Source organism: Ruegeria sp. C10 (assembly GCF_056537805.1).
Genome location: NZ_JBQFSC010000002.1, coordinates 114,535 through 170,110 on the forward strand (window position 1 = coordinate 114,535; position 55,576 = coordinate 170,110).

Consider the following 55,576-nt stretch of genomic DNA (forward strand, 5'->3'; position numbering starts at 1 on the left):
GCGGATGCGTGGCTAACAGAGTTTCCAGATCCGAAGGCACACTCGGATCAAAATGCAGACCCGATCGATCCAACAACAGACCCATGGGTGCCTCACCGCTTCGTCCAGGGTGCAGAGACCGCAGGAACGCGTCTTCGACCCTCAGGACGGGCACATCGCGTTTCTGCGCGATACCCATTCCCCGATGGGCTGTCGGGCTGTTGCCCCAGACCCCGACCAGATCGTCTGGCTGTGGCAGACCAAGCCGGATGTCATACCCGGCCAGAGACAATATACGACGCAGCCGCGACTGTGTCAGGAACCCACCGTTGTAAACAAAAAGCCGGGAGCGTTCGCCCCCGGCCGTGTTCTCCGGTTCAGAGAGCATTCATCAGTTACCCGTAAGCGTCGCCACATTCGCAAATGGCGTCAGACCTCCGGCAATCAGTGAGACAGATTTGCTCCACTGTGCATATGGGGCCTCGGTGACGTATATCGTGTCATCGTCTCGGATCACGAAATCGCGGGCGATGAACAGGCCATTGGGCGCGGTCAGGTTCAGCAGATAGATCATGCGCTGATCACCCTGTAGCTCGGGACGTCCCATGACATTGCGCGCCACATCCTGCCGTTCCTCACGCAGAACAAAAATACCGGTCGGGTCTGAGGATAGCGGCTGTAGGCCTCCGACCTGTGCCAGCGCCTCGAGGGCGGATAGGTCCTGACTTTCAAAGGCCACGCGGGATTGCCCGCCGGTCGAACCCAGCGCGATGTATGAGCGGCTGTCCTGTTCGACCAGAATGCGATCGCCGCCGCGCAGGGCGATATCGGTTTCCGGGTTGCGGAACAGATCGTCGTACCAGATGGTTCCTCTTTGCTTGCCCCTGATCACAGTGACCAATGCGATATCGGATGCAACTGCCACCCCGCCTGCTTGCGCGAGCATGGTCGACAACGAGCCAGTCGGTCGCTCAATCGGATAGATTCCCGGCGCGCCTATAGTTCCGGTCAGAGAAACGGTCGACCCATCGCCCGGAGTACGCGACACCTGGACTTGCGGATCCGGAGTCTGTTCTTCCAGCTTCGAGGAAATCAACGTGCGGAGCTGCTCGGGCGTATTGCCCGCCGCACGCAGCCGCCCGGCATAAGGGACAAATATGTAACCTTCGCTGTCGACCTGCACCTGATCCAGAACGGTTGCGCCACCGGCTGCGGAACTTAGCAACCCATCCTCGACATTTTCCCAGATGCTGAGACTCAGAATATCGCCGGGGCGTACGGTATCGGATGCGACGCTTTGCGCGCTGCGGAAAGATTTCGAAAACCCGTATTGCGGAATCACCGATGTGGCCCGCGCAACACGGTCGTCGACCTCAACTACAAAGGCGTTACCCCCGTTTTCGACCGACCCGGCTAGAATTTCGTTTTTGTTCGGTCCGGATTTGGGAAGCTGGCATGCTGCCAGCAGGCCAAGGGTCGCCACAAGGGAAACCCCCCGGATCCATCGGGTAGGAAAGCGCTGCACTGCCGATTTACCTCAATCGTCTTTGTTTTGGGAAGGTTACCCGCATCGCTTCGAAACATCCAGCAGCAGGTTGCCCGCGATCATTCAACAACGCGCAACTGTGGCGTTGTGGCCTCTTTATCGGAGAGCAACCCTTGATAGGGGTCCTGAGCCGATAGCATCATATCAGCCGCTCGCCGCAGCAATTGACGACGCCCTCGGCGAGAATAGAACCCCCCGGGGACTTGGCAGGTTTCCAGAAGAAATTGGCGATAAGCCCGATAGGCCTTGCCGCCCGGGGCATCTGGCTGGGCAAAGAATGCCTCAATCGATTGCCGAGATACGAATTCGGGCTTGTCATAAACCGACTGCCCAAAAATCCGCAAAGGTATGCCACGCCACAGAACCTGCTGGCCTGCCGTGGAATTCACCGTCACGGCGGATTTTGCATCGTCTAGCAACCTGGCCAGCTTACCACCGGGCACATAGTGAATTCGGTTTGTGATGCCGTGCTGTGCTGCAAGCTGGCGCGCCCGCAGCCGCAGCGGCTCACGGTGGTTCTCAAGTGGATGTTCCTTGATAACGAGGTGGTGATGCGCCGGGGCGCCTTTGGCGAATCCGGCGATCACCAATTCGAGAAACTCGGACATACAGGAAAAATCCGAGTGGTACTGCACCGAACTGTCATGGCCCAATTGAAGCAACACAAGATGGTATGGAAAACCGCTCCATCTGACCTGTGCTGTGGCCCAACCCCGCTGTAGCCTGTGAATGGGCATCAGACTCAGACGTTTGAAGTACAAACGAAACTCTTTCGAAACCGGCAGCTCTCGATGTGGTCGGAATTTCTGATATCTGCGGTTCAGAAACAGCACAAACCAGTGATAGAGCGCACCGTAAAAGATGTGCTGGCGCATATCCCCCCAGTGAGACGGAGGTGGAGGCGCGTGACCTTCGGATTGTGCAAGCGCCGTTTGCATCTGTGCCACGTCCAGTTTCATTAGACGCGAATTTCCGTTCGAGCCACTTCGTTCGTAAGTCACCCACCAGGGGCGAAGGTAGCCTTCTTCAAACACATGAACCGTGATCCTGCGCGCATTGGCAATTTCGATGGCTCGTGCGTGCACGGGCCGGGTGTCTCCATATAACACGATATCGGTCACACCGTGGTGGGCGAGCAAATCGCTGAAGGTTTCTGGCCAGTCGTCGGGCGCACCGCGATACGGAATATAGCTGGATTTGTCGCCCCAGAAGGCCTGATCACCCGCGTTGAAGCCAACCCGCCAGACCTGGGCACCCGCAGCACGCAGCATCCGACCAAGCGCGTTAAAGAACGGGCCATGCGGTCCTTGTAGAAACAGGAACACACGCCGGTTAGGGCTGTTGGCCAAAGGGATCATGCGGTCTGCTCGTGTGGTGACTTTTGGTGCGTTTGTATAAAATTATGCCTCTTTGTCATTTTCGCGGCAAGGCAGGGCTTGCCGGTGGGGCTGTGTGCCTTTACCTCGGATGTTGAAGCTAGGTTCAGAGGGTTAATGATATGTTCACAGGGATCGTCACCGATATTGGCACCGTTACCGAACTGGACCAGCAGGGAGACCTGCGGGCACGGATCAAGACAAGCTATGAAACGGCGGGCATTGATATTGGCGCTTCCATCGCAAGCGATGGCGTCTGCCTAACCGTCATCGCGTTGGGCGATGATTGGTATGATGTGCAGATCAGCGCTGAGACGGTTTCGAAAACCAATCTGGACAGTTGGCAGGTGGGCAAGCGCGTCAATTTGGAACGTGCCTTGAAGGTCGGGGATGAATTGGGAGGGCACATCGTCTCGGGCCACGTGGATGGCGTGGCAGAGGTGGTCTCTGTGATAGACGAGGGTGACAGCACGCGGGTGACATTGCGGGCGCCTGCCAATCTGGCCCGGTTTATCGCTCCGAAAGGGTCCGTTGCACTGAACGGCACATCGCTGACGGTTAATGATGTGGACGGGTGTGACTTTGGTATCAACTTCATCCCTCACACCAAAGAGGTCACCACATGGGGTGACGTCTCGGTTGGTGATCGCGTGAACCTTGAAATCGATACCCTGGCCCGATACGTCGCGCGACTGGCCGAGATGTCCTGACCTTCAGGTGGAAGGTCCAAATTTGGCCGTCAGCCTCTTGGACAGCCACCAGAAGCATGAAGCCAGCAGGATTGAGACATACCCGTCGATGGCGTAGTGCCAGGCGAGGTGAACCGAGCCTAGTAAGATGATGAAGGCAAACACCGACAGCGCCCAGCCGAGCCAACGCGAATAGGTGAAGCCGTAGAACGCCAGCAGCACGGTAGAGGCAACATGCATGCTGGGCATCGCCGAGATTCCGCCTGCTAGCCCACTATTCCGATAACCATCCAACAGCATTTCATGCACATTCAGCGCCCAGACCGGGCTGATTTCGTGTGATTTGCGTAACAACTCCATCTGCGGAACGAAGTCAGAGCCAAGATTGAAGGGTTCGTAGTAAACGGGACCAACCGAGGCAAAGATGGTTGCAATCACATTGCCGCCTACAAACCAGCACAGTGCAAACGCTACCAGAAAAACGGTGCTGCGGTTCGGGTCACTGCGGTCCAGACAGGCGACGCAAACCGCAATGTAAATCATGGGAAACCAGATGTGATAGGCGCCATTCACCGCAGTGGTTACGATCGGGGATCCCAAAATGGGCCATAGCAAGGTCCACGGATCGACGCCGCCGTGCAGAAACCGGTCCCATTGCACGAATTGCTCATCCCAGAGTGTGGGATTCACAGCATGTATTTCGTTCTTCAGGAAGGTATAGGTCAGGATAAGTGCGACGATGCTGAGAAAGCAGATAACCGCATCGGTCGCTTTTTCAACATCTGCCATCTTGGATCGCAGATCTTGCAACATCCATTGAATTGGCTTTTTGGGTCGCACGACGAACATGGCAACGCCAAGTCGCCAAAGAACGAAATTTGCGAACATGAAACCAAGCAGACGAACTGAGATGACAATCAGGGAAGAGGTCGAAAAATCCCAATATGACCGTCCTACATAGATGCTAACGGCAATGGCATAGACCATCTGCAGTGCAATGAGTGATAGCAGCAGCCTGTTTCGCCGAAGGGCGTTTACACGCACGAAATTTGCAGCGGGCAGATCAGCGGTCTTAGACACTGGGCTCAAATTCTCGTCTAGCTAGGACATTATACAATGACTGGTGCCCAGGATATCAGGCGATCCAAGGGCCCAATTGGGGCAATTTGTGGACAAAGTTCACGCAACCGGCCTAAAGGTTCAGCTATTGGCAACAATGCGCAGAAAAGGCCTAAGTCAAAACTGGCGCATAGGATTGGTAAACTGAGTTGGCACCAGATTTCATCGCTGGCCCTATAGCGCTGGGCATATCAATCTATCTCGCAGTGCTTACAGGCTGGTCTTTGTGTTCACTCTGGTCTATCCCGCCATTCAAACCCGTTGTGCGAAAGGCTGCCCTATGAGTTTTGAAACCCCCGGACCGGTAGAGGCCCAATTGCGCGAGGCGATCAGTCCGATCGAGGAAATCATCGAAGAGGCCCGTAAGGGCCGGATGTACATTCTTGTGGATCACGAGGACCGCGAGAACGAGGGTGATCTGGTGATCGCGGCCGAGTTCGCTGACGCGGAGGCGATCAATTTCATGGCGACCCATGGGCGCGGGTTGGTCTGCCTGCCGATGACGGCGGAACGGATCGATAGTCTGGGCCTGCCGATGATGGCGGTGAACAACTCGTCGCGTCATGAGACAGCCTTCACCGTGTCAATCGAGGCGCGCGAAGGGGTGTCGACCGGAATTTCCGCCGCTGATCGCGCGCTGACCGTGGCGACGGCAATCAATGAACAGAACACAATGGCGCATATCGCGACACCTGGCCATATCTTCCCGCTGCGCGCCAAAAGGGGCGGGGTACTGGTGCGGGCGGGGCACACCGAGGCCGCCGTTGATATCTCGCGTCTGGCCGGGCTGAACCCCTCGGGCGTGATCTGCGAGATCATGAAGCCCGATGGCACAATGGCGCGCCTGCCTGATCTGGTCGCCTTCGCCAAAGAGCATGACATGAAGATCGGCACGATCAGTGATCTGATCACCTATCGCTCACGCAACGACAATCTGGTTGTGGAAACTTCGCGCGAGATGGTGACATCAGAATATGGTGGCGCGTGGGAGATGCGGATTTTCACCGATCAGACCCACGGTATCGAACACGTTGTCATGATCAAGGGCGACATCACTACACCCGAACCAGTCCTGACGCGGACCCACGCCCTGCATGAAGCGCCCGATATTCTGGGTCTCGGCCCGAAATCGTCACGAGAGCTGCCCCGCGCGATGGAAAAGATCGCCGAAGAGAGGCGCGGCGTCGTTTGCCTTTTCCGTCAGCCGCGAAATTCGCTTTATGCCGCAGACGACGAAGGCCCGCGCACGATCAAGCAAACCGGTCTGGGTGCGCAGATCCTGTCCAAGATGGGTATTCAGGAACTGGTGCTGCTGACAGACTCGCCTGAAACCGTGTATCTGGGGCTCGACGCGTTTGGACTGTCAATCGTCGGCACCCGCTCGATCCTCAAGGAAGACTGATAATGGCTGAAAAAGACAAACATGGCATTCTGCCGACTCCCAGCTTCGACAAGCCGGTGAAACTGCTGCTGGTGGTGGCTCCGTTCTACCGTGCCATCGCTGACAACATGGTCGCTGGTGCCAAGGCCGAGATCGAGGCCGCAGGCGGAACCTGCGACGTGGTCGAAGTGCCCGGTGCGCTGGAAATCCCGACCACAATCGCCATGGCCGACCGTCAGTGCAACTACGACGGCTATGTCGCGTTGGGCTGTGTCATTCGGGGCGAGACGACGCATTATGAAACCGTCTGCAACGACTCTAGCCGTGCAATCCAGTTGATGGGCCTGCAGGGCCTGCTGATCGGCAATGGCATCCTGACTGTCGAAAACGACGAACAGGCCGAGGTACGAGCAAACCCCGAAAAGATGAATAAAGGCGGTGGAGCGGCGGCTGCGGCCTTGCATCTGATCGCGCTCAGCCGTAAGTGGGGCTCTTCCAAAAAGGGCGTGGGCTTCAAGCCACCGTCCGAGTCCATCCTTGTGGCGGGCGACAGCAACGGACCCACGACAGCATGACCCAGACAGACGCGCCGAAACCGGCCAACCAGAAACGCCTTATGAGATCCGCCGCCCGGCTTTATGCCGTACAGGCGCTGTTCCAGATGGAGCAGTCGGGCCAGACGACTGAACAGGTTGTGAATGAGTTTCTGGATCATCGGTTTGGCGCGGTCTACGAGGGGGATGAGATGCTGGATGGCGATATCAGTGTCTTCCGTAAGTTGGTGGATGACGCCGTGAACTATCAGGCCACCATCGACCAGATGACCGATCGTGCATTGGTCGCCAAATGGCCCATTGCGCGCATCGATCCGACCCTGCGCGCTGTGTTTCGCGCGGCCGGGGCTGAGTTGACCCAGAGCGACACGCCGCCAAAGGTCGTGATCACCGAATTCGTCGATGTCGCACGTGCGTTCTTCCCGGAAGGCAAAGAGCCCAAATTCGTGAACGCTGTGCTGGATCACATGGCGCGCGAGGCCCAGCCCGAGGCGTTCTGACGCCTTTACCGCGACCCTGCATGCGCTAGACTCACCATCACAGCGCAAGGAGGTTCGCCATGCCCAAACTGGTCCGTCTCTACATTACGCAAGTCATCTGGGGCTTTGTGATCTCGGCCGTCTTTGTCGGGGTGCTGCTGGCGCTCAACGTGGCCAATCTACGGCATCTGATCACCAGTTCGGAAATTGGTCTGATCGCGTTGGCCATGATCTGGTTCATGAACGGGATCGTCTTTGCGGGTGTGCAGTTCGCCTATGCGATCATGAGCATGGCTGAGAAGCCGAACAAACCACGTGGTGGAACACCGATTGCTCATGGTTTGAAGCCTGCGCCGATCAAACAGGAAGTGCGCGCAGGGCGCTGATTTATTAGGTAAATATGTGGCGGGACCACCAGTCAACCGTGCGGTTTGATTCCCGAGGACCTGTATGTACAGGTGGGCGCCAGGTAATCAGGCCAGGACCTGAACAGAGCCAGCCCCCTCGGAATTGCTTAAGGCCACCAGAATGCTACCTGTCACAAGAAGGGCAGAACCCGCCACGGGCCTAAGTAGGGCCTGAAGCAGGTTCGCACAAGGGGTTATGCATCAACAGTTTCGTGCAAAGCGGTGCGCATCTTGCCGAAATGTTCATCCCATCCGTCATCCAGCGAAAGGATCAGGCCAAAGGCGTCAGCCCCTTGAGGTAAGCCCTCGTGCAGCAGTCCAAGGCGCGTACCGCCGGCGACGGGTTCCAGCGTCCACTTGACCACACTTTCGGCGCCGCCCATCGGTTTTATGGTGAATGTATATTCAAGATACTCTGGACGTCTCGCTTCACGCACTTCACCCCAAATCAGAAGGTCGCCACTGGTCGTCCCGAACATCTCAAGCTTTTGTCCAGCGGCCAGGGGACGTTCGGGTTTGTGAAACCACTCGGCCAACCGGTCGGGATCAGTCAAATAGTCCCAAACGATTTCTGGTGTAGCGCGGAGAAAGATTGTTTTCTGCAAAACTGCGTCTGTCATTTCTTATTCCCTTCGATAGCTTTCTTCAGATTTGCGAGGCGATCATCCCAGAACCGGTCGAAGTAGCTGAGCCAGTCCAGAACCGGAGCCATTCCTTTGGGTTCAAGGCGATTGATGCGTTCGCGTCCACGAGCTTCGACGGTGATCAATCCTCCGTCGGACAAAACGGTCAGATGCTTTTTGACGGCCGCGCGAGTCATGTCGAAACGTTCGGTTAGTTGAGCGATCGTCATATCCTGCGCTGCCAGCATCTGAACGATGTCGCGGCGGGTCGGGTCCGCCAGAGCGCGAAATGCGTTTTGGGTCTGTGTATTCATCGGGCACCTCTTATTGGATACCATTTGGTTTCATATTATTGCGATACCAAATGGTACTATGTCAAGCTGCTTGATTTTTGTTCATGAATTGTTCACATTCTCGGAATGACACTAACTATGCAGCCTGGACAGAAGCTGGCCCGTGGTGTTTCGCGTCACTTGTTGACCCACGGCTATGTTTCGATTGAAGAATTTGTCCCCACCCGAGGGTTGCGTGTCGATGTGATGGGGCTGGGCCCCAAGGGTGAGATATGGGTGGTCGAGTGTAAATCCAGCCGCGCCGATTATCAGTCGGATTCCAAATGGCAGGGCTATCTTGACTGGTGTGACCGATTCTTTTGGGCGGTTGATACGGATTTCCCGACCGAGCTTCTGCCTGCGGAAACAGGCTTGATCATCGCTGATGCCTATGATGCCGAAATCATCCGTATGGGGCCAGAAAGCAAGCTAGCCCCGGCGCGGCGCAAAAAGATGGTTCAGAAATTCGCGATGGATTCTGCACGTCGGTTGCAGGCTTTGCGCGACCCCAGGGTTTAGCTTTTGATGGCGCGCGCGGCTTGGGCTGCGGCGCGGATTTCCTCGGCGATTTCTTCGGCCTCTTCGGGGTCGAAATCCATTGGAATCTCAATACCGGCACCTTCAATGAACAGCCGCACCATACCATGATCGGTGGGGCCGATCTGCAGGTTCGCTTCGATATCGCGTTCGGTATTGATGCTCATGTTCGCCTCCGGGAAATGCGCTTTGGTGCTAACGCGCGATGGGTTGAGAATCAAGCCGACTATGGGTTCAGATAGGGCATGGAGACGGCAACGCTCAGACCTTTCCGCGCCGAGGATGCGCCGTGGCTGGTAGAACAGCATGACGTGCTCTATTCCCGCGACGAGGGGTTTGATGACAGTTTCGGCCCGCTGGTTGCCCGCATTCTGACGGGATTCATCGCGGATCATGATCCAACTTGCGAACAAGGCTGGATCGCCGAGTGCGACGGGGATCGTTTGGGTAGTATTTTCTGTGTCAGGCTGGATGATCAAACCGCCAAGCTGCGGTTGTTTCTGCTGCTGCCCGAGGCTCGTGGACAGGGGCTGGGCAAGCGGCTACTGACCGCCTGCATGGGTTTCGCCCGCGACGCAGGATATCGCCAGATGGTGCTGTGGACCCATGAGAGTCACGCCGCCGCTTGCGGGCTGTATCGTGCGTTTGGGTGGGAGCTTGTCGACAGCAAGCCGGTGCATTCCTTCGGTGTCGATCTGGTCGAACAAAGCTGGCGAATTCAGCTTTAATCCCCTTGCAATCCCCGTACGCCTTCGCTAAATCGCCCCTCACAAGTGCCGCCTTAGCTCAGTTGGTTAGAGCGCTGGATTGTGGATCCAGAGGTCCCCTGTTCAAGCCAGGGAGGCGGTACCATCTCCCAAAACCCAAGAACGGTTTGCCGGTTGCAGGTCTTTCTGTATACCCGGTACTTGGCGAAAGCTGCGTTCCGATGACATGAGCAAGATATGCCGGATAAGAAACCTGTAGACATCCGTAGAAGTGCCAGACTGTCTGTTGCACCGATGATGGATTGGACCGACAAGAATTGCCGGTTTCTGCATCGTTTGCTGAGTTCTGAGACCTTGCTTTATACTGAAATGGTCACAGCGCCTGCTTTGGTGCGCGGCGGCGCACTGCATCTGCTGGACTTTAATCCTCAGGAGCACCCGGTTGCGTTGCAGCTAGGGGGTTCTGACCCGCAGGAATTGGCGCAGGCGGCCAAGCTGGGCGCGGAAGCCGGATATGACGAGATCAACTTGAATTGTGGGTGTCCGTCTGACCGTGTGCAATCAGGGACATTCGGTGCGGTATTGATGCGCGCACCAGAAAAGGTCGCGGAATGCGTTGCGGCGATGCGCGAGGCGGTGAAGCTCGAAGTCACGGTGAAATGCCGTATCGGTGTTGACGAACAGGAACCTTCAGAAGTGCTACCTGCTTTCCTCGACCAGATTCGCAAGGCCGGTTGTCAGCGGGTGACGATCCATGCGCGCAAAGCTTGGTTGCAGGGGTTAAGCCCCAAAGAAAACAGGGATATTCCACCGTTGGACTATGGTCTTGTGCACCGGATGAAGGCTGATTTTTCGGACATGCACATCTCGATCAATGGTGGCATTACGTCGCTTGCTCAGGCGCAACAGCATCTGGAGGATGGGCTTGATGGTGTCATGATCGGTCGTGCCGCCTATCACCAACCGACAGATATTTTGGCGGCTGCGGACCCGTTGATCTTTGGAACGGGCAGCGTCGCGGATCCCATTGAAGTGGTGCAAAATATGCTGCCCTATGTCGAGGCGCATCTTGTCGACGGTGGTCGATTGCACCAGATCACGCGGCATATGCTGGGCCTGTTCGCGGGGCGTCCCGGTGCGCGGGGATGGCGGCGGATGCTCTCCGAAGGTGCTGTGCGCGAGAATGCCGGCCCAGAAGTGATCCTGCAGGCTCTGGACTCTGTTGCTGCGCTATCGCAGGTGGAACAGGTAGGCTAAGACGGCTTCGAGCCGCTATGGGGGAATGATGCCCGAGACGATGTTGCTGGCCCAGATGCTGGGCCTTTTGCTTGTGATCGGTGCTTTGGCCGGGGTATTGGCTGGACTTTTGGGCGTTGGCGGTGGAATCGTTCTGGTGCCTGCGTTTTTCTATGCGTTTCAGACACTTGGATATGGCGGTCCTCAGCTGATGCAGCTATGCCTCGCAACTTCGCTGGCGACGATCATTGTAACGTCGATCCGGTCGGTTCTGAGCCATAACAAGAAAGGCGCGGTGGATTGGGGCATCCTGCGCGGCTGGGGGCCAGGCATAGCGGTAGGTGCGGTGATCGGTGTTCTGGTGGCTTCAGCTCTGAGGACAGAGTTTTTGCAGGCGCTGTTCGGCATTCTTGGTATGGTTATCGGCATCTATCTTGGATTGGGTAAATCCGAGTGGCGGTTGGGGGATGCGATGCCCAAGGGATTGCGCCGCGCCGCGCTTTCGCCTTCGGTCGGGTTTCTGTCGGTACTGATGGGAATTGGCGGGGGCAGTTTCGGTGTTCCGCTCATGAGCCTTTATAACACTCCGATCCACCGGGCGGTTGCGACCGCAGCGGGCTTTGGCGTGATCATCGCTGTACCGTCGGTGCTGGGTTTTTTATTTCTCAACATCGCTCCGGAGCATCGCCCGCCGCTGACCATTGGCGCGGTCAATCTGGTGGCTTTCGGTATCGTCGTTGCGATGACTATGATCACCGCCCCGTGGGGCGTTAAGCTGGCGCATGCGATGGATCCGAAGCCGCTCAGGCGGGTCTTCGCGGTATTCCTTACCCTGGTTGCTCTGAATATGCTGAGAAAGGCGTTGGGGTGGTAGCGTCGTTTTACGAGCTAGGTTGGGTAAAGTTTCCTTATGATGGAGCGTTGGCGGATTGGGCGGCGCACGCTCTTCCCACTGCGCGTGCGTCCGTCAGCGATCCAGCTCATGCAGCTTGGCACGATTGCGATGGCACGTGGTTCATTGGCGTTGATGCACTGGACAATGATGCGCAGGGCAGGGTGGCGGGTTCGCCTGCACTGGCGGGCGCGGCCATCGAACTGGCACATCAGCAGTTTGGATCGATCGATCTGCACAAAGGGCAGGTCTCGGTGATCTATCCGGGATATCCGCGTCCCCGACGTGGCGAAAGCGAGGCGGCGGCGCGGTATCGAGCGCGTCGGGATGCGGCGCATGTGGACGGGCTGAAGCCAACTGGCCCTGATCGACGACGGCGGGTGGATGAACCTCATGCCTGGATATTGGGTATCCCACTTACCGAGGCCAGTGTGGACGCAGCACCAATGGTGCTGTGGGAGGGAAGCCACAAAATCCTCGGCGATGCTTTTCGGGCCGCGATGAAGAAGGTGCCGCGGCATGAATTGGGCGAGGCCGATATCACAGATGTCTATCAGGCTGCGCGCCGCGAAGTATTCGAGACCTGTCCGCGTCTCGAACTACCAGCACGCCCAGGCGAAGCCTATCTGTTGCACCGCCACTGTCTGCATGGTGTTGCACCATGGGGTCCGAATGCCAGCGCTGGACCGGATGGACGGATGATCGCCTATTTCCGCCCTCAGTTGCCTGGTGGTGTAGCGCAATGGCTCGAATCCCCGTAACCTCCTGCCATTGTTTGGCTTTGGAGAGTTGGTTCGATGATTACGGTTCACACGAATGCAGATGGTGCCCTTATTGAGGTCGAGCTTTCGGGCGAGGTCACTAGCGCAGATTACGCGAGCACGCTTGTTCCCGCTATTGAGGTCGCATTGGAAGAGCACGACGCCATACGACTGCTGGCGATCGTTGGGTCCGAGTTCAAAGGATACGATCTGGGCGCCGCATGGTCTGATACCAAGTTGGGGCTCAGCCATTGGCGCGGATTCGACCGGATTGGCGTTGTGGCGGACCAGGGATGGGTGCAAACAAGCGTCCGCCTGGCTGCCCCGATCCTGCCTTGCCCGGTGCACGTTTTTGGAATGGATGAGGTGGAGGAAGCGCGTCGCTGGATGCGCGAATCTCTCGGGGCGATCCACGTGACGGATCTGGGCGGACCTTGCGTGCAGATCAGCCTGATGGGCAAACTGGATTCACAGGAATACGGTCAGGCTCAAACCGATCTTGATGCGCTGTTGCGCGAACGTGACGGGTTTCGCCTGTTGATCGATCTGCGCGAGTTCGATGGTTGGCAGGGTCTGACTGCAATGGCAGCCCATTTCAGACTGGCGGCTGGTCATATTGGGATGCTGGATCGTGCAGCGATTGTCGGTGACAAGACATGGCAAAAAATGGCGCAACGCATGGCCAGCCATGTTCTGGGAACGCGGACCCAGTATTTCCCGGCTGAGGAATACGAGAATGCAAAAACCTGGCTTGCGACTGGCTAAATGCTCTAAAAATGGTTCAGAAACAATGCCTTGTAATCATAGGCATTGTTCTTTTTTGCGTTGACGTTACGGAATGCAACTTTAAGTTAGCGCTATTATTGACTGGTTGGTCAAATAACTTAAAAAGTCCTTACCTGTCCCGGATTTAGAGGGAGAGGCAACAAGCTGTTTCGCGTCGCTGTGGGCCACCACTCACTCAAACACAGCTTCCGGACTCTTCCCCCTCGGTGTTCGGAACGGTCCCGCAGTGGCGCGTCGTTTATTACATATTGGAAGAGCAATGATTTTTCGCTCAGTACTAAAGCGCATTCTTTCGAAGGACACTCCCGAACAGGCTGAAAGCCACGAGTTGGAAGTTGAGTTGCGCCCGCGACCTGCAAAGACGACAACCCAGAACGAGCTGGTTGAACTGTTCGGTTCTGAGTTGCGGGATCACGAATCTCTGAGTGATCTTAAGCCTACGCGGTCGCCAAAATACTAGGCTTGCGGATCAGGACCCTTGCAGCCGGGCGGCACGGCCACCACGGCGCTTTGCCAGACGGGGTTTGCGTTCCGGCAGATCCTGCATGATTTCGGCCCGTTCGGTGCTGTCCATCTTTGACCAGCGCGTGATCTCGTCAATGGTGCGGTAGCAGCCGGTGCAGATACGTTCGGTCGGATGAACGACGCAGATTTGGATGCAAGGGCTTTCGAGCTCGTCCCGTTTCCAAACCATATTCGTCATGGGCGTTTTCCGATCCGTCAAAGAAAGCGCAGTCTGTCCAGCGCGCCTTGCAGAATATAACCTGCTGCGACGTGATCAATAACCTGTCCGCGACGTTTTCGTGTCGTATCCGCCTCAAGCAGTGCTTTTTCTGCCGCAACGGTGCTTAGTCGTTCGTCCCAGAAACCGATGGGCAGATCGGTCAAACGGGTCATGTTTCGTGCGAAGGCGCGGGTTGACTGGCAGCGCGGCCCTTCGCTGCCATCCATGTTGCGCGGCAGTCCGAGGATAATGCCGCCGATCTCACGCTCGGTCACAATCTCGATCAAACGCGCGGAATCCAGTGTGAATTTCTTGCGTCGTACCGTCTCAAGCGGGGTGGCCACGCCGCGCATCCGGTCCGAGACGGAAACGCCGATGGTCTTTTCTCCCAGATCCAGCCCCATCAGGGCTGACATTGGGGGCAGGGATGCTGCGAAGTCTTCGAACGCGTCGTGGATCATTGAGCGATTCCGGCTTGCAGCGCGGCAGCGTCGATCATCTCCAACGCTTCGGCGTTACCCGCAAATACTTCCTTGGCTTCGTTCCTGATTTTGATGGCGCGTTGGCCTTCGCCCAGCACGCCCAAGGCGGCAATCAGGCGTGCCCACTCCTCGGGTGTCCCGCCCTCGGTCGCAAGGCGGTCCGAAAGGCCATCGACCATACCGCGGATCATTTCTTGTCGTTCTTCTGGCGACATCTCGGCAGCGGCATTTACATCGTCTTGGCTGGGGCCGGATGCAGCAGAAAAGTCGGGTGTGTTGAACACGCCTGCGCGGAATGCCAATTCATCGATCTGTGACCGGATGGCATTCGCCCATGGCGCGCTGGCCGGGGCGTCATTCAGGGTTTCGACCCAAACGCGATAAGCCATATCAGGCCGCCCGGTCTGTGCCAGCATCTGCCCCCAATAATACCGGGCAGGACCCAAGCGCTGATTGCGCTCAAGCGCCTGTCGCAAGGCGGCTTCCGCTTCCGGTGAGACGTAGCCGCCAGCGGCCAAAATCATCATCTCTGCCTGATCCGAATAGGCCTGAGCCGAGGCATTGTCACCCGACAGTTCGATCACACGGGTTTGTGCCTCATACCCTGCTTTGAAGTTCCCCGCGTTGGTTTCATGCTGTGCCAGCAGGGTATGGCCTTGCAGATCATCGGGGCGTTCGGCCACAGTTTCGCGCAGCCGGTTCAGCAAAGTTGCATAGCTTTCGTCCAGCGGAGGCGTCTGGAGCGGTGTGGCAATGCCCTCGGCCTCAGCCTGGCTGGGTCGATTTTCGCGCAGGTCTTCTGCCATTTCCAGACGAACTGAAAGGGGCATGTCAGGGAAACCGGCAGCACCCAACTGACGATACATCGCCAACCCGCCACCAACCAGAACGGCGGCCATGGCGAGGAACGCAATTATGGTAACCACGCGTGATGGCCCGGTGCCTTTGTCTTCATTGCGCATCTGCGCGTCTGCGGCCAGGATACGGCGCGAGATTTCCGTGCGTACACGCTCAGCATCAGCTTTCGCGATCACGCCGCGCGCCAAGTCTTTGTCGACGCTTGCTAGCTGTTCACGATAGACTCGCAGATCATAAGCAGCTGTCGGGCCGGTGCCGCGACGACCGCGCAGCATCGTGTAACCCAGGAAAATCGCGATCAGCAGCGCGATCAAAAAGATGAGAACCCAGAACGGCATGGTCCCTCCAAAATGGTTGCCCTGACTTAGACCTGTCGGCGCATGGAAAAAAGGGACAAATAGCCGCGAAGGGCGCTCATGTCGCAATAGTGCATTATTGCGGCGTTGCGCGGCAGGGTTAAAATGTACGGGCACGGCATACCTGCGCCCAATCATCGAAGACCGGACGGATTCGCACATGAAACACTACTCAGCCTTTGCTGTAGCGCGCGAAGCGCTGCGCTATCACACCGGATGGGAGCGCGCATGGCGTTCGCCGGAGCCTAAGAAGCGCTATGACGTCATTATCGTCGGGGCCGGCGGTCACGGTTTGGCAACAGCCTACTATCTTGGCAAGAACTACGGCATCCAGAACGTCGCCGTAATAGAAAAAGGCTGGTTGGGCGGTGGCAACACCGGTCGGAACACGACCATCATCCGATCGAACTATCTGCAGGATCCGTCAGCGGCGATTTACGAAAAGGCGCGCGGTCTCTACGAAGATCTGAGCCAGGAGCTGAACTATAACATCATGTTCAGCCCGCGTGGCGTAATCATGCTGGCGCAGACCCAGCACGAGATTCGCGGCTATCAGCGTACTGCGCATGCGAATGCGCTGCAGGGTGTTCAGACCGAATGGATTGGGCCCGAGCGTGTGAAAGAACTGGTGCCGATCATTAATCTGGAAGGTCCGCGCTATCCGGTTCTGGGCGGGCTTTGGCAGGAACGTGGTGGGACCGCGCGCCATGATGCGGTGGCATGGGGCTATGCCCGCGCGTGCTCGGCCATGGGTATGGACATCATCCAGAAATGCGAAGTCACCGGCGTCCGGTCCGAAAACGGTCGTGTTGTCGGGGTCGATACCACAAAAGGGGCCATCGATTGTGACAAGCTGGGGATCGTGGTTGCGGGGCATTCCGGCCAGTTGGCTGAGATGGCGGGTTTCCGACTGCCACTGGAAGCCGTCGCGCTGCAGGCGCTGGTATCCGAGCCGATCAAACCCTGCATGGATGTCGTTGTGATGGCGAACACCGTACACGGCTACATGTCTCAGTCCGACAAGGGCGAGATGGTGATTGGTGGTGGCACGGACGGGTTCAACAACTATACCCAGCGCGGCAGCTTCCATCATATCGAGGAAACGGTACGCGCATTGGTCGAAACTTTCCCGATGATCTCGCGCCTGAAAATGCTGCGCCAGTGGGGCGGTATTGTGGATATGACCGGCGACCGTTCACCCATCCTGTCGAAAACACCGCTTAATGGCTGCTTTATCAACGCAGGCTGGGGCACCGGCGGCTTCAAGGCCATTCCGGGATCGGGCTGGGGCATGGCACAGCTGATGGCCACGGGGCATTCACCACTGACCGAAGCCTTCTCGCTGGATCGTTTCAAAGAAGGCCGCTTCATCGACGAAAGCGTCGCGGCCGGGGTGGCGCACTGATGAAGATTTTTCGTCGAAAAATCTCGCACGCCCGTCACGCAGAATTTGCAGGCAGATACGTCTCGCCTGCTGCCAAGAGGATGATCACATGCTGATCTTGAAATGCCCCTATTGCGGCGTCGAAGCCGAAGAAACTGAACTGGCTGCGGGTGGCGAGGCGCATTTGAAGCGTTATGGCCCGGGCTCGTCAGATGATGAGTTCCACGACTACCTGTTCATGCGCGAAAACCCCAAGGGCGTTCATTTCGAACGCTGGCGCCATGCCAATGGGTGCGGCAAGTGGTTCCACGCCGCGCGCTGTACGAACACGCTTGAGGTCTTTGGCACCTATCCGGCGCAGACAACCGAGCCGCCGCAAGAGATCAAGGATGCCATCACCGCCAAGCGTCCCGGCTGGACGTGGAGAGAGTACAAATGATCCGTACAGCCATCCGAAATACCGCCTGCGAAAGGTCCGCATCATGAGCACCCGTCTCGCAAAACATGGCCGTTTGATTGATCGGTCGAAAAAGGTCAACTTCACCTTCAACGGCACCTCGATGCAGGGCTACGAGGGCGATACGCTCGCGTCTGCCTTGCTGGCCAATGATCAGATGATGATGGGCCGGTCGTTCAAGTATCACCGCCCGCGCGGCGTGGTCGCTAGTGGCGCGGAAGAGCCAAACGCTCTGGTCGGTCTGGGTGAGGGCAACCGGTTTGAGCCGAACCAGCGCGCCACCACGACAGAGCTGTTCAATGGTCTGACATCCGCATCACAGAACCACTGGCCGAACCTCGAGTTCGACATCGGCGCGATCAATACGCATCTGTCGCGGTTTCTGCCCGCCGGTTTCTATTACAAGATGTTCATCCATCCGAAACCGTTCTGGAAACATGTTTACGAGCCGTTTATTCGCCAGTCGGCGGGTTTGGGCAAAGCGCCCGACAAGGACAACCGTGACGCGGACACATACGAGCACTTTTACGCCTTCACCGATGTCTTGGTGATTGGCGGAGGTGTCGCGGGTTTGCAGGCCGCCAAGGTGGCAGCCCAAACCGGTGCCAAGGTGATGCTGATCGAGCAGACTGCGCACTGGGGTGGTCGCGCTCCGGTTGATGGCGGAACCATCAATGGCGAGCCTGTGGATAAGTTCGTGGAACAATTGGTTTCCGATCTCGAAACAATGGACAACGTCACCATGCGCAATCGCTGCATGGGTGCGGGGGTCTATGACCACGGTTATGTACTGGGTTATGAGCGACTGACAGACCACAAGCCGGGTGTTCAGGGGCCGCGTCACCGCCTGTGGCGCATTCGTGCGAAACAGGTCGTGACCGCGACCGGTGCGATTGAGCGTCCGCTGTCATTCGCAGGCAATGATGTGCCTGGTGTCATGCTGGCCTCTGCCATGCGCGACTATGTGGTCAACTGGGGCGTGACGCCGGGCGAGCGTGTGATTGTCGCCACAAACAATGATGACGCCTACCGGACTGCAATTACCTTGAAACAGGCCGGTGTCGATGTCCTGCGCGTGGTTGATGCGCGCGACACCGCCGGACCTCTGGCCGAAGAGGCGCGTCAGCTGGGTATCCGCGTCGATCCGGGCAAGGCGATCGCAAAGGTCAAAGGCGGCAAGCGGGTCAAGAAAGTTGCGATCTGCAATCAAGAGGGGATCGGAGGCGCCCGGGAAGAGGTCGAATGCGATGCGATTGCCATGTCAGGTGGCTGGTCTCCGGTCGTGCATATGTGGTCGCATTGCGGCGGTAAGCTGATCTGGGACGAGGCGAACGCGCATTTCCGCCCCGATCCTTCACGTCCTCCGCTGGGGGCAGACGGTGAAGGTTTTGTTCTGGCGGCAGGGGCTTCGAACGGCCCGCTGGCCCTGGGGGATGTCCTGAAGGATGCAGATACTGCCGGCAAAGCGGCAGCGAAGGCGGTCGGGTTCTCCGCGAAGCGCACCAAAGCGCCAGTTGGTGAGACTACGGCCGAGGCCCCAATGGCCGCTGTCTGGCTCATGCCTTCTAATGCCGAGATTGATCTGCGCATGAAATCGTGGCTGGACTTCCAGAACGACGTCAAGGTCTCGGACGTGCAACTGGCTGCGCGCGAGGGCTATGAAAGTGTCGAGCATACCAAGCGTTACACCACGCTGGGCATGGCAACGGATCAGGGTAAGTTGAGTAATATCAACGGCCTGGCAATCCTTGCTGATGCACTGGATTCAGAGATCCCGAAGGTCGGCACCACCACCTTCCGCCCGCCATATACTCCAATCTCGATGGCTTCGATTGGTGGTGAAGCGCGTGGTGAGGTGTTCCAGCCGATCCGTCAAACGCCGATGCACAACTGGCACGATAAGAACGGAGCCGATTGGGAGCCGGTCGGCCATTGGCGTCGAACCTATGCCTATGTCCGTCCCGGTGAATCCGTGCATGACGCGGTGAACCGAGAGGTGAAAAACACCCGCGAAAACCTCGGGCTGTTGGACGCTTCGACACTCGGCAAGCTGATCGTCAAAGGCCCCGACGCAGGCAAGTTCCTGGACATGATGTACACCAACATGATGTCCACGCTGAAGGTCGGCAAATGCCGCTATGGCCTGATGTGTTCCGAGAATGGCTTCCTGATCGACGACGGCGTTGTTGCCCGCATCGATGAGGACACGTGGCTGTGCCACACCACCACCGGCGGGGCCGAGCGTATCCATGGCCACATGGAAGAATGGCTGCAGACCGAGTGGTGGGACTGGAAAGTCTACGTCGCGAACGTCACCGAGCAATATGCGCAGGTCGCCGTGGTAGGTCCGAACGCCCGCAAGGTACTTGAGAAGCTGGGCGGCATGGATCTGTCGAAAGAGGCGCTGCCCTTCATGGAATGGCGCGATGGCAAGATCGGCGCGTTCGACGCGCGGGCCTACCGTATCTCGTTCTCGGGTGAGCTGTCCTATGAGATCGCGGTCCCTGCAAGCCAAGGTCAGGCGTTCTGGGACGCTCTGATCGAGGCAGGGCAGGAGTTCGGAGTGATGCCATACGGCACCGAATGTCTGCATATTCTGCGAGCCGAGAAGGGCTTTATCATGATCGGCGATGAGACCGACGGCACCGTGATCCCGCAGGATCTGGGGCTGCACTGGGCGCTGTCCAAAAAGAAAGAGGATTACCTCGGAAAACGCGCCCATTCGCGGACCCATATGGCCGATCCTGAGCGCTGGAAACTGGTTGGTCTTGAGACTGTGGATGGATCGGTTCTGCCCGACGGAGCATATGCGGTTGGTGAAGGCGTGAATGCGAACGGTCAGCGCAACATGATCGGGCGCGTAACTTCGACCTACTACTCGGCCAATCTGGGCAAAGGCATCGCCATGGGCCTGATCAAACACGGCCCCGACCGGATGGGCGAAGTGGTCGAGTTCCCGGGCACTGACGGCAAAACCTACAAGGCCAAGATCGTGGACCCGATCTTCTATGACAAGGACGGGGAGAAGCAGAATGTCTGAACCCATCAGCGCACTGAACCACGCCTCATATGATGGCATCGCCAAGATCGAGGAATGCGGCCTACAGGGCATGATCACACTGCGCGGTGATCTGTCGGATAAGGTACTGGCTAAGGCTGTCAAAGACGCCACCGGGCAGAAAGTGCCCGGTCAGCGTGAAGCGTTTGTGAATGGCGACACCGGTGTTTGCTGGATGTCCACCGACGAATTGCTGGTGCTTGTGCCTTATGCCGAGGTCGAGGCCAAACTGGCCGCGATGACCAACGCGCTAAGTGGTACGCACGCACTGGCGGTCAACGTCTCCGACGCGCGGGCCGTATTCCGCGTTTCGGGCGCGAACGCGCGCGAGGTATTGGGCAAGCTGGCTCCGGTTGAGCTGTCGGCCGAGGCATTCCAACCCGGCCAGATCCGCCGTTCGCGTTTGGCGCAGGTGGCAGGTGCCTTCTGGATGGACGACGCTGAGACTTTCCGCATCGTCTGCTTCCGCTCTGCGGCGGACTATGCGTTCAAATTGCTGAAGGTTGCGGCGCAGCCCGGCAGCGAGGTCGGGGTTTATTAAGCCCTGATCGCCTGATGATATGTGGGTGAGGGGGCTTTGCCCCCTCGGCCTGCGGCCTCACTCCCAAGGTATTTCTGTCGAGATGAAGGCCGGATCTCTGGTTCGGGTGTCAGGGGTTCGCGCTGAACAGGAATGTCGGGAATTGAGTGAGTGCACGCTTGCCCGTGAGGGCTGACTTGCCGGTTTCGCCTGTGTGTGGGTCGTGGCAATGGCTATAGAAAGCCAGGTCTTCTGATAGTTTTTTCATGGCCGCGCTGCGGTTGTCTGCGCTCAGATAAGGTGTGTGCGTTGAGAGAAACAGCGCAGGGTTATCTTTTTCTAACCAAGGCAGCATAGAAGGCAGGACCGAAAATTCGGCGCCTTCGATATCCATTTTGACCAAAGAGACATTAGTCAGGTCGACGGATTCAGAAAATTGATCCCAACCGATGGTAAGTGCGTCAGTGCCATGGCTTCCTTCGTGGAGCAATGATGACGTTGAATCGCCTGCCTCTCCGTGCGCTGAAGCCATTCGTGTCACTCCAAACCCATCTGACAAGGCGATGCTGAAGGCTGATACGTTTCGGATGTCGTTCAGCTCTAGGTTCCAGACCAAATGGCGGTAAGCCACTGGGTCAGGCTCAAAACACCACACATGGCGAGCGCGGCGCGCGGCATAGAGGACCGTGGGGCCGATCCATGCACCGATATCAAGATAGTCCTTTTCGGGCGACAGATAGTGGTCCAGCACCGAAAATGTCTCAGGTTCCCACTCCCCGGCTGATACCTTGCGCCAGAATTTCGAGTGGTAGGGGTCCAGGCGAAAGGGTTCACCGTTCAAGTTGCCCGCATAGTATCCGCGGGCGCGATAGAACATTTTGCGCGCCTGTGTCAGCATCGCGGACCTCCGGGTTTTTGTGTTGCGGCCCTTGACCTGCGGCGGCTGTCAAAGCATTTAACCTTTGGAACCGCAACATTCATTTTCAACAGGGGGCCGAGATGGCTTTTGAACTTCCTGATCTTCCTTATGCACATGACGCGCTGGCAGCCAAGGGTATGTCCGCGGAAACGCTGGAATATCACCATGACCTGCACCACAAGGCCTATGTCGACAACGGCAACAAGCTGATCGCCGGCACCGAGTGGGACGGCAAGTCACTGGAAGAGATCATCGTTGGCACATACGACGCAAATGCCGTCGCGCAGAACGGTATCTTCAACAACATCAGCCAGCTGTGGAACCACAACCAGTTCTGGGAGATGATGGGCCCCGGTGGCAACGCGATGCCCGGTGAGCTGGAGAAGGCTCTGACCGAGAGCTTTGGTTCGGTTGACGAATTCAAGTCGCAGTTCAGCGCTGCCGGTGCCGGTCAGTTTGGTTCCGGCTGGGCGTGGCTGGTCAAGAATGCCGACGGTTCGTTGGCAGTGACGAAAACTGAAAACGGCGTGAACCCGCTGTGCTTCGGTCAGACCGCACTGCTGGGCTGTGATGTGTGGGAGCATTCCTATTACATCGATTTCCGAAACAAGCGTCCGGCTTACCTGTCGAACTTCCTCGACAACCTGGTGAACTGGGAAAACGTAGCCTCGCGGATGTGATTTCCACTTGGTAGAACTTAATGAATGGCCCGCTGGCAGTGATGCTGGCGGGCTTTTTGTTATGAATTGATGGGTGGCCGGTAAAAACCTGCCGGTACGTCAACTTTCATTATCCCACCTATTGTGCACGGCCTTTCAGCACCTACGTAAAGTAGGCGGAGGGAGAGAACCGCCAATCAACCAAAAACCTATCAAAATGCGAGCGAAACACCAACGCCGCATCGTTAAACAGGTGTGTCTAAGGGACAGGCGAAGGCCAACCTAAGCGATACAGGAGATCACGAATGGCTGCACTTGAACAGGGAACATGGGTTATCATCGCCGATGGGGAAAAAGCGCTGGTGATGGAGAATATCACGGACGCACAGGACCCCAACTTGGTCGTCGTGTCGGTCGAAGAACAGGACGCAGCACCGACAAAGCCAAGTGACAGGGCCGGGCGGCGACCCGATACGGGACCGAACCAGAAATCTGCAGTTGAAGAGGAGACATGGAAGTCCCACGCAAAATCTCTGTTCGTTCAGGATGTGGCGAACCTTCTGAATCGCAAGGGGCTGAAAGGGGCCTATAAACGATTGGTATTGGTTGCCAGTCCGCATGTTCTGGGCCTGTTGCGCCGTCGGCTGCACAGTGAAGTGCTGGCAAAGGTGGTGGCCGAGGTTGACAAAACACTCACAAACCACCCGTTGCACAAGGTCGAACGGATACTGAAGACCCGATTGGCAAAACCTGCATAAACGAATGCCGACAATCGGGCGGTTTGCGCCGCCCGATTGCCAGTTTATTTAGTTCAGTAATTTGCGAAGCGCGGACATGGTCGCATCCGGTGTGTCGACCCAGGTGATGAATTCTGCCAGAGAATCATCTGCAAACCCCTGACCGATCAGTTGATTCAGCAGCGTGTGCAGCGTGTCCCAGTACCCGTCAACATTCATCACCAGAATGGGTTTATCATGAAGCCCCAGTTGCCGCCATGTCAGTGCTTCGAAAAGTTCGTCCAATGATCCGGGGCCGCCGGGCAGGACAACTACGGCATCCGCGTTCATGATCATCACTTTTTTACGCTCGTGCATCGTCTCGGTCACGATGAACCGGGTAAGGTCGGTCTTGCCGACCTCGCGCTGAAGCAAGTGCACCGGGATCACCCCAAATGTATCGCCGCCGGACGATTGTGCCGCCCGCGCGACCTCGCCCATAAGACCCACATCTCCGGCCCCGTAGACCAGCCGCCAGCCTTCGTTGGCCAACAAGGTTCCAAAGCTGTGGGCAGCGGCGGAGTAGGCAGGATTCACACCATTGCGTGACCCGCAATACACACAGACGGATTTCTGGGACATAGGTAGGGCTCTCTGCTCTTGTGTTAGGGGTTTTGACCCCTGATAGCGGGATTGATAGGTTGGCTCAACCGCTCCATGAAATGCGCGCCAAACTGGGCATTTCCCGGGCGGAGTGAAAGGAAAAGAATGAACGCCAAATCGGGAAGCGGAGGTTCTGGTACCTTCATATGGGGGCTGGTTGCCGGGATCGTTGTGGTGCTCGTTGCGGGCGGGTTGTACCTGTCCGGTCTGTTCGGCGAGCCGGAACAGCAGGCTGAGCAGGAAGCAACCGAAACATCCGAGCCGATTGTGGAGGTCGCTGAGCCGGAAACCCAGCCAGCGGAGGCGCAGCCCGAAAGCCAGGCGGCGGAAGCCGGCGAATCTGTTGCTGAAGACACACCGCCCGAGATTTCCGATCAAACTCCGGATAGCGAAGAAGCGGATGTTCCGGTTTTGGCCGCGCCGGTTCTGGATCAGATATTCGTTGAGTCCGATGGAAACGCGGTACTGTCCGGCAATGCCGAACCGGGGTCCGAGGTCAGTGTTCTGCTGGACGGTGAGACTGTTCACAGCTTCACCGTCGATGACAGCGGCCAGTTCGCCGAGTTTGTATCGATCCCGTTTGCAGACGACGCTCGCGGGCTTTTTCTTGAGACCCGGAGAGGCGAAGACACCAGCCGTTCAGATGATTATCTGATCGCGGCGCTGCCCGAACCGGCCCCACCGGCCGTGTCGGAGCCCGCTGCCGATGAGCCGGTCGAAGAGGTTGCCGAGGCACAGACGACGGATACGGAAACAACCGATCAGCAAGCAGCCAACCAAGTTGAAACCGAAGAGAATGAACCAGAAGTTGCAGGTGCCGCAACGCCACCTGTGAATGAGACCGCGCCCGCGACTGAAACTCAGCCGGAATCAGGCGACGCGCCTGACCAGCAGGTTGCGATCCTGCGCTCGGGCGAAGAAGGGGTTGAACTTTTGCAAGCACCCACTGTTCAGGATACGCCGCCAGAGCAGATTGCCCTGGACACGATTGGCTATTCGGACGCGGGTGATGTGGAATTGACCGGGCGGGCACAGGATGGATCGGCCGTACGCTTGTATCTGGACAACCAGCTTGTGGCCGACATTGCGCCAGCGACTGACGGGCAATGGCGCGGCGAGGTCGAGGGCATTGACCCCGGAGTGTACACTCTGAGGGTGGATGAGGTTGCCCCTGATGGCACTGTGGTCAGCAGGCTTGAAACGCCATTCAAACGCGAACCCGTCGAGGTCCTGCGCGCGACCGAAACCACCAATCCGGGTGAGGCCTCAACCGACGCTCCGGCGATCCGCTCGGTCACGGTTCAAAAGGGTGATACGCTTTGGGCGATCTCGCGCGACCGGTTTGGTGACGGTGTGCTGTATGTCAAACTTTTCGAGGCTAACAAAGATTCGATCCGTGATCCTGACCTGATCTATCCAGGGCAGATTTTCACCATTCCTGAATAAACATGACCACTGGCCCAACCCGGGCCAGGGCTTTTCTCTGACCGCAGTTAAGGTACGTGATGAGACAACCATCCGCGATCAAAACCGACACGGACGAGCATCGTTCGGGCTGGCGAACCATCCGCAAGGTTTCGCCCTATCTTTGGCCCGAGGACGAGCCATGGGTGAAACGGCGTGTCATTTTGGCGATGGCGATGCTGGTGCTGGCCAAGTTGATCGCTGTGTATACTCCCATCCTGTACAAAGGTGCCGTGGATGGTTTGGCGGGCGAAGGTGTACCGCCGCTTGCGTTGGGTGCAATCGGATTGACCGTTGCCTATGGTGTGGCCCGCATGATGACTGTTGGCTTCCAGCAATTGCGGGATGCGTTCTTTGCGCCGGTTGGGCAACGCGCGCTGCGCGCGCTGGCGCTTGAGACGTTCCAGCACATTCACCAGCTCTCGATGCGCTATCACGTGACCCGGCGCACGGGTGGTCTCAGCCGGATAATCGAGCGGGGCGTGAAAGGCGTAGAGTTTCTGTTGCGGTTTCTGCTGTTTTCAATCGGGCCGCTGATCCTGGAATTGCTTCTGGTGTCGATCATCCTGCTATGGTTATTCGACGTCTGGTATCTGGTCGTCGTTGCGGTGACGATTGCGCTTTACATATGGTTCACCTTTGCGGTGACCGAGTGGCGCGTGAAGCTGCGGCGCGAGATGAACGATCAGGATACCGAGGCCAACCAGCGCGCCATCGACAGCCTGCTGAACTTCGAAACAGTCAAGTATTTCAATGCCGAAACCCGCGAAGCCGAACGGTATGATGTTTCGATGAAAGGTTACGCGAAGGCCGCGCTGAAGACGGCCTATTCGCTGGCATTCCTGAATTTTGGTCAGTCGTTCCTGATCACATGTGGCCTGATTGGCGTGATGGTTCTGGCTGCAATGGGCGTGCAGAAGGGGGCGCTGACCGTCGGCGATTTCGTGATGGTTAATGCTTATATGATCCAGATAACCGTACCGCTGAATTTTCTTGGCACGGTGTACCGCGAAATTCGTCAGTCACTGGTGGATATGGGGCAGATGTTTGATCTGTTGGAACAGCCAGCAGAAGTGATGGACAAACCCTGCGCCCCGAACCTGAAGGTAAATGGTGGGGAGGTCACGCTTGAAGATGTCCGCTTTGGATACGAGCCTGATCGCGAAATCCTCAAGGGCGTTTCCTTGGCCGTACCAGCCGGTCAGACCGTTGCGATTGTCGGCGCCACCGGGTCTGGGAAATCCACAATCGGGCGGCTCCTGTTTCGGTTCTACGATGTCACCGGCGGGTCGCTGAAAATCGACGGGCAGGATGTGCGCGATGTTAGCCAGTCAAGCCTGCATGCCTCGATCGGTGTCGTTCCGCAGGATACGGTCCTGTTCAATGACACGATTCGATACAATATCGCTTATGGGCGCGAAGGCGCGACCCAGCAGGATGTAGAGACCGCCGCCAAATCCGCGCAGATTCATGATTTCATCGTCAGCCTGCCAGAAGGATACGATACCAAGGTCGGCGAACGCGGCCTGAAACTATCAGGCGGTGAAAAGCAACGCGTCGGCATCGCCCGAACCTTGCTAAAAAACCCGCCGATCCTGTTGTTGGACGAAGCGACGTCAGCCTTGGATACGGATACCGAGCAGGACATCAAAGATGCTTTGGCCCGAGCGGGTGAGGGGCGGACGGTGATCACCATCGCACACCGCCTTAGCACCATTGCCGAGGCCGATCGGATCGTCGTTCTGGAACGTGGTGAGATCATCGAGCAGGGAACGCATGATGAGCTGCTCAGCCGCGAAGGGCGATATGCCCAGCTATGGAACCGTCAACAGGCCGACAGCGAAGCGGCCTAGGCCCGACAGCCTTGATTGCCTATGATTGTGCGGATCGGTTCGAAAAGAAAATCGACTGCTGTGGTACGGTTTCCATTTGACGCGGACCCGCCGCCGCGACACTTTGCAGACCGAAATACAGACAAGGAAAAACTTCATGAAAATGCGAGCAGCAGCAGCGTTGACTGCAACACTGTTGATGGCGACTTCGGCGGCAGCCGAGGATCTGGAATTCTTGATTATCAATGAAACCAGCTATGATCTGGTCGAGTTCAACGTGTCTCCGGCCTCATCCGGCAGCTGGGAAGGCAACCTTCTTGAGGGTGGATATTTGGGCGCGGATTACGAAGTGGGCGTCCTCATCGCGGACGGGCTGACCACGTGTGTCTATGACATCCGCGGTGTTTTCAGCGACGGAGAATCGATTGAAGACTATGGTCTGAACCTGTGTGATCTGGGCGAATACGCGTTCGTCGAGTAACGCGTCTGCCAGAATTGAAAAGGCGAGCCCGAAGGCTCGCCTTTTTTTATTCCGCCGCCTTCAGCGGTGTTGTCGGGGGATGATCGGGGCGGTCGTCCTGAGCGCTCTGATCAGGGGCAGCTTTGTCCTGTTCATCGGTCCAGATCATTTCGGCTGCTTGCACATCTCGCGCGCTTTGGCCGATTGCCATGTCCTGCGCGATTTGGCTGGATCGACCCGCCGTGGCGCGTGCCAGCGCCTTACCCAGCCATACCGCGTAGGTTGTGACCCACACTCGCAGCGCCAGGAATGACGGCGTCACGATCAGTGTCAACACCGTGGCCGTACCCAAGCCAAAGACCACCGCCGTGGCCAACTGTTTCCACCACAGTGCCGTGGGGCTGTCGATCGAATACCCTCCGCCGATGAAATCCAGCGACAGGCCGAACATCATCGGGGTCAGACCCGCCATTGTTGTCAGCGTAGTCAGCAGAACCGGACGGATGCGTGCCTCAGCCGTGCGGACGATGGCATCAATGCGAGACATGTAGCCGCTATATTCCTGATAGGTGTCGATCAGAACAATGTTGTTGTTCACCACGATACCGGCTAACGCCACGATCCCGGTCCCGGTCATGATGATCGAGAACGGTTGTTGCATTACCATCATGCCCAGCAACACGCCGGTCGTAGACAGAACCACGGCCAGCAGCACCAGCACCGAGTTGTAGAACGAGTTGAACTGCGCCAGCAGGATCACGAACATCAGACCCAGTGCTGCCAGGAATGCGCTGGACAGGAACGCCTGGCTTTCAGCCTGATCCTCCTGATCGCCGGTCCATTCCCAAGTGATGGTGCGACCAAAAGGATCGGTTTCCAGCCACTCGGTCAGCACGGCAATCCGTTCGTTCGGATTTATCAGGGCAAACCGAGCGTCACCACTTTCGATGGCGGACCGCACTTCACCCACGTTCTCGGCACCCGTTAGTTGAACGAGTTCGAACTCTGCCCCGTCCGCGCTGGTAATCGTGCTGCCAGTTGGTGTGGCACCTTCACCAATCGCGCGCACGGTTGCCAAACGCAGCTCTGCACCGTCAGGACCGGTGGTCACGATCTTGCTCAGCCCAGGCTCGACATCCGCTTTAACGTCATAGTAGCGCTGTTGATCCGCTCGATTGATCTCGGCGAGCTTAGCCACGGGTTTGCGGGTGACGAAGTTCGACAGGGGGACCAACCCGTCCGGTGTGCGAACTTTCAGCGTATCCAGCGTCGATAGGACGCGATCCTGATCAGGTAGGCGGACGCGGATTTCTACCTCTTCATCGGTTGAATCCGGTCGCATTTCACCCAGCAAGATGCCACGCGTCACAAGCTGTACCATCGCGCCAACGGTTGCGACGTCAGCGCCGAATCGACCCGCCTTGGCCACGTCCACGTCGATCTGCCAGTCGATGCCAGGCAGGGGCAGGGTGTCCTCGATCTTGATCAAGCCAGGTGTGGTGTCAAAGGCTTCTCGTGCTGTGACGGTCGCGGCCGTCAGATCCTCCCAGCTATCGCCTTTGATGCGCAGATGAACGGGCTTGGCGGAAGCAGGACCTTGTTCCAGCGCCTGAAGATCAACGATAAAGCCAGGAAGGGTTGCCAGCTCTGCGGTTAGTTCGTCCAGAACAAAATTGCCGTCATATTCCGCCGCGACCTCTTCCTTTGCAAAGCCAAGTAGACCTGCAATCGGTCCCCAGAACCAACCGGTAATCTGTTCAGAGCTGATTGGGCGATCTTCCCAAGGAATGAGCTCGAACTGGACGCGTCCAATTGTGTCGGCGGGGGCTTCTGCACCGCCATTGTTCTGATTGAGCCCACCTTCGCCCGCAAAGGCAAATACGTTGATCACCGCCGGGTGTTCGCTGATCACGCGCTCGGCCTCAAGAACCATTTCGTCCTTTTCAGCCAGAGACAGGTTGCCGCGCGCCCGGACATAGGCCGTGGCCTGTTCCGGTTCGCTTTCCACGAAGAATTCAACGCCGCGAGAGTTTTGCGGGAATATGATGAATGCGACCCAAAACACCGCCGCAAAGACGACTGCGATGGACACCACCGGCATGACCGGATTGCCGACCAGGAACTTGATCACATAACCGAAGGGCGTGTGCTCTTTAGCGGTATGAACATATTCATCCGGGGCGCGTTCGATCTTGGCAGCACTCAGCGTGACCGACCCAGCGAAGGCGCCGAACAGAAACAGCAGCACGCCAGCAAGTGAACCGCCGGGCAGCAGATAGTTGGGGTTCAAAACCTGCATCGCGCCGAGGAAGATCATATATAATGAAGGCGGCACCAGAAGCACTCGCAGCCACCAAGGCGTGCGGGCTCGCAGCCAGTTCGAGCTGCGTTCGAAACTGCGGCTCATACGGCCCGAGACACCGCCCACGACCGGCAGGTAGATCAGTGCCACAATCAGCGAGGCCGACAGAACGAAGATCAGCGTGATGGGCAGCATCTTCATGAACTCGCCGGGAATACCGGGCCAGAACAACATCGGAAGAAATGCACACAGTGTAGTGGCCGTCGACGAAACAATCGGCCAGAACATCCGTTGCGCCGCCTCGACATAGGCGTGCATCGGACCAACGCCTTCTTTGATGCGCTTGTCGGCATATTCCACAACAACGATGGCGCCATCGACCAGCATGCCCACGGCAAGGATCAGGCCAAACATCACCATATTCGAGATGGTGACCCCGATCATCGCGAGGAAGGCGAAGCACAACAGAAACGAGGTTGGAATGGCAAAACCCACCAACAACGCGGCGCGTGTTCCCAACGAAGCCAGCACCACGATCATAACCAGCGCGACAGCGGTCAGAACCGATCCTTCAAGCTGGCGCACCATTGAATCGACGATGCGGCTTTGGTCGTTTGAGGTGCCCACATCAACAGCGGCCTGCAGTTCGGCTGGCCACTTGATTTGTTCTTCGGCGACAGTGGCTTTGATCAGCGCAACGGTGTCGATCAAATTGAAGCCCTTGCGCTTGACGACCTGCAGCGCGACGGTGGGTTCGCCGTTGAACCGGGCCGTGCCCGCGCGGTCTTCAAACGTATAGTTGATTTCGGCCAGTTCGCCTAAGGTGACCACGCGGTCTCCGTTGACCTTGACAGGCAGGCCATAGACGTCCTGAGCAGTCTTAAATGACGACGGAATCTTGACCGAGAACGTGCCCTGTTCGGTCTCGACCTCACCTGCAGCGATCAGTTGGTTGTTGTTTTGCACAACGTTGATCAGTTCGGCGGCCGTGACGTTGTAGGCCTCAAGCCGCAGCGGGTCGATCACGACCTCAAGCATTTCATCGCGGTTTCCGGCAATGCCAGCTTCCAGCACTGCGTCCAACGCCTCAAGTTCGTCCTGCAGATCTTTGGCAACGCGCGCCATTGTACGCTCTGGTACCGGGCCGGTCAGGTTAACAATGACGATGGGAAACTCGGAGAAGTTGACCTCGGTAATCGTGTATTGCTCAGCCCCATCAGGGAAATCAGCTTGCGCGGTGTTCATGGCATCGCGAACATCCGCGATGGTGGCGGATTTGTCCCAACCGAACTCGAACTCCAGCAGAATGCCTGCGTAGCCCTCGGCGGCGGTGGCGGTCATTGTGTCCAACCCGTCGAGATCGGCCATCTCGGTTTCCATCGGCCTGATCAGCAGGCTTTCGCTGTCCTCGGCTGAAATCCCTGGAAACTGCACCGACACAAAGAGCATCGGGATATCGATGTCGGGTTCACCCTCTTTTGGGAGCCCGACATAAGCATACCCACCGATAACCAGCGAAATCGCGATGAAAGCCAGCACCATTCTGGCACGGCTTGCGGCCCAACTGACGATACCCGTCATTGCGATGCTTCCCTGTATGTCGGCGCGACCGTCACACCACGTGTGACGAATTCCTGCCCGATCACGATGATATCAGCAGTTTCCGGCAGGCCACCAACCCATACACCATCAGCGGTGTCACGCAGAAGGCGGATCGGAACAAAATCAACGACATTGTCGGCTACCACGGTGCGAACACCAAGCTCACCTTCATTGTTCAAGGTCAGTGCGGATTGGGGCAGCAGATGAGCCTTGACCCCTTCGGCCGCGATCTGAATGTTGGCGGTTTGGCCGTCACGGATCAGCAGTTCCGGGTTTGGCACTGTGATCTCGACCTCGAATGTCCGCGTGGTCTCATCAGCCGAACGGCTGAGGAAGGTCACGCGCCCCTCGACCTGCAGCCCCGTAACCAACTGCGCAGTTGCCATCGATCCGACAATGATCCGATTCACTTCTGATTCAGGCACAAAACCCACCAGCTTGATCGGGTCGAGCTGGATGACGGTTGCGCAGAGCGAGCCGGGCTGCATCAGGCTGCCCAATTCCGCAGTATCACTTTCAAGCAGACCCTTGAACGGTGCGCTGATGGTCAGGCGATCAATCTCGCGCTGGGCGGCTGCTACTGCTGCGGTGGCGGCTTCAATCCCGGCTTGCGTAGCTTCCAGACCGGCCTCGGCGGATTTGATTCCGGCCTCGGCAGTGCTCATTTCGGCTTCGCTTGAGATACGGCGCGTTTCTGATCCAAACCCGGTTTCCGACAGCTTGCGGGCTGCTTTCAGATTGATTTCGGCTTCAGCCAAACGGGCGTGAGCTTCTTCCAGGCGCGCTTCGGCCTCGGGAACGCGGCTTTCGGCCTCAAGCTTGGCTGCCATGGCTTCGGCCAGGCTCGCGGGCCGGGTTCCGGGATCAAGCTCGCACAGCAGATCTCCTGCTTCGACAAAAGCTCCTTTGCGCTTGGGCTCGGACAGGACTGTCGAAATGGTTTCGGCAAGGACCTCGACCTGGCGGTTTGCCTTGGTCTGACCCCGTAATTGAACGGCGCTGCCGATCTCGCGCGCAGTCGAGCGCAGCACGACAACGCCGATCGAGTCCGGTGATTGCACCGATTCCGAGGCCTCGGTCGCGGTCTCGGATGGCTCGTCTCCGCGACCTGCAAAAGCAAACAGCGCGTCGCGCTCGAAAACAAGAAAATACAACGCAACAATAACCAAAATGGCGTTAACGAATGAAATCAATCGCATGCGGTAGAATCTCCAGATCTGTTCGCGCGGTCGGCTTTAGCCGCTATCCCTTAAAATGGGGCTGTGGCCATGTCTTTTCCATACTGAACTGAATAGTTCGGTTTAGTTTTTTACGCAAGGGTCACCCACATGGTGGCAAATGTATGAATTCGGGCACTTGGCTTGGCCTGATCGCCGGGGTATGACATGGCGCTAGAAAACCGGACACTTAAGCCTGGGGGCAGGGATGAGCGACGCCGACAGTTTTATTGAAGAGGTCACCGAAGAGGTGCGCCGCGATCGCATGTACCTTCTTTTGCGCCGTTGGGGCTGGGTTGGAGTGCTGGCTGTCGTGGCCATTGTCGGGGGCGCTGCGTTCAACGAATACCGAAAAGCACGCGATACCAACCAGGCCGAGGCTCTAGGTGATGCGATTCTGTCAGCGCTGGCTGAAAACGGATCGGCCGAACGGGCACAAAGCCTGCAGGCGATCGATGCTGCATCTGTCGGCGGTGACGCGGTTTTGAACATGTTGCTGTCCGCCTCTCAGGCCGAGGCCGGATCGGCGCAAGATGCGGTGAACAGTCTGAACGCGATCGCCACGCAGGGGGATTTGCCTGAAATCTATCGCGCGATTGCAAGTTTCAAGGCATTGCTACTGCAAACTGACACGATGCCAGTGGCGGATCGTCGTCAACAGTTCGAAGCGCTGGCCATACCTGGTGCTCCTTTGCGTCTGCTCGCCGAAGAACAATTGGCCCTGATCGATGTGGCCGAGGGCAATACGCAAGCCGCTTTGGACCGTTTGCAGGCGTTGCGCCAGGACGCCGAGGCCAGCGTCGATCTGCAACAGCGCGCGGCTCAACTGATCGTCGCGCTTGGGGGCGAACCCGAGCCCGTGGCGAACCAGCAGGGTTAACCGGCAGCGAAACGGAACATCACAGGCGAGTTTGTAGATTATGCTATCACGTTATTTCTCAGGCTTCGGATTGCCCGTTGCGGCAGCCGCGCTCACCGTTCTCAGCGCCTGTCAGGAACCCGAAGTCATTCTGCCGGGTGAGCGTGAGGATATTCGTGCCTCCATCGACAACGAAACCGTTGAAACCCGTGGCGCCAAACCGATCAGTATTCCGGCTCAAAGCCGCAACGCCAACTGGTCGCAAAGCGCGGGTACACCCGCCTTCCGCACTACCAACGCAGCGCTGAGTGCCACACCGCAACGTATTTGGTCTGCTAACATTGGGTCCGGCGATAGCCGAAAACAGCGGATCACCGCAGACCCTGTTGTTGCTGGTGGCCTGATATATACGCTCGATTCCGGGGCAAATGTCTCGGCTGTTACGCCCCAAGGGCAGGTCGCCTGGAGCACAAACCTTATCCCGCCGAATGAAAAGGACGGGGATGCCACAGGCGGAGGGCTCGCCTATGCCGACGGTGTGCTTTATGTCTCGTCGGGTTTCGGTAGGCTGACCGCGCTCGATGCGAAATCCGGGGCGCAAAGGTGGCAGAAACGTCTGAATGCAACTGGCAGCGGTGCTCCATTGGTTAGCGGCGGCATACTCTATCTGGTGGCCGGGGACGAAACCGGTTGGGCGGTGAATACCAAGGATGGGCGGATCATCTGGCAAATCGAAGGCACGCCGAGCGTCGGCAACGTTCTGGGTGCACCTGCGCCCGTGATTGCCTCGGACTTGTCAGTCTTTGCCTTTGGATCGGGTGATGTCGCGGCAACATTCCGCCGGGGCGGTATTTTACGCTGGAACGCGTCCGTTGCAGGCGGGCGTCGGGGCCGAGCGGCAGCTCAGATCGTGGATGTGACCGCCGGGCCCATGGTGTCGGGTAGTTCGGTCATAATCGGCAACCACTCGGGGCGCACGGTTTCCTTCGACGGGAATTCGGGTGAGCGGAACTGGACTGCACCGGAGGGGGCCGTTGACACAGTCTGGCCGGCGGGGAACAGTGTTTTTCTGATCAGTGATCGCAGTCAATTGGTACGGTTGGATGCAGCCGATGGCTCGACTGTCTGGGCCATCGATCTGCCGGGCTTCGTCAAGAACAAGCCGGGCCGCCGGGGTCCGATCTTTGCCCATTACGGCCCGATCATGGCCGGTGGACGCCTTGTCGTGGCTTCGAACGACGGCTATCTGCGCTTCTTCAATCCCGTCGACGGAGCGCTGGTGCATCAGGTCGAAGTGCCGGGTGGCGCGACCACGGCACCGGTTGTGGCGGGTCAGACGCTGTATGTTGTGTCGACCAAGGGCGAACTGCACGCTTTCCGTTGACGACAAGATGCGTTAAAGGGCGCATCTTGAGTCTTGAAAGTTGAGTATCATGTCGCTGACCCTCGCCATCGTGGGGCGCCCGAATGTGGGCAAATCCACTCTGTTCAATCGCCTTGTGGGCAAACGCCTGGCATTGGTCGACGACCAGCCCGGCGTAACGCGTGACCTGCGCGAAGGTGAAGGGCGGCTGGGCGACTTGCGTTTTACCGTGATCGACACGGCGGGTCTTGAGGACGCAACCGATGACAGCTTGCAAGGTCGGATGCGCCGCCTGACCGAGCGTGCAGTGGACATGGCCGATGTATGCCTGTTCATGATTGACGCGCGGGTGGGCTTGACGCCCACGGACGAAATGTTCGCCGAGATTCTGCGTAAGCGCTCCAAACACGTGATCCTGGCAGCGAACAAGGCCGAAGGGAACGCGGCTGATGCGGGCGTGCTTGAAGCATACAACCTTGGCCTTGGCGAGCCGGTGCGTCTGTCGGGCGAACATGGCGAGGGGATGACGGACCTCTATGCGCAGTTGATGCCACTGGCTGACGCGGCTGAAGAGGCGCGCGTAGAAGAGACACCGCAAACCGATATCGAGCTGGACGAAGACGGGGAAGGCGAAGCCCCGCTGATCACCGCTGACAAACCCCTGCAAGTCGCAGTAGTTGGCCGTCCGAATGCCGGTAAATCCACCCTGATCAATAAGATCATCGGCGAGGATCGATTGCTGACCGGCCCCGAGGCCGGGATCACGCGCGACGCGATCAGCTTGCGGATCGACTGGGCCGACCCTGATGGGGACAGCACCCCGATGCGGATTTTTGATACCGCCGGAATGCGGAAGAAGGCCAAGGTGCAGGAGAAGCTTGAGAAACTCTCGGTTTCCGACGGGCTGCGCGCAGTCAAGTTTGCCGAGGTCGTCGTCGTGTTGCTGGATGCGGCTATCCCATTCGAGCAACAGGACCTGCGCATTGCCGATCTGGCCGAACGTGAGGGTCGTGCTGTGGTCGTCGCCGTCAACAAATGGGATATCGAAGAAGACAAACAGGAAAAGCTGCGCGATCTGAAAGAATCCTTCGAACGCTTGCTGCCGCAGTTGCGTGGTGCTCCTTTGATCACAGTCTCGGCTAAAACAGGCCGCGGTCTGGAACGTCTGCGCGCCGCGATCCTGCGTGCCCATGATGTTTGGAACCGCCGGGTGCCGACCGCAGCGCTGAACCGTTGGCTGACCGCCATGTTGGAACAGCACCCGCCGCCCGCGCCGCAGGGGCGCCGGATCAAGCTGCGGTATATGACGCAGGCCAAGACCCGTCCGCCGGGGTTTGTGGTCATGTGCTCGCACCCTGACAAGATGCCTGACAGCTATTCGCGTTATCTGGTCAATGGCCTGCGCGAGGATTTTGATATGCCGGGCACTCCGATCCGCCTGACTTTGCGCGGGCAAGGGGACAAGAACCCCTACAAAGGGCGGCGCAAGAAAAACGCAGGCGCACTGGCCAAGCATCTCAAGGGACGGGCGTAACTGCGCTAATTTCAAGCATTTTCAGAGAGGGGGCGTGACAGCCCCGTTTCTGCGCGTTAGCATTCAAGCACGTGCATTTGTTTTGCACGTGCTGCTTGTTTGCGGGATCTCCGCACTTAATTTTGAATTTGTGATTGGTCGGACCTCCGTGGGGAGCGGGCGTGATGGATCTGAGAGAATATACAAGAAAATACGCGGTGCAGGACAACAAGCTTGCCGCGCTCAGTTATTTCGGAACATTCGCGGTGTATTTCGCATCGCTTACACTGGCGATCACCTATGTCGACCGCTGGTACATCATGATCCCGGCCGGGATCGTTTTTGCCTTCTCTGCCGTGCGTCTCTATGTCCTGCAGCATGATTGCGGGCACCATTCGTTGTTTGAAACGCGCGAGCAGAACGAATGGGCTGGCCATGGGTTATCGCCCTTCACATTTGCCCCGTTCGAGGTGATGAAGCAGAACCACAATCTGCATCACGCCGGAATCGGCAACCTCGAGCATCGCGAGACCGGTGAAATCCACACCATGACGCTGCGTGAATGGAACGAGGCGGATTGGAAAAAGCGTTTGTTTTACCGACTGTATCGGAATCCCTTCATTCTGGTGCCGGTTGGCGCGCTATTCACATACTTCATCCGCTATCGCTGGCCCAAGAACACTGTGCGGTTCGGCGTGATGGGCGTGGTGCTGCACAACCTCTCGATTGTTGTGTTTTTGGGGCTGCTGTATTTGATCGCCGGTGCCACCGGCATTCTGGTCTGGCTGGTGTTTTCGCTGCTGGGCGGGATGCTTGGGGTGTTCCTGGTGTATTTGCAGCACAATTTCGAAGACACCTACTGGGATCGCCGCCCCGAACTGGATCCGAAGCTGGCTGCGTTGGAGGGGTCCTCGGCGCTGGATTTCGGCTGGTGGTTCGATAATGCGGTGGCCTGCATCACATTGCATGACATCCACCATTTCAATGCGCGCATCCCATCTTACCGGCTGCGCGCGTGCCACTATAACCTGCCGCCAGAATACACACCGCGACGGATCAAGTTTCCCGAGGCAGTGGCGGCGCTGAATCTGAAACTATGGGATGAAGACGCCAAAAGACTTGTCCCATTTCCCAGCCGAACTGCAGGCCATCGCCTGGCCGAAAGCGGGTAACCTCCTATCTAATTCTTGAATTGGCGCTCTCTCAGGAACGTATGTGCTGTGCGTTTACAATCTGGGGGAGTTAACGAAAGGAAACGAAATGACCGCAGTTACCGAGGTGCGTGGCGTAGGGCCAGCGCTGGCAAAGGCCTTTAATGCAAAGGGCTACAAAACAGCAGAAGCCATTGCCAAGGCCAAACCGGAAGATCTGTCCGGCACCCCGCGCGTCGGTTCCACCCGCGCAGCTAAGCTGATCGCGGCTGCGAAAGAAGTCGTTGATGCCAAGCCCAAGCCCGCGCCCCGCGCTGCCATCCGCAAGCCTGCCGAGCGGAAATCGGCTGTGCAGCGCGCGACAGCCAAAAGCAATGCGGCTGCGAACAAGGCCGAGGCCGAGCGTAAGGCGGCAAAGGAGCGCGCGGCGGCAGAACAGGCCGCTGCCGAGGCCAAGGCAAAGAAAAAGGCGAAAGCCAAGGCGAAGGCTGAAAAGGCGGCCAAGAAGAAGTCTGAAATGGAGGCGGTGTTTTCCAAAGCTAAGGAAAAGGTCAAAGAAAAGTCCAAGAAGGGTAAGAAAAACAAGAAGCCCAAAAAAGACGTTAAGAAAAAGGACGCCAAAAAGAAGGACGATAAGAAGTCTGACAAGAAGAAGTCCGACAAGAAGCCCGGAAAGAAGAAAGATAAGAAAAAGGCGAAGAAGTGATACTTCTCCGCCTTGTCTGATCGGAAACCGGCGCCTAAATGCGCCGGTTTTTTTATGTCAGCGTGCCGTTGGTCTGAAGGGTTAGCTTGCCGCCCAGATAGGGTGCCAGAACCTCGGGCAGGGTGACCGTCCCATCCGCATTCTGACCATTTTCCAACACAGCTATCAGGCAGCGCCCCACGGCCAGGCCCGAACCATTCAGGGTATGGACATATTCTGGCTTGCCCCCGGCCTCTGGCCGGAAGCGCGCATTCATGCGGCGCGCCTGAAAATCCCCGCATGTCGAGACCGAGCTGATCTCGCGATAAGTATTTTGGCCCGGCAGCCACGCCTCGATGTCGTAAGTGCGTCGTGCACCAAAGCCCATGTCGCCGGTGCACAAGATCACGGTGCGATAGGGAATGCCCAGCTTTTCAAGAATGCCTTCGGCGCAGCGCAGCATACGTTTCTGTTCATCATCCGACTTGTCCGGATGGGTGACCGAGACCATCTCGACCTTTTCGAACTGGTGCTGCCGCAGCATCCCGCGTGTGTCCTTGCCCGCCGATCCAGCCTCGGACCGGAAGCACAGGGAATGGGCGGTATAGCGGCGGGGAAGATAGCTTTCCTCGATCATCGTGTCGTTGACGATGTTGGTCAGTGAAACCTCGGAAGTCGGGATCAGCCACCAGCCTTCGCGGGTCTGATAGCTGTCTTCTCCAAACTTCGGCAACTGGCCGGTGCCCTGCATCATTTCCGAGAGAACCAGAACCGGGCCGTTGACCTCGGTCAGCTCGTTCTCATTGATATGGGTGTCCAGCATGAACTGCGCCAAAGCGCGGTGGATGCGCGCGACGCCGCCCGAAAGCAGCACAAAGCGCGAGCCGGAGAGTTTGGCAGCCGTCTCAAAATCCATGCCATTCTGAACGGCATCGATTTCAAAATGCTCTTTCGGCGCGAAATCCAATTCGCGTGGTGTGCCCCAGCGGTTGATCTCGACATTGTCGTTCTCATCCGCGCCTTCGGGCACATCCTCGGCAGGCAGGTTGGCGATGCGGATCAGCTGGTCGGTCAGCAGAGCATCCAGATCCTTGGCTTCGGTCTGCATCCGGGCCACTTCGGCCTTTTTCTCGGCGACCAGAGCGCGCAGGCGTTCGAATTCAGCTTCATCCCCGCGCCCTTTGGCAGCGCCAACCTCTTTGGAGGCCTTGTTCTGCTCGGCCTGAGCTGTCTCAGCAGCCAGAATCTTGGCGCGGCGGCTTTCGTCCAGCCTCAGCAGGTCTGACGACACCGGCGCGTCCCCGCGGCGCGCAAGGGCGGCGTCGAAGGCGGCTGGGTTTTCGCGTATGGCGCGGATGTCGTGCATGGTTCAGATCCTTAACTGCGTGAATCACTGAATCCGCTTATGCACCATCTGAATGGCAGGGTGTAGCACCGGTTACGACTTATCCGATTCCTCGTGGGATTCATGCGCCAAATGGCCATCCCACTCTTCGGTTGGGATTTTCGGCTCGGGCGGGTCGGCCATGTACGAAGGTGTCATGATCTGCACGTTATTCTCATTGAACACGGCCACAATGTTGCGATGCAGGTCCGAGCGGATTTTCGGGATGATACTGCCCCGCGTGGTATAACCGTTGATCTGATAGTTTATCGCGTAATCGGCCAATGCGGTCCATAAAACAAAGGGTTCGGGTTTTGCCTTGATCCCCTTGGTGCGATGGGCGGCTTCTATCAGCATTGCCTCAACTTTCTCGGGTGGCTCTTCGTACCCGATGCCTACGGTCGTGTGCAGCAGCAACCCGCTACCGTCGGTTCTCTTCGAGAAATTCACCACGTCCGAATTCATCAATTGGGCGTTCGGGATCGAGATCAGTTCATTCTTGATGGACTTCAGATGCGTCTCCATCAACTTGATCTGTACCACATCGCCGATATGGTCCCCGATCTGGATCCGATCCCCGATAGAGGTCGAGCGGCGATAGATCACGAAGAGCCCCGCCAGCATGTTCGAGACGACCGAGTTTGCGCCCAGCGACAGCATGGCACCAACCAGAATCGTCAGCCCCTGAAACGCCGCCGAGTCTGACCCGGGGATGTAAGGGACAGCAAAGACCAGAGCGATCAGGATAACGACGACGCGGGCGATGTTGAAGGTCGGGTTCACCCAGTGGCTTTCAAAATCGCCCATGTCAAAGGTTCCCGCCTCGACGGCGTCAAAGAACACACGCATGCCCCGGATAATATACAGCGTTATCCATGCGATCAGTATCAACATGATCAGGTTTGGGATGTAGCTGAGGATGCCTTTGAAGATTAGCAGGACCGGTTCGGTCAAGTAGGTCAGCAGGAGTTGCGCGAAATAGCGCGTCTCGGCAAAGGCAAGCAGAACGAAGGAAAGGTAGTAGTAGAAGCCGAGGAAAAAGATCACCAGCAGGACAAAATTCAGAGCATACCGGATCAACGCGGCGATGGCCTCGGCCTGAACGCTTTTTGCGGTCGCGGTTTCGACATCCTTGAGGTAACGCTTGACCAGTTTCAGCGTACGGCGGCGAATGCGCCGGTGCAGCCACAGGATAACGACGACAAAAAGCGCGAATCCAGCTGTCCATGCCAAGGCTTCGATGGCACCCGAAACACGCGCCTGTTCGGTGCGGTTTGCGCGATAGCTTTCAATGGATTGTTTAATAGCGTCGCCGTGCAACAAACTGAGAACGTTCAAGTCCATCTGCTCAAGCTCGGAATCGGCATCGGTCACGATCGAAACTTGAACACCATCAGCAAAGATTCGAATGCCGAACTCTGAGTCCTCGAAGGTTATAGAGACCTGCTCGGCGTCTGAGGCCTCGGCGATTTCGATGATCTTGTTCTGTACACTCGCGGCACGTTCCGGAGCGGGCAGCGCGCTGGAGCCGCGCAGGTGAAACAAGGTGTCGCCGTCAACGATAACCGGGGCCTGAAAAATCTCTGATTCAGTGTCTTCTATCGCAGGCTCTTCGCTAGTGGCGTTCTGTGCCCATACGGGCGACGCCAGAAGACCTATACAGGTTGTCACGAGCATCAGGCGAACAAACGCGCCAAGGGTCTGGATTGATTGAATCATTAGGCCTCCTGCCACAGGACTATATCTGACTGGAAGGGTCTGCCTAGAACATATCTGCAACGTCCGGCAGCAAACCTTTGAACCCGATGGTCGAAATGGGGCCAGGTTTGCTTGCAAACCCATGTTTCAAAGCATAGGTTCCCGCAAACTTTGCAGAGAGCTCTCTGCATCATCAGAACAAAGGAATATCCCATGGAAGGTGGCGCAATCGCCCAGTTTCTCCCGCTGATCCTGATCTTCGCGATTATGTATTTTCTGCTGATCCGTCCGCAGCAGAAAAAGATGAAGGAACATCAGGCCATGGTCGAAGCCGTGCGCCGGGGCGATCAGGTTGTCACCCAAGGCGGGCTGATCGGCAAGGTGTCGAAAGTCAAGGAAGGCGACAACGAGATCGAAGTCGAGATCGCCGAGGGCGTTAAGGTTCGCGTGGTCAAATCGACCATCGCTCAGGTTCTGAACAAGACCGAACCTGCGAAGTAACTTCGCGCGACAATTCCTTGAAAAGGCAGGGTAATGCTGCAAATTGATTCCTGGAAGCGGGTTCTGATCTGGTCGGTCTGTGTGATCGGTCTGTTCCTTGCCCTGCCGAATGCGTTTTATACGCGCGTAGAACAATCTAACGATGCCAAGGCTGCGATTGAGCTGGGCATTGATACACCTGAAATGCAGGCCGAGGCCGCGCAATGGCCGAACTGGCTGCCGTCGTCTCTGGTCAATCTCGGGCTCGACTTGCGCGGCGGCGCGCATTTGCTTGCCGAGGTCAAGGTTGATGATGTCTACGAATCCCGGATGGAGGCGATGTGGCCCGAAATCCGCGACGCGCTGCGTGATGAACGCGCGACGGTCGGCACGATCCGTCGTCAGGATTCGGCGCCTGACGAGATTCGCGTGCGCATCAGCCAACCCGAGGGCATGTCCCGCGCATTAGAGGTTGTGCGCGGTCTGGCCCGACAGGTGCAGACGCTGACCGGGGCAGGGGCAACAGATATAGAGGCCCGCGCTGAGGGGGACACTATCGTTGTCCAACTGTCCGAGGCCGAAAAGCTTGCTTCGGATGATCGTACTGTGCGCCAGTCCCTTGAGATCATCCGCCGTCGGATCGACGAGGTTGGCACACGCGAACCAACGATCCAGCGTCAGGGCGCTGATCGTATCCTGATTCAGGTGCCCGGCATCGGCAGCGCTGGGGAGCTCAAAGAGATTATCGGCACGACGGCACAGTTGACGTTCAATCCTGTCGTTGGACGCGGGACTGACCCGGATGCCGTTCCGGGAGTTGGCGAGAAGCTTGTGCCATCGATCGATGAAGATGGTGTGTATTACACTCTGGACGCCGCACCCGTCGTGACCGGTGAAGAATTGGTCGACGCGCAGCCATCCTTCGACCAGAACGGCCGCCCTGCGGTCAGCTTTCGGTTCAACACCTCTGGAGCGCGCAAATTCGGCGATTACACGCTGGAAAACATTGGCGCACCCTTTGCTATCGTCCTGGATGACGAGGTGATCTCGGCCCCTGTAATCCAAAGCCATATCCCAGGTGGTTCGGGCATCATCACTGGCAATTTCACGGTTGAGGAAAGCACCAATTTGGCCGTCCTTCTTCGCGCAGGTGCCTTGCCTGCAGGTCTGGATTTCCTGGAAGAGCGCACCATCGGCCCTGAGCTGGGTCAGGACAGTATCGACGCAGGTAAGGTCGCGACAATCGTGGCTTTTGTCGCCGTGTTGGTATTTATGGCTCTCAGCTACGGCCTGTTCGGCATCTTCGCCAATGTTGCGCTGATCCTGAACGTGGGGCTTTTGTTTGGCCTGCTCTCACTGATCGGCGCCACGCTGACCTTGCCCGGGATCGCGGGTATCGTGCTGACCGTCGGCATGGCAGTTGACGCCAACGTGCTGATCTTCGAGCGTATCCGCGAAGAGCTGAAATCTGCCAAAGGTCCGGCGCGTGCCATCGAGCTGGGATACGAAAAAGCGCTTTCGGCCATTCTGGACGCAAACGTGACCACATTCATTACCGCAACCATCCTGTTTGCCATGGGCAGTGGTCCCGTGCGCGGCTTCTCCATTACGCTTGGTCTGGGTATTCTGACCTCGGTCTTCACCGCGATCTTTGTGACGCGTCTGATGATCGTGATGTGGTTCGAACGCCGCCGTCCGAAAACGATCGAGGTTTGACATGAGACTGAAACTCGTACCCCAAAACACCTCGTTCGATTTCTTTAGCCGTTGGAAGGTCTGGCTGGGCATCTCGGGTTTGATGATGGTGATCGCATTCACGTCATTCCTGCTGCAAGGGCTGAACTTCGGCATCGACTTTCGCGGCGGCACCACGATTCGGACCCAAAGCGCGCAAGAGATCGACGTCGGCGCCTATCGCGACGCCATCGCGCCGCTAGAGCTTGGCGATGTGACTATCACCGAGATTTTTGATCCCACCTTTGGCGAGGATGAAAACGTCGCGATGATCCGCATTCAGGCACAGGACGGGGCCGAAGCTGTGGCGGCCGCAACCGTCACAGCCGTCGAAGAAGCGCTGACCGTTGCCGCGCCGGATATCCAGTTCGTCTCGGTAGAATCGGTTGGCCCCAAGGTTTCGGGTGAGTTGATCCAGACCGCGGTCATTGCGGTCGCCTTGGCGATTGGCGCAGTGCTTGTCTATATCTGGCTCAGGTTCGAATGGCAGTTCGCACTCGGGGCGGTCGCCGCGTTGGTGCATGACGTGATCCTGACAATCGGCATCTTCTCGGAACTACAAATCCGTTTTGACCTGGCGATCATCGCCGCTCTACTGACTATCGTCGGCTATTCGCTGAACGACACCGTGGTCGTCTTCGACCGGGTTCGCGAAAACCTGCGGAAGTACAAGAAGAAAGACCTCAAAGAGGTGCTGAACATCTCGATCAACGAAACGCTCAGCCGGACGGTGATGACCTCTGTGACCACGCTGCTGGCGCTGATCTCGCTCTATGTACTGGGCGGAGACGTGATCCGAGGCTTTGTCTTCGCGATGATCTGGGGCGTGATCGTCGGGACCTATTCATCGGTCTTCGTGGCCTCGACCATCCTGCTGTGGCTGGGGGTCAAGCGCGACTGGTCGAAGCCGTCGAATACGGCGGGCAACCAGTTTGCCAACATTGATGCCTGAGTATTTCGGCCAGACCCCAACCGGTCTGGCCTTTATTATTTTCGCCGCCTTTGTTGGGGGCATCGTGCGCGGGTTCTCCGGCTTTGGGACGGCCCTGATCTTCCTGCCCATCTCCAGCCCGTATCTTGGCCCCTTCGGTGCCATCATCGCGCTGACGGTCATGGACATATTTGGCCCGATCCCGAACCTGCGCCGCGCAGGGACGGTTGTTGACAAGGCAGATCTGATGCGCCTTTTGGTCGGGTGCGCGCTACTTCTACCGGTTGGCTTATGGCTGCTAACCCGGACCGATCCCGAAGTGTTTCGCTATATCGTCAGCCTGATTTCATTGTCGATGCTGGCCGTTCTGGTTTTTGGTCTGCGCTACCGGGGAGCGGTATCGCGTGGCATGGTTTCTGCGATCGGCGGGGCTGCAGGGCTACTGGGCGGGGTAGCCGGGATACCGGGGCCTGCTGTCATCCTGTTTTATATGTCACGGCCCTTACCGGTTGAGATCATCCGCGCGACGATCCTACTGTTCCTGTTTGCTTTCGATTTGCTGATCCTTGGATATCTCGGTGGGATGGGGCGTCTTTCGATCGCGAGCATCGGATTGGGCCTTGCTTTGGCAGTTCCCAACCTTGCGGGCAACTGGCTGGGAGGCTGGATGTTCCGACCCGAGTACGAGAACCTCTACCGCGCCGCAGCCTATCTGGTGATTGCAACAGCGGCCTTGTCCGGCCTGCCGCTTTGGGGCTAGAACCCTGCACATGCGCCTGAACGAGATCACATATACAAACGCTCAGCCGGTTGATGGCTATGGCCCCGGGTTCTTTCGGATAGGCGGGGAAGTTCATGATGGGGCAGTCCTGACCGGCCCCACCGGTACATCGGCTTGGGCGGGTTACTCCGACGACCAGACCCTGCTGGCCTTGTCCGAACATGTCGATGTTCTGTTCATCGGTACGGGCAAAGAACTGACCCACATCCCAGCCGACTTGCGCACCACATTGGAAGAGGCAGGTCTGGGTGTCGAAATCATGAACTCTCCGGCGGCCTGCCGCACCTACAACGTGCTGCTTTCCGAAGGCCGCCGCATTGCGCTTGCGCTGATCCCGGTCTGAGGATCTGTTCTTCCACTGGCTAAAAATATCCCGGGGAGTGTGAGGGGCTGGCCCCTCACTGCGATCCGACCAGCCGCTCTGCGGCAATTCCGACCTTTTGCCCACACGCACAATCCGCTAAGCGGGCTTCATGACTTTAAAGGTAACCGATCTGGCCATCGCACGCGGCGGAGTTCCCGTGCTCGAAGGGCTGAGCTTCTCGCTCGAGGCAGGAAGGGCGCTGATTCTGCGTGGACCGAATGGAATCGGAAAGACAACATTACTGCGTACGCTTGCGGGCCTGCAACCGCCGCTGGCAGGGCAAATCGACGGGGCAGAAGACCAGATCGCATACGCGTCCCATTCCGACGGGTTAAAACCGACCCTGACCGTTGTCGAAAACCTCAACTTCTGGGCGTCGGTCTTTGGCACCCGTGATATCCAGCAGGCCCTTGATGCGTTTGAACTGAACGAGTTGGCTGACCGCCATGCGGGCAACCTTTCGGCGGGGCAGAAACGGCGTCTGGGATTGGCGCGTATGTTGGTTACTGGCCGCCCGATCTGGATGCTGGACGAGCCGACGGTCTCGCTGGATCGTCACGCCGTGCAGATGTTTGCGGATGCGGTGCGCGCGCATCTGGGGCAGGGTGGTTCGGCCCTGATTGCGACCCATATTGATCTTGGATTGGACGGAGAGGTTCTGGACGTTGGCCCCAACAAGGCCAAGCCCAAGCCCATCGACGATTTCGACGGAGGTTTCTTGTGATCGCCTTATTGCTGCGTGATCTGAAATTGGCCTTCCGTGCGGGGGGTGGCTTTGGTCTCGGTCTTGCTTTCTTCCTGATCGTCACCGTTCTGGTGCCATTCTCGGTTGGCCCGCAATCTTCGCTGCTTTCGACCATCGCACCGGGTGTTCTTTGGCTGGGCGCGCTTTTGGCGTGTCTGCTGTCACTTGATCGCCTTCTGGCGCTGGATTGGGAAGACGGCTCGCTTGATCTGCTCGCGACCGCGCCGCTTCCGTTGGAATCGGTTGTTACCGTCAAAGCGCTAGCCCATTGGCTAACCACCGGATTGCCGCTGGTTCTGGCCGCGCCGTTCCTAGGCGTGTTGCTAAACCTGCCTGTACCCGGGTTTTCGTGGCTAGTGATCTCACTGCTCCTCGGTACTCCGGCGATGAGCGTTATCGGCACCTTTGGCGCGGCCCTTACTGTTGGTCTAAAACGGGGCGGTCTGCTACTGTCGCTTCTGGTTTTGCCGCTCTACGTACCGACTTTGATTTTCGGAGCCGAGGTCGCCCGACGCGGTGCGACAGGCATGGAGACGCAAACGCCCCTGCTAATGCTGGCAGGGATTACCGCCGCAACGATCGCACTTTTACCCTTTGCCAGCGCAGCGGTACTGCGCATCAATCTTAGGTGATGGCCACAAAGCTTGACTGAGGTCAATTGAGAACCACGCCGACTCGGACTAGATAGAGCCCATGACAATCGCAGCCAAAGCCAATGCCCTTTGGGAATACGCCAACCCGCGTAAGTTCCTCGCGACCAGCGAACGGGTCCTTCCGTTCTTCTGGATCAGCTCAGGTCTTTGTCTGGTCGTCGGATTGATCTGGGGCTTTTTCTTCACCCCGGATGACTACAAGCAAGGCTCGACCGTAAAGATCATCTACCTGCATGTACCTGCCGCGTTGATGGCGATCAATTGCTGGCTGATGATGCTGGCAACTTCGCTGGTCTGGTTGGTGCGTCGCCACCATGTCAGTGCGCTGGCTGCCCGCGCCGCTGCGCCCATTGGCATCGTGATGACGCTGATCGCATTGGCCACCGGAGCGATCTGGGGGCAGCCTATGTGGGGGACATGGTGGGCCTGGGACCCGCGCCTGACATCGTTCCTGATCCTGTTCCTGTTCTATCTAGGTTATGTCGCGCTTTGGGAAGCGATAGAAGATCCGGATACAGCGGCGGACCTGACCTCGGTCCTTTGCCTCGTGGGCTCGGTCTTTGCGTTCCTCAGCCGGTATGCCGTGAATTTCTGGAATCAGGGGCTGCATCAGGGGGCTTCGGTGATGCGCGCCGGGGCGATCACAGGCACGGATACTGAGGAGAAGGTAAGCAATATCTACTTCTATCCACTGTTGCTTTGCATCATCGGCTTTGTACTGCTGTTCATTGCGCTGGTCTTCTATCGTACGGGCACAGAAATTCGCGCCCGCCGGACCAAGGCGCTTATGGCGCGTGAAAGGGTGAGCGGATGATCCCTGATCTTGGAAAATATGCCGATACCGTCTTGTGGTCCTACGTCGTATCAATCGGACTTCTGATCGCATTGGTGGGTTTCAGCGTGATCCGGGGCCGTAAGGTACGGGCCGAGATGGAGAAGGTTGAACAAAGGATGTCACGCAATGGCTAAGATTTCGCCCCTGATGATCGCGCCTCCGCTGATTTTCGGCGCCTTCGCTGTACTCGCGGGCATCGGCATGTTCCGCGACGATCCTAACGCCTTGCCCTCGGCGCGCGAGGGTCAGCCAGCGCCGCCGGTTGTACTGACCGAGTTCTCGGGCAAACCGGGCTTCGATGATGCCACACTGCGTGATGGCGAGGTCAAGCTGGTCAACTACTGGGCCAGTTGGTGTGCACCATGCCGCGTCGAACACCCCAATCTGCAGGCTCTGTCTGACGAGGGTATCCCGGTCTATGGTATCAACTACAAAGATCAACTGGACAACGCCGAAGGATTTCTTGCCGAACTGGGCGATCCCTATGCCGGTATCGGTCGGGATGAACAGGGCCGCATGGGGCTGGACTGGGGCGTCTACGGTGTGCCCGAAACCTATGTGATCGACGGTGAGGGCACGATCATCCTGCGCTGGGCTGGTCCGGTCACTCAGCGGGTGATCGAAAGCACGATCCGCCCAGCACTTGAGAAAGCCGCAGGTGGCTCATAAGCGATAGCCACCGGTGACGCCCAGAACCTCACCAGTGATGAAGGATGCGGCATCGGACGCCAGAAACCTGACGACTTTGGCGATATCCTCGGGCTTTCCCGCGCGACCTAAAGCGGTTTCTTTGACAAACAGCGCGGTCAACTCCTCGGACCGGGGCGCTTCGGGGATGTTGATCGCACCCGGCGCGACTGCATTAACGCGTATCCCCTTTGGCCCAAGCTCCTTAGCCATGGCGTGGGTCCATAGATTCAGGGCGGCCTTGCTTGCCCCATAGGTCACCGCATCCCGAGGCGGCAAGACCGCGTTCATGGATGAGATACTGACGATTGAGGCGTCGCGTTTCAGATGTGGTAGCGCAGCAGCCAACAATGCGGCGGGGGCCAGCAGGTTCAAATCCAGAATGGCGCGGTGGTCCTCGGCTCGAAATTCCTCTTTGGGGGTAGATTTCACAAGGCCGGCATTGTTGACGATCACATCCAGCCGTCCAAACCTCTCGATCACCTGCGAAATCACGCTAGCCGGCTGGTCGGGCGCAGATAGATCAGAGCGTATGGCCAGAACATCCCCACCCAGTAGCTCGGGCGTGGGTTTACTCGACAACCAAGTAAACGCGACGCGGTGATCACGGCTGAGGTCTTCGACGATTGCACGCCCAATTCCGCGTACACCGCCGGTTATCAATGCGACTTTGTCCATAATCGTAGGAAATCGGTAAAATGGCCGGGATTCAAGCCGTTACTTACGGACCAAAATCCAGATCATCGCGCCGATGAATGCAAAGGTGGTCAGATTCATAAGCGTATCCGTCAGATCACCGATCAGCATGGCTCAGCCCCTCTTCTCGTAGCCCTCGGAACAGGCAGACCATCAGCAGAACCGAGATGAACACAAAGGGCAGCGCCCCGAGTGAGATCAGGACTTTGACCGATTCCACCGAGCCCGACAGGATCATCGCGACACTCAACAAGCCCAGCAATGCACCCCAGATCAGCCGCACGCGCGGGGGCGGGTTTTCATCCCCCTGGGACGAGAATGTACCCAGCACAAAGGCCGCGCTTACAACGCTGGTTACGATGAACAGAAACGCCGCTGCTACGGTTGCAAGTATTGTGATCTGCGATAAGGGCAAACGGTCGAGCAGGGCGAAGGTCACACGCTCGATGTTTGTTTGCGTATAGGCCAGCAGTTCTCCGGCACCGTTGAGCGCCTCGAACAGACCGATGCCGCCGAAGGCACCGAACCAAAGGATCGAGAACAGCGTTGGCGCAAAGAGTACTCCGATCACGAATTCCCGGATCGTGCGACCGCGAGAGATACGCGCGACGAACACACCAACAAAAGGTCCCCAGGCGATCCACCAGACCATATAGGTGAGGGTCCAGTCGCTGAACCATTTGGTGACGTCATCGCCGAAGAAGGTGAAGGTCTGAAAGCCCCGAGGGATGACATTGGTGACGTAATCGCCGAACCCTTGAACCACGGTATTCAATAGATACTCGGTGGGGCCGAGGACCACTGTATAGGCCACAAGGCAGATCGCGATCAGCATTGCCGCATTTGACAAGCGCGCCATGCCTTGGCCAAGGTCGATCAACAGAGCAGGGATGTAGGCTGCGACCATCGCCAGGAAAACAACGCTGATCAAAAGGGCACCAACCGTTTCCCGGCCACCCAGAACCGCAATCCCGTCCGCAACCTGGAACACGCCCATGGCCATTGAACCGCCAACACCGATTGAGATTGCAACAATGGCCATGAAATCCGACAGCCACCCGACCCGCTCGGCCCAGCGTTCTCCTGGGAACAGGCTTTTGATCGGTGCACTGACCATCATGCCTGTCCCGCGCCGAAAGCTGAAATAAGCAATGGTCAGCGCGGTCGAACCGTAAATCGCCCATGCGTGCAGGCCCCAATGGAAGTTTGTTGCCAGCATGGCCTGCTGCGCGGCGACATAATCGGGTGCCATGCCCGAGATGAAGTTGAAATGGGTCAGGGGCTCGGCGACCGCCCAGAACAGCAGTCCAACGCCCATTCCTGCGGAGAACAGCATTGAGATCCAGGTGGCGGTCGAGAACTCGGGCTCTTCATCATCCCGGCCCAGACGGATTTTGCCATATGGCGAAAAGGCCAGAACCAAACACCCGATCAACATGCCTGAGGCCGCGAGCATCACGAACCAACCGCGACTGTGGAAGGTTTGTTGCACGATGCTATTGGCCCAAGTCACCAAGCTTTCGATATCGACGACGCCCCAGATCCCGATCACGGCGATGACGCTAAGCGAGCAAACCAATAGGGCGTTGGGCTTTTTCATGGTGATGAAATTCCGAAGACTGTCTTGCTCAACAGTTTCAGATTTTTGAATAAATGGCCAGAAAACAAAACCCCCGGCGCAGGGCCGGGGGCTGAGGTTGGATATCAACCTGCTGATTTATGACGCTTTTGCGAGATTGCGCAGCACGTATTGCAGCACACCGCCGTTTTCGATGTATTCGATCTCGGGCGCGGTATCGATGCGGCACTTCAGGGTGATCGTCTTTTCGGTACCATCTCCGTAAATGATGGTGCAGGGCACTTCCTGCAAGGGCTCAACTGAATCCAACCCGTGGATCGATACGGTCTCATCACCTTTCAGACCCAGTGTCTTGCGGGTATCACCATCGGTGAATTCGAACGGTATGACGCCCATGCCCACCAAGTTTGAACGGTGGATGCGCTCAAAGCTTTCGGCGATCACTGCCTTGACGCCAAGCAGAGCTGTGCCCTTGGCCGCCCAGTCGCGTGACGAACCTGCACCGTACTGTTCGCCGCCAAAGACGACCAGCGGGGTGCCTTGCTCCTGATAGGCCATCGATGCTTCGTAGACCGAGGTTTGTTCACCATCCGGGCCTTTTGTATAACCGCCTTCGACGCCATCCAGCATCTCGTTCTTGACGCGGATATTGGCGAAGGTGCCGCGCATCATGATCTCGTGGTTGCCACGGCGTGAGCCATACGAGTTGAATTCGCGCGGCTGAACCTGACGATCGGTCAGATACTTCCCGGCAGGTGTCGTTGTCGCAAACGAACCGGCGGGCGAGATATGGTCGGTGGTGATCATGTCACCCAGGATCAGCAGAACCTTTGCACCATCGATATTCGAGATTGTGCCCGGCTCAGGCCCCATGCCTTGGAAATAGGGAGGGTTTTGAATGTAGGTTGACGTCGGTGGCCAATCATAGGTTTCCTGTTGTGGAACCTCGACCTCCTGCCATTTCTCGTCGCCTTTGAAGACATCGGCATATTTCGACTGGAACGCCTCGCGGGTCACGGTTGCCTCAACCAATTCGGCGATTTCGCTTTGGGTCGGCCAGATGTCTTTCATGTAGACATCGTTGCCGGCCTGATCCTGTCCAATCGGTTCCGAGGTCAGGTCGATGTCCAACGTACCAGCCAAAGCATAAACCACCACCAGCGGCGGTGAAGCCAGATAGTTGGCGCGCACGTCGGGCGAGATGCGGCCTTCAAAGTTGCGGTTGCCTGACAGCACCGAAGTGGCAACAAGATCGCCTTCGGCAATCGCTTCGCTGATTTCCCTTTGGATCGGACCCGAGTTGCCAATACAGGTGGTGCAGCCATAGCCAACTAGGTTGAAGCCGATCTTGTCCAGATCTTCCTGCAGACCCGCAGCCTCCAAGTAGGCGGACACAACCTGCGAGCCGGGCGCCAATGAGGTCTTTACCCACGGTTTGCGATCCAATCCCAGCGCGGCGGCTTTACGTGCAACGAGGCCCGCGCCGATCATCACATACGGGTTCGACGTGTTGGTGCAGGAGGTGATCGAAGCGATCACGACTTTGCCCGATTCCATGCCGTAGTTTTCGCCTTTGACCTCTATTTGTTTGCCCATCGGGCGTTTGAAGGTCTCGGCCATTTCCTTGGTGAATGCGGCCTTGGCGTCGGTTAGTGCGACATAATCCTGCGGCCGTTTCGGGCCCGAGATCGCAGGAACAATTGTGCCCATATCCAGCGACAGAGTGTCGGTGTAGATCGGCGCGTAATCGGCATCGCGCCAGAAGCCGTTTTCCTTGGCGTAGGCCTCGACCAATGCGATGCGGTCTTCGTCGCGTCCAGTATTGCGCATATAGCGCAAGGTCTCGCCGTCAATCGGGAAGAAACCACAGGTCGCGCCGTATTCGGGGGCCATGTTGGCAATGGTTGCGCGATCGGCCAAGGGCAAGCGGTCCAGACCTTCTCCGTAGAATTCGACGAATTTACCAACCACGCCTTTCTCGCGCAGCATCTCGACGACTTTCAGGACAAGGTCGGTTCCCGTTGTGCCTTCGACCATCGAACCGGTCAGTTCAAAGCCCACAACCTCGGGGATCAGCATCGAGATCGGTTGACCCAGCATCGCTGCCTCGGCCTCGATCCCGCCAACGCCCCAACCCAGAACGGCCATGCCGTTGACCATGGTGGTGTGGCTATCAGTACCAACAAGTGTATCGGGATAAGCGACTTCGGTGCCGCTCTGATCGGTGTCTGTCCAGACGGTCTGCGCCAGGTATTCCAGGTTTACTTGGTGGCAGATTCCGGTGCCGGGAGGCACGACGCGGAAATTGTTGAACGCGTTCTGACCCCATTTCAGGAACTGATAGCGTTCCATGTTGCGCTCATATTCGCGGTCCACGTTCATCTGAAACGCGCGTGGGTTGCCGAACTCATCAATCATGACCGAGTGGTCGATGACCAGATCGACCGGGTTCAGCGGGTTAATCTTTTGCGCGTCCCCACCAAGGCCCTTGATGCCGTCGCGCATCGCTGCCAGATCCACCACGGCCGGAACTCCGGTAAAGTCTTGCATCAGTACCCGGGCAGGGCGATAGGCAATCTCACGTGGGTTCTTGCCACCGTTGGCACCCCATTCGGCAAAGGCTTTGATGTCATCGACGGAAACCGAGAACCCGTCATCTTCGAACCGCAGCATGTTTTCCAGAACCACTTTCAGCGCGGCAGGCAGATTCGAAAAATCGCCTAAGCCTGCTTCTTGCGCGGCTGGAATCGAATAATAGGAAATGGATTTGCCATTCACGTTCAGGCTGCGGCGTGTCTTGGCGGTGTCCTGTCCGACCTTGATGGGCATCTGTGGCCTCCCTCTCAAATGACTTGGAATACGGGCTTCGCTAAGGGTTATCTGCATTACCACACCAGTTGTTTCAAGGTGCAACGGGCAGTTTGGGTGGTTTTTTGTATACCATTGCACACATTTTGTCGAAAGCTTGTGTCTGAGGTCTCAAGAAACCTTGATTGGCAGTTTATTCGGTTCCGACTTAAACCTTTCAGGCAATCATCCTCTATTGAGAGAAAACATGCTCAGATCAGTCGCTGCGACCGCGTTTGTTTCACTCTTTCTTGCTGCCCCGGCTCAGGCGCAGGATGATCCGGTGGTGGTCGAACTGTTCACCTCGCAGGGGTGCTCGTCCTGCCCGCCAGCAGACCGGATCATGCATGAATTGGCCAAGCGGGATGATGTAATCGGTCTGGCGTTGCATGTGGATTATTGGGACTACATTGGCTGGAAAGATGAATACGCCAATCCCGACCACACCGATCGTCAGCGCGCCTATGCACGTGAAGGCGGGCGGACGATGATCTATACGCCGCAGATGGTTGTGAATGGGCAGCAGGATGTGGTTGGGGCCAAGTCAATTGAACTGAACCGGCTAATCGATGCACACCTGACTGCGCCGCCGGAGGCCGAGGTCAGTGCCACGCGTATCGCGAACGAAGTATCCATGAATGTCGTTCCGATCGAGTTACCAGACGACGAAACCTATGATGTTCGGATTGTGCAGTATTCGCCGATGCGTCGCACCTCGATCCGGCGTGGCGAATTGGCCGGACATGATCTGGATTATGCAAACGTGGTCGAGAATTGGCAGATTGCCGGTCGCTGGGATGGCCAAACACCGCAGAGTTTCACCGCAACATTGTCATCGGAATTGCCTGCCGTTGTACTGATCCAGCGCAGTGGCCATGGTCCGATCGTGGCCGCAGCGCGGGTTAAGTGATCAGGGCATATCCTTTGGCTGGACCCCCAGTCCCCTCCAGGACTTCCAGCGCCGATGAATCCAGAACCATTGCCCCATGTGCTGACGCACCATCGCTTCCAGATCGTCATTGGTAAACTGGGTCATGGTTTTGGCATCAGTATGCGGGACCGGGTCGTGCAGGACGATCTCAAAATCGATCCCGTTGGGTTGGCGCACTGCATAGCAGGGGATCAGCACAGCCTTGTATTTGATCGCAAGTTCCGCGTTCAGCACCGAGGTGACGGCGGGTTTGCCGAAAAAGGTCAGCTCCTCACCACCATGCGCATGCAGGTCGGATACAATGGCAATGATGCCTCCGCTTTTCAGTGAACGTACCATTTCGACCATACCTCGGCGGCCCTGTTCGAACATGGGCGACCCGGTCTGATAGAATGCCTCGACATACATGTCGTTGAAATATGGATTCGCCATGCGGCGATAGAGGCTGCCGATGGGTTTACCGCTACGCGCCTGCAGCGCGACCCGCGCGGCCAGATAGTGCCCGAAATGCGCAGTGATCATCATCACTGGACGCCCTTCCGCCACGGCGGCATCAAATGCTTCGACACCCGAGCCCGATACT

57 protein-coding genes and 1 tRNA gene (2 of these 58 running past the window's edge) are annotated in these 55,576 nt (G+C 57.6%); 38 read left to right on the top strand and 20 right to left on the bottom strand.

The window, feature by feature from the left end:
* From ACR0DE_RS08915 to ACR0DE_RS08925, 3 genes are all read right to left on the bottom strand, one after another.
* Positions 1-367: the 5' portion of a capsular polysaccharide biosynthesis protein gene (locus ACR0DE_RS08915; RefSeq protein WP_480752722.1), read on the bottom strand. It extends 1,631 nt beyond the left edge of the window; the window shows 367 of its 1,998 coding nt (coding positions 1-367); the start codon lies at positions 365-367; its stop codon lies beyond the left edge, outside the window.
* A gap of 3 nt (positions 368-370) precedes the next feature.
* Positions 371-1,504, bottom strand: a complete 1,134-nt coding sequence (locus ACR0DE_RS08920; RefSeq protein ID WP_170396306.1) for a polysaccharide biosynthesis/export family protein — start codon at positions 1,502-1,504, stop codon at positions 371-373.
* 80 nt (positions 1,505-1,584) lie between these two features.
* A complete protein-coding gene (locus ACR0DE_RS08925) occupies positions 1,585-2,883 on the bottom strand; it encodes a capsule biosynthesis protein (RefSeq protein ID WP_480752725.1) in 1,299 nt (432 codons plus the stop codon).
* Positions 2,884-3,023: 140 nt separating this feature from the next.
* Here ACR0DE_RS08925 and ACR0DE_RS08930 point away from each other — a divergent pair, with 140 nt between their 5' ends.
* Positions 3,024-3,611 carry a riboflavin synthase gene (locus ACR0DE_RS08930; RefSeq protein WP_170396310.1) on the top strand — a complete coding sequence of 196 codons (588 nt, stop codon included), beginning with the start codon at positions 3,024-3,026 and terminating at the stop codon, positions 3,609-3,611.
* A gap of 3 nt (positions 3,612-3,614) precedes the next feature.
* Here ACR0DE_RS08930 and ACR0DE_RS08935 read toward each other — a convergent pair whose 3' ends face one another.
* The gene (locus ACR0DE_RS08935) at positions 3,615-4,670 is read right to left on the bottom strand and encodes a phosphatase PAP2 family protein (RefSeq protein WP_480752729.1); all 1,056 of its coding nucleotides are present in this window, start codon (positions 4,668-4,670) and stop codon (positions 3,615-3,617) included.
* Positions 4,671-4,989: 319 nt separating this feature from the next.
* Here ACR0DE_RS08935 and ribB point away from each other — a divergent pair, with 319 nt between their 5' ends.
* The 4 genes from ribB to ACR0DE_RS08955 are packed head-to-tail and all read left to right on the top strand — an operon-like array spanning position 4,990 to position 7,509.
* A complete protein-coding gene (gene ribB / locus ACR0DE_RS08940) occupies positions 4,990-6,111 on the top strand; it encodes a 3,4-dihydroxy-2-butanone-4-phosphate synthase (RefSeq protein ID WP_480752731.1) in 1,122 nt (373 codons plus the stop codon).
* A 2-nt stretch (positions 6,112-6,113) separates the two neighbouring features.
* Complete coding sequence (locus tag ACR0DE_RS08945; protein ID WP_170396313.1) at positions 6,114-6,665, top strand: 6,7-dimethyl-8-ribityllumazine synthase; 552 nt, start codon at positions 6,114-6,116, stop codon at positions 6,663-6,665.
* Complete coding sequence (gene nusB, locus ACR0DE_RS08950) at positions 6,662-7,144, top strand: transcription antitermination factor NusB (protein ID WP_480752733.1); 483 nt, start codon at positions 6,662-6,664, stop codon at positions 7,142-7,144. Before ACR0DE_RS08945 ends, nusB begins: the two co-directional genes overlap by 4 nt.
* A gap of 59 nt (positions 7,145-7,203) precedes the next feature.
* The gene (locus ACR0DE_RS08955) at positions 7,204-7,509 is read left to right on the top strand and encodes a hypothetical protein (protein ID WP_170403312.1); all 306 of its coding nucleotides are present in this window, start codon (positions 7,204-7,206) and stop codon (positions 7,507-7,509) included.
* A gap of 215 nt (positions 7,510-7,724) precedes the next feature.
* Here the strand turns inward: ACR0DE_RS08955 and ACR0DE_RS08960 are convergent, their stop codons facing one another.
* Together ACR0DE_RS08960 and ACR0DE_RS08965 are read right to left on the bottom strand one after the other, a co-directional pair.
* Complete coding sequence (locus ACR0DE_RS08960) at positions 7,725-8,150, bottom strand: SRPBCC family protein (RefSeq protein WP_170396319.1); 426 nt, start codon at positions 8,148-8,150, stop codon at positions 7,725-7,727.
* Positions 8,147-8,467, bottom strand: coding sequence for a metalloregulator ArsR/SmtB family transcription factor (locus tag ACR0DE_RS08965; RefSeq protein ID WP_170396321.1), 321 nt, complete (start codon positions 8,465-8,467; stop codon positions 8,147-8,149). Before ACR0DE_RS08965 ends, ACR0DE_RS08960 begins: the two co-directional genes overlap by 4 nt.
* A 105-nt stretch (positions 8,468-8,572) precedes the next feature.
* On the opposite strand from ACR0DE_RS08965, the gene ACR0DE_RS08970 reads away from it, so the two are divergent.
* On the top strand, positions 8,573-9,004 hold the full coding sequence (locus ACR0DE_RS08970; protein WP_480752738.1) for an MmcB family DNA repair protein: 432 nt from the start codon (positions 8,573-8,575) through the stop codon (positions 9,002-9,004).
* Here ACR0DE_RS08970 and ACR0DE_RS08975 read toward each other — a convergent pair.
* Positions 9,001-9,189, bottom strand: a complete 189-nt coding sequence (locus ACR0DE_RS08975; protein ID WP_170396325.1) for a DUF6324 family protein — start codon at positions 9,187-9,189, stop codon at positions 9,001-9,003. The genes ACR0DE_RS08970 and ACR0DE_RS08975 overlap by 4 nt on opposite strands.
* A 78-nt stretch (positions 9,190-9,267) precedes the next feature.
* On the opposite strand from ACR0DE_RS08975, the gene ACR0DE_RS08980 reads away from it, so the two are divergent.
* The 7 genes from ACR0DE_RS08980 to ACR0DE_RS09010 all read left to right on the top strand — a co-directional run bounded on the left by ACR0DE_RS08980 (position 9,268) and on the right by ACR0DE_RS09010 (position 13,864).
* Entirely contained in the window at positions 9,268-9,750 is a 483-nt protein-coding gene (locus ACR0DE_RS08980; RefSeq protein ID WP_480570329.1) for an N-acetyltransferase family protein, read from the top strand.
* 47 nt (positions 9,751-9,797) lie between these two features.
* Positions 9,798-9,874: transfer RNA gene (locus ACR0DE_RS08985), tRNA-His, on the top strand.
* Between the two features lie 92 nt (positions 9,875-9,966).
* The gene (gene dusA, locus ACR0DE_RS08990) at positions 9,967-10,986 is read left to right on the top strand and encodes a tRNA dihydrouridine(20/20a) synthase DusA (protein ID WP_480752740.1); all 1,020 of its coding nucleotides are present in this window, start codon (positions 9,967-9,969) and stop codon (positions 10,984-10,986) included.
* 28 nt (positions 10,987-11,014) lie between these two features.
* A complete protein-coding gene (locus ACR0DE_RS08995; RefSeq protein WP_170565820.1) occupies positions 11,015-11,839 on the top strand; it encodes a sulfite exporter TauE/SafE family protein in 825 nt (274 codons plus the stop codon).
* The gene (locus tag ACR0DE_RS09000; RefSeq protein ID WP_480752743.1) at positions 11,833-12,618 is read left to right on the top strand and encodes a hypothetical protein; all 786 of its coding nucleotides are present in this window, start codon (positions 11,833-11,835) and stop codon (positions 12,616-12,618) included. The genes ACR0DE_RS08995 and ACR0DE_RS09000 overlap by 7 nt, the downstream gene beginning before the upstream one ends.
* A 36-nt stretch (positions 12,619-12,654) precedes the next feature.
* Entirely contained in the window at positions 12,655-13,383 is a 729-nt protein-coding gene (locus ACR0DE_RS09005) for a SpoIIAA family protein (protein WP_480752745.1), read from the top strand.
* A gap of 280 nt (positions 13,384-13,663) precedes the next feature.
* Positions 13,664-13,864 carry a hypothetical protein gene (locus tag ACR0DE_RS09010; protein WP_223117863.1) on the top strand — a complete coding sequence of 67 codons (201 nt, stop codon included), beginning with the start codon at positions 13,664-13,666 and terminating at the stop codon, positions 13,862-13,864.
* Between the two features lie 9 nt (positions 13,865-13,873).
* Here the strand turns inward: ACR0DE_RS09010 and ACR0DE_RS09015 are convergent, their stop codons facing one another.
* Genes ACR0DE_RS09015 through ccmI form a run of 3 tightly spaced genes read right to left on the bottom strand, consistent with a single transcriptional unit; the run spans position 13,874 to position 15,806 of the window.
* Complete coding sequence (locus ACR0DE_RS09015) at positions 13,874-14,107, bottom strand: DUF1289 domain-containing protein (RefSeq protein WP_480752749.1); 234 nt, start codon at positions 14,105-14,107, stop codon at positions 13,874-13,876.
* A 17-nt stretch (positions 14,108-14,124) separates the two neighbouring features.
* Positions 14,125-14,589, bottom strand: coding sequence for a Holliday junction resolvase RuvX (ruvX, locus tag ACR0DE_RS09020; RefSeq protein WP_170403288.1), 465 nt, complete (start codon positions 14,587-14,589; stop codon positions 14,125-14,127).
* The gene (gene ccmI, locus ACR0DE_RS09025; protein WP_480752751.1) at positions 14,586-15,806 is read right to left on the bottom strand and encodes a c-type cytochrome biogenesis protein CcmI; all 1,221 of its coding nucleotides are present in this window, start codon (positions 15,804-15,806) and stop codon (positions 14,586-14,588) included. The genes ruvX and ccmI overlap by 4 nt, the downstream gene beginning before the upstream one ends.
* A 178-nt stretch (positions 15,807-15,984) precedes the next feature.
* On the opposite strand from ccmI, the gene ACR0DE_RS09030 reads away from it, so the two are divergent.
* From ACR0DE_RS09030 to ACR0DE_RS09045, 4 genes are all read left to right on the top strand, one after another.
* Positions 15,985-17,229 carry a sarcosine oxidase subunit beta family protein gene (locus ACR0DE_RS09030; RefSeq protein WP_170422297.1) on the top strand — a complete coding sequence of 415 codons (1,245 nt, stop codon included), beginning with the start codon at positions 15,985-15,987 and terminating at the stop codon, positions 17,227-17,229.
* 88 nt (positions 17,230-17,317) lie between these two features.
* Positions 17,318-17,647 (top strand): sarcosine oxidase subunit delta, encoded by a 330-nt coding sequence (locus ACR0DE_RS09035; RefSeq protein WP_170396347.1) that lies wholly within the window; start codon positions 17,318-17,320, stop codon positions 17,645-17,647.
* A gap of 43 nt (positions 17,648-17,690) precedes the next feature.
* A complete protein-coding gene (locus ACR0DE_RS09040) occupies positions 17,691-20,705 on the top strand; it encodes a sarcosine oxidase subunit alpha family protein (protein WP_170597954.1) in 3,015 nt (1,004 codons plus the stop codon).
* Positions 20,698-21,264: a sarcosine oxidase subunit gamma family protein gene (locus ACR0DE_RS09045; protein ID WP_170422292.1), complete on the top strand. Its 567-nt coding sequence runs from the start codon at positions 20,698-20,700 to the stop codon at positions 21,262-21,264. Before ACR0DE_RS09040 ends, ACR0DE_RS09045 begins: the two co-directional genes overlap by 8 nt.
* A 109-nt stretch (positions 21,265-21,373) precedes the next feature.
* Here the strand turns inward: ACR0DE_RS09045 and ACR0DE_RS09050 are convergent, their stop codons facing one another.
* Complete coding sequence (locus tag ACR0DE_RS09050) at positions 21,374-22,141, bottom strand: FkbM family methyltransferase (protein WP_480752755.1); 768 nt, start codon at positions 22,139-22,141, stop codon at positions 21,374-21,376.
* 101 nt (positions 22,142-22,242) lie between these two features.
* Between ACR0DE_RS09050 and ACR0DE_RS09055 the strand changes: the two genes are divergently transcribed.
* Positions 22,243-22,842, top strand: coding sequence for a superoxide dismutase (locus ACR0DE_RS09055; RefSeq protein ID WP_113789565.1), 600 nt, complete (start codon positions 22,243-22,245; stop codon positions 22,840-22,842).
* A 284-nt stretch (positions 22,843-23,126) separates the two neighbouring features.
* Positions 23,127-23,579 (top strand): baeRF12 domain-containing protein, encoded by a 453-nt coding sequence (locus tag ACR0DE_RS09060; protein WP_170396355.1) that lies wholly within the window; start codon positions 23,127-23,129, stop codon positions 23,577-23,579.
* A gap of 48 nt (positions 23,580-23,627) precedes the next feature.
* Here the strand turns inward: ACR0DE_RS09060 and ACR0DE_RS09065 are convergent, their stop codons facing one another.
* Positions 23,628-24,179, bottom strand: coding sequence for an LOG family protein (locus tag ACR0DE_RS09065; RefSeq protein ID WP_480752759.1), 552 nt, complete (start codon positions 24,177-24,179; stop codon positions 23,628-23,630).
* Positions 24,180-24,305: 126 nt separating this feature from the next.
* On the opposite strand from ACR0DE_RS09065, the gene ACR0DE_RS09070 reads away from it, so the two are divergent.
* The 3 genes from ACR0DE_RS09070 (at position 24,306) to ACR0DE_RS09080 (ending at position 27,977) form a co-directional block, all read left to right on the top strand.
* On the top strand, positions 24,306-25,646 hold the full coding sequence (locus tag ACR0DE_RS09070; RefSeq protein WP_480752762.1) for a LysM peptidoglycan-binding domain-containing protein: 1,341 nt from the start codon (positions 24,306-24,308) through the stop codon (positions 25,644-25,646).
* A 59-nt stretch (positions 25,647-25,705) separates the two neighbouring features.
* A complete protein-coding gene (locus ACR0DE_RS09075; RefSeq protein ID WP_170565844.1) occupies positions 25,706-27,517 on the top strand; it encodes an ABCB family ABC transporter ATP-binding protein/permease in 1,812 nt (603 codons plus the stop codon).
* Positions 27,518-27,653: 136 nt separating this feature from the next.
* Complete coding sequence (locus ACR0DE_RS09080; RefSeq protein ID WP_170511927.1) at positions 27,654-27,977, top strand: hypothetical protein; 324 nt, start codon at positions 27,654-27,656, stop codon at positions 27,975-27,977.
* A gap of 46 nt (positions 27,978-28,023) precedes the next feature.
* Here the strand turns inward: ACR0DE_RS09080 and ACR0DE_RS09085 are convergent, their stop codons facing one another.
* Both ACR0DE_RS09085 and ACR0DE_RS09090 read right to left on the bottom strand, forming a co-directional pair.
* The gene (locus ACR0DE_RS09085) at positions 28,024-31,839 is read right to left on the bottom strand and encodes an efflux RND transporter permease subunit (RefSeq protein WP_480752764.1); all 3,816 of its coding nucleotides are present in this window, start codon (positions 31,837-31,839) and stop codon (positions 28,024-28,026) included.
* Positions 31,836-33,059 carry an efflux RND transporter periplasmic adaptor subunit gene (locus ACR0DE_RS09090; protein ID WP_170612415.1) on the bottom strand — a complete coding sequence of 408 codons (1,224 nt, stop codon included), beginning with the start codon at positions 33,057-33,059 and terminating at the stop codon, positions 31,836-31,838. Before ACR0DE_RS09090 ends, ACR0DE_RS09085 begins: the two co-directional genes overlap by 4 nt.
* Positions 33,060-33,285: 226 nt before the next feature.
* Between ACR0DE_RS09090 and ACR0DE_RS09095 the strand changes: the two genes are divergently transcribed.
* The 5 genes from ACR0DE_RS09095 (at position 33,286) to ACR0DE_RS09115 (ending at position 38,669) form a co-directional block, all read left to right on the top strand.
* Entirely contained in the window at positions 33,286-33,957 is a 672-nt protein-coding gene (locus ACR0DE_RS09095) for a hypothetical protein (protein ID WP_170396370.1), read from the top strand.
* 40 nt (positions 33,958-33,997) lie between these two features.
* Positions 33,998-35,320, top strand: coding sequence for an outer membrane protein assembly factor BamB family protein (locus ACR0DE_RS09100; RefSeq protein ID WP_170396372.1), 1,323 nt, complete (start codon positions 33,998-34,000; stop codon positions 35,318-35,320).
* Positions 35,321-35,369: 49 nt separating this feature from the next.
* Complete coding sequence (gene der / locus ACR0DE_RS09105; protein WP_170396374.1) at positions 35,370-36,833, top strand: ribosome biogenesis GTPase Der; 1,464 nt, start codon at positions 35,370-35,372, stop codon at positions 36,831-36,833.
* Between the two features lie 164 nt (positions 36,834-36,997).
* The gene (locus ACR0DE_RS09110) at positions 36,998-37,984 is read left to right on the top strand and encodes a fatty acid desaturase (RefSeq protein ID WP_480752769.1); all 987 of its coding nucleotides are present in this window, start codon (positions 36,998-37,000) and stop codon (positions 37,982-37,984) included.
* An 88-nt stretch (positions 37,985-38,072) separates the two neighbouring features.
* Entirely contained in the window at positions 38,073-38,669 is a 597-nt protein-coding gene (locus ACR0DE_RS09115) for a helix-hairpin-helix domain-containing protein (protein ID WP_480752771.1), read from the top strand.
* A 52-nt stretch (positions 38,670-38,721) separates the two neighbouring features.
* Here the strand turns inward: ACR0DE_RS09115 and serS are convergent, their stop codons facing one another.
* Together serS and ACR0DE_RS09125 are read right to left on the bottom strand one after the other, a co-directional pair.
* Positions 38,722-40,014, bottom strand: a complete 1,293-nt coding sequence (gene serS / locus ACR0DE_RS09120) for a serine--tRNA ligase (protein WP_480752774.1) — start codon at positions 40,012-40,014, stop codon at positions 38,722-38,724.
* A gap of 72 nt (positions 40,015-40,086) precedes the next feature.
* Positions 40,087-41,751 (bottom strand): mechanosensitive ion channel domain-containing protein, encoded by a 1,665-nt coding sequence (locus ACR0DE_RS09125; protein ID WP_170396382.1) that lies wholly within the window; start codon positions 41,749-41,751, stop codon positions 40,087-40,089.
* Between the two features lie 192 nt (positions 41,752-41,943).
* Here ACR0DE_RS09125 and yajC point away from each other — a divergent pair, with 192 nt between their 5' ends.
* From yajC to ACR0DE_RS09175, 10 genes are all read left to right on the top strand, one after another.
* Positions 41,944-42,231, top strand: coding sequence for a preprotein translocase subunit YajC (yajC, locus tag ACR0DE_RS09130; RefSeq protein WP_155151194.1), 288 nt, complete (start codon positions 41,944-41,946; stop codon positions 42,229-42,231).
* Between the two features lie 33 nt (positions 42,232-42,264).
* Positions 42,265-43,926 (top strand): protein translocase subunit SecD, encoded by a 1,662-nt coding sequence (gene secD, locus ACR0DE_RS09135; RefSeq protein WP_480752776.1) that lies wholly within the window; start codon positions 42,265-42,267, stop codon positions 43,924-43,926.
* A gap of 1 nt (position 43,927) precedes the next feature.
* Entirely contained in the window at positions 43,928-44,896 is a 969-nt protein-coding gene (gene secF / locus ACR0DE_RS09140; RefSeq protein WP_170396385.1) for a protein translocase subunit SecF, read from the top strand.
* The gene (locus tag ACR0DE_RS09145; RefSeq protein WP_480752779.1) at positions 44,877-45,635 is read left to right on the top strand and encodes a TSUP family transporter; all 759 of its coding nucleotides are present in this window, start codon (positions 44,877-44,879) and stop codon (positions 45,633-45,635) included. Before secF ends, ACR0DE_RS09145 begins: the two co-directional genes overlap by 20 nt.
* A gap of 10 nt (positions 45,636-45,645) precedes the next feature.
* The gene (locus ACR0DE_RS09150) at positions 45,646-45,999 is read left to right on the top strand and encodes an Mth938-like domain-containing protein (protein ID WP_480752781.1); all 354 of its coding nucleotides are present in this window, start codon (positions 45,646-45,648) and stop codon (positions 45,997-45,999) included.
* A gap of 130 nt (positions 46,000-46,129) precedes the next feature.
* Positions 46,130-46,744 carry a heme ABC exporter ATP-binding protein CcmA gene (ccmA, locus tag ACR0DE_RS09155; RefSeq protein WP_480752783.1) on the top strand — a complete coding sequence of 205 codons (615 nt, stop codon included), beginning with the start codon at positions 46,130-46,132 and terminating at the stop codon, positions 46,742-46,744.
* On the top strand, positions 46,741-47,397 hold the full coding sequence (gene ccmB, locus ACR0DE_RS09160) for a heme exporter protein CcmB (protein ID WP_480752785.1): 657 nt from the start codon (positions 46,741-46,743) through the stop codon (positions 47,395-47,397). The genes ccmA and ccmB overlap by 4 nt, the downstream gene beginning before the upstream one ends.
* 61 nt (positions 47,398-47,458) lie before the next feature.
* Positions 47,459-48,232, top strand: coding sequence for a heme ABC transporter permease (locus ACR0DE_RS09165; RefSeq protein WP_170396395.1), 774 nt, complete (start codon positions 47,459-47,461; stop codon positions 48,230-48,232).
* A complete protein-coding gene (gene ccmD / locus ACR0DE_RS09170; protein WP_010442050.1) occupies positions 48,229-48,387 on the top strand; it encodes a heme exporter protein CcmD in 159 nt (52 codons plus the stop codon). Before ACR0DE_RS09165 ends, ccmD begins: the two co-directional genes overlap by 4 nt.
* On the top strand, positions 48,380-48,922 hold the full coding sequence (locus tag ACR0DE_RS09175; protein ID WP_480752787.1) for a DsbE family thiol:disulfide interchange protein: 543 nt from the start codon (positions 48,380-48,382) through the stop codon (positions 48,920-48,922). The genes ccmD and ACR0DE_RS09175 overlap by 8 nt, the downstream gene beginning before the upstream one ends.
* Here ACR0DE_RS09175 and ACR0DE_RS09180 read toward each other — a convergent pair.
* From ACR0DE_RS09180 to acnA, 3 genes are all read right to left on the bottom strand, one after another.
* The gene (locus tag ACR0DE_RS09180; RefSeq protein WP_480752789.1) at positions 48,917-49,618 is read right to left on the bottom strand and encodes an SDR family NAD(P)-dependent oxidoreductase; all 702 of its coding nucleotides are present in this window, start codon (positions 49,616-49,618) and stop codon (positions 48,917-48,919) included. The genes ACR0DE_RS09175 and ACR0DE_RS09180 overlap by 6 nt on opposite strands.
* A 115-nt stretch (positions 49,619-49,733) precedes the next feature.
* Positions 49,734-51,236, bottom strand: a complete 1,503-nt coding sequence (locus tag ACR0DE_RS09185; RefSeq protein WP_170511957.1) for a BCCT family transporter — start codon at positions 51,234-51,236, stop codon at positions 49,734-49,736.
* A gap of 117 nt (positions 51,237-51,353) precedes the next feature.
* Complete coding sequence (gene acnA, locus ACR0DE_RS09190) at positions 51,354-54,044, bottom strand: aconitate hydratase AcnA (protein ID WP_170817935.1); 2,691 nt, start codon at positions 54,042-54,044, stop codon at positions 51,354-51,356.
* Between the two features lie 226 nt (positions 54,045-54,270).
* On the opposite strand from acnA, the gene ACR0DE_RS09195 reads away from it, so the two are divergent.
* Positions 54,271-54,972 carry a DUF1223 domain-containing protein gene (locus tag ACR0DE_RS09195; protein WP_170512892.1) on the top strand — a complete coding sequence of 234 codons (702 nt, stop codon included), beginning with the start codon at positions 54,271-54,273 and terminating at the stop codon, positions 54,970-54,972.
* Here the strand turns inward: ACR0DE_RS09195 and ACR0DE_RS09200 are convergent, their stop codons facing one another.
* A protein-coding gene (locus ACR0DE_RS09200; RefSeq protein WP_170396406.1) for a lysophospholipid acyltransferase family protein crosses the window boundary here: on the bottom strand, positions 54,973-55,576 show its 3' portion. The gene runs 320 nt beyond the window's last position; 604 of the gene's 924 nt are visible here — the last part of the coding sequence; the start codon falls outside the window, past its right edge; it ends in the stop codon at positions 54,973-54,975. It abuts the gene before it with no gap.

Bases quoted from the DNA above. Each gene is read 5' to 3' on its own strand.
- ACR0DE_RS08925 (WP_480752725.1), bottom strand. From the start codon at position 2,883: ATGATCCCTTTGGCCAACAGCCCTAACCGGCGTGTGTTCCTGTTTCTA.
- ACR0DE_RS08930 (WP_170396310.1), top strand. From the start codon at position 3,024: ATGTTCACAGGGATCGTCACCGATATTGGCACCGTTACCGAACTGGAC.
- ribB (WP_480752731.1), top strand. From the start codon at position 4,990: ATGAGTTTTGAAACCCCCGGACCGGTAGAGGCCCAATTGCGCGAGGCG.
- ACR0DE_RS08945 (WP_170396313.1), top strand. From the start codon at position 6,114: ATGGCTGAAAAAGACAAACATGGCATTCTGCCGACTCCCAGCTTCGAC.
- nusB (WP_480752733.1), top strand. From the start codon at position 6,662: ATGACCCAGACAGACGCGCCGAAACCGGCCAACCAGAAACGCCTTATG.
- ACR0DE_RS08955 (WP_170403312.1), top strand. From the start codon at position 7,204: ATGCCCAAACTGGTCCGTCTCTACATTACGCAAGTCATCTGGGGCTTT.
- ACR0DE_RS08960 (WP_170396319.1), bottom strand. From the start codon at position 8,150: ATGACAGACGCAGTTTTGCAGAAAACAATCTTTCTCCGCGCTACACCA.
- ACR0DE_RS08965 (WP_170396321.1), bottom strand. From the start codon at position 8,467: ATGAATACACAGACCCAAAACGCATTTCGCGCTCTGGCGGACCCGACC.
- ACR0DE_RS08970 (WP_480752738.1), top strand. From the start codon at position 8,573: ATGACACTAACTATGCAGCCTGGACAGAAGCTGGCCCGTGGTGTTTCG.
- ACR0DE_RS08975 (WP_170396325.1), bottom strand. From the start codon at position 9,189: ATGAGCATCAATACCGAACGCGATATCGAAGCGAACCTGCAGATCGGC.
- ACR0DE_RS08980 (WP_480570329.1), top strand. From the start codon at position 9,268: ATGGAGACGGCAACGCTCAGACCTTTCCGCGCCGAGGATGCGCCGTGG.
- dusA (WP_480752740.1), top strand. From the start codon at position 9,967: ATGCCGGATAAGAAACCTGTAGACATCCGTAGAAGTGCCAGACTGTCT.
- ACR0DE_RS08995 (WP_170565820.1), top strand. From the start codon at position 11,015: ATGCCCGAGACGATGTTGCTGGCCCAGATGCTGGGCCTTTTGCTTGTG.
- ACR0DE_RS09005 (WP_480752745.1), top strand. From the start codon at position 12,655: ATGATTACGGTTCACACGAATGCAGATGGTGCCCTTATTGAGGTCGAG.
- ACR0DE_RS09010 (WP_223117863.1), top strand. From the start codon at position 13,664: ATGATTTTTCGCTCAGTACTAAAGCGCATTCTTTCGAAGGACACTCCC.
- ACR0DE_RS09015 (WP_480752749.1), bottom strand. From the start codon at position 14,107: ATGACGAATATGGTTTGGAAACGGGACGAGCTCGAAAGCCCTTGCATC.
- ruvX (WP_170403288.1), bottom strand. From the start codon at position 14,589: ATGATCCACGACGCGTTCGAAGACTTCGCAGCATCCCTGCCCCCAATG.
- ccmI (WP_480752751.1), bottom strand. From the start codon at position 15,806: ATGCCGTTCTGGGTTCTCATCTTTTTGATCGCGCTGCTGATCGCGATT.
- ACR0DE_RS09030 (WP_170422297.1), top strand. From the start codon at position 15,985: ATGAAACACTACTCAGCCTTTGCTGTAGCGCGCGAAGCGCTGCGCTAT.
- ACR0DE_RS09035 (WP_170396347.1), top strand. From the start codon at position 17,318: ATGCTGATCTTGAAATGCCCCTATTGCGGCGTCGAAGCCGAAGAAACT.
- ACR0DE_RS09040 (WP_170597954.1), top strand. From the start codon at position 17,691: ATGAGCACCCGTCTCGCAAAACATGGCCGTTTGATTGATCGGTCGAAA.
- ACR0DE_RS09045 (WP_170422292.1), top strand. From the start codon at position 20,698: ATGTCTGAACCCATCAGCGCACTGAACCACGCCTCATATGATGGCATC.
- ACR0DE_RS09050 (WP_480752755.1), bottom strand. From the start codon at position 22,141: ATGCTGACACAGGCGCGCAAAATGTTCTATCGCGCCCGCGGATACTAT.
- ACR0DE_RS09055 (WP_113789565.1), top strand. From the start codon at position 22,243: ATGGCTTTTGAACTTCCTGATCTTCCTTATGCACATGACGCGCTGGCA.
- ACR0DE_RS09060 (WP_170396355.1), top strand. From the start codon at position 23,127: ATGGCTGCACTTGAACAGGGAACATGGGTTATCATCGCCGATGGGGAA.
- ACR0DE_RS09065 (WP_480752759.1), bottom strand. From the start codon at position 24,179: ATGTCCCAGAAATCCGTCTGTGTGTATTGCGGGTCACGCAATGGTGTG.
- ACR0DE_RS09070 (WP_480752762.1), top strand. From the start codon at position 24,306: ATGAACGCCAAATCGGGAAGCGGAGGTTCTGGTACCTTCATATGGGGG.
- ACR0DE_RS09075 (WP_170565844.1), top strand. From the start codon at position 25,706: ATGAGACAACCATCCGCGATCAAAACCGACACGGACGAGCATCGTTCG.
- ACR0DE_RS09080 (WP_170511927.1), top strand. From the start codon at position 27,654: ATGAAAATGCGAGCAGCAGCAGCGTTGACTGCAACACTGTTGATGGCG.
- ACR0DE_RS09085 (WP_480752764.1), bottom strand. From the start codon at position 31,839: ATGACGGGTATCGTCAGTTGGGCCGCAAGCCGTGCCAGAATGGTGCTG.
- ACR0DE_RS09090 (WP_170612415.1), bottom strand. From the start codon at position 33,059: ATGCGATTGATTTCATTCGTTAACGCCATTTTGGTTATTGTTGCGTTG.
- ACR0DE_RS09095 (WP_170396370.1), top strand. From the start codon at position 33,286: ATGAGCGACGCCGACAGTTTTATTGAAGAGGTCACCGAAGAGGTGCGC.
- ACR0DE_RS09100 (WP_170396372.1), top strand. From the start codon at position 33,998: ATGCTATCACGTTATTTCTCAGGCTTCGGATTGCCCGTTGCGGCAGCC.
- der (WP_170396374.1), top strand. From the start codon at position 35,370: ATGTCGCTGACCCTCGCCATCGTGGGGCGCCCGAATGTGGGCAAATCC.
- ACR0DE_RS09110 (WP_480752769.1), top strand. From the start codon at position 36,998: ATGGATCTGAGAGAATATACAAGAAAATACGCGGTGCAGGACAACAAG.
- ACR0DE_RS09115 (WP_480752771.1), top strand. From the start codon at position 38,073: ATGACCGCAGTTACCGAGGTGCGTGGCGTAGGGCCAGCGCTGGCAAAG.
- serS (WP_480752774.1), bottom strand. From the start codon at position 40,014: ATGCACGACATCCGCGCCATACGCGAAAACCCAGCCGCCTTCGACGCC.
- ACR0DE_RS09125 (WP_170396382.1), bottom strand. From the start codon at position 41,751: ATGATTCAATCAATCCAGACCCTTGGCGCGTTTGTTCGCCTGATGCTC.
- yajC (WP_155151194.1), top strand. From the start codon at position 41,944: ATGGAAGGTGGCGCAATCGCCCAGTTTCTCCCGCTGATCCTGATCTTC.
- secD (WP_480752776.1), top strand. From the start codon at position 42,265: ATGCTGCAAATTGATTCCTGGAAGCGGGTTCTGATCTGGTCGGTCTGT.
- secF (WP_170396385.1), top strand. From the start codon at position 43,928: ATGAGACTGAAACTCGTACCCCAAAACACCTCGTTCGATTTCTTTAGC.
- ACR0DE_RS09150 (WP_480752781.1), top strand. From the start codon at position 45,646: ATGCGCCTGAACGAGATCACATATACAAACGCTCAGCCGGTTGATGGC.
- ccmA (WP_480752783.1), top strand. From the start codon at position 46,130: ATGACTTTAAAGGTAACCGATCTGGCCATCGCACGCGGCGGAGTTCCC.
- ACR0DE_RS09165 (WP_170396395.1), top strand. From the start codon at position 47,459: ATGACAATCGCAGCCAAAGCCAATGCCCTTTGGGAATACGCCAACCCG.
- ccmD (WP_010442050.1), top strand. From the start codon at position 48,229: ATGATCCCTGATCTTGGAAAATATGCCGATACCGTCTTGTGGTCCTAC.
- ACR0DE_RS09175 (WP_480752787.1), top strand. From the start codon at position 48,380: ATGGCTAAGATTTCGCCCCTGATGATCGCGCCTCCGCTGATTTTCGGC.
- ACR0DE_RS09180 (WP_480752789.1), bottom strand. From the start codon at position 49,618: ATGGACAAAGTCGCATTGATAACCGGCGGTGTACGCGGAATTGGGCGT.
- ACR0DE_RS09185 (WP_170511957.1), bottom strand. From the start codon at position 51,236: ATGAAAAAGCCCAACGCCCTATTGGTTTGCTCGCTTAGCGTCATCGCC.
- acnA (WP_170817935.1), bottom strand. From the start codon at position 54,044: ATGCCCATCAAGGTCGGACAGGACACCGCCAAGACACGCCGCAGCCTG.
- ACR0DE_RS09195 (WP_170512892.1), top strand. From the start codon at position 54,271: ATGCTCAGATCAGTCGCTGCGACCGCGTTTGTTTCACTCTTTCTTGCT.